Annotated in this window: 66 protein-coding genes, 1 riboswitch and 1 other annotated feature; of the genes, 55 read left to right on the top strand and 11 right to left on the bottom strand. The window is 28.6% G+C overall.

The genetic code is table 11. The features are described from left to right. The first annotated feature begins 322 nt into the window (after window positions 1-322). Complete coding sequence (locus CLPU_RS03595) at window positions 323-2,422, top strand: methyl-accepting chemotaxis protein (protein WP_050354287.1); 2,100 nt, start codon at window positions 323-325, stop codon at window positions 2,420-2,422. Window positions 2,423-2,524: 102 nt separating this feature from the next. Here CLPU_RS03595 and CLPU_RS03590 read toward each other — a convergent pair whose 3' ends face one another. Beyond that, the gene (locus CLPU_RS03590; protein WP_050354286.1) at window positions 2,525-2,947 is read right to left on the bottom strand and encodes a hypothetical protein; all 423 of its coding nucleotides are present in this window, start codon (window positions 2,945-2,947) and stop codon (window positions 2,525-2,527) included. Between the two features lie 290 nt (window positions 2,948-3,237). Here CLPU_RS03590 and CLPU_RS03585 point away from each other — a divergent pair, with 290 nt between their 5' ends. The 4 genes from CLPU_RS03585 (at window position 3,238) to CLPU_RS03570 (ending at window position 5,965) form a co-directional block, all read left to right on the top strand. Beyond that, complete coding sequence (locus CLPU_RS03585; RefSeq protein ID WP_050354285.1) at window positions 3,238-3,882, top strand: undecaprenyl diphosphate synthase family protein; 645 nt, start codon at window positions 3,238-3,240, stop codon at window positions 3,880-3,882. A 322-nt stretch (window positions 3,883-4,204) separates the two neighbouring features. Continuing rightward, window positions 4,205-4,792: a class I SAM-dependent methyltransferase gene (locus tag CLPU_RS03580; protein WP_050354284.1), complete on the top strand. Its 588-nt coding sequence runs from the start codon at window positions 4,205-4,207 to the stop codon at window positions 4,790-4,792. Between the two features lie 88 nt (window positions 4,793-4,880). After that, a complete protein-coding gene (locus CLPU_RS03575) occupies window positions 4,881-5,321 on the top strand; it encodes an NUDIX domain-containing protein (RefSeq protein ID WP_050354283.1) in 441 nt (146 codons plus the stop codon). A gap of 32 nt (window positions 5,322-5,353) precedes the next feature. Continuing rightward, window positions 5,354-5,965, top strand: coding sequence for an AAA family ATPase (locus CLPU_RS03570; RefSeq protein WP_050354282.1), 612 nt, complete (start codon window positions 5,354-5,356; stop codon window positions 5,963-5,965). A gap of 15 nt (window positions 5,966-5,980) precedes the next feature. Here CLPU_RS03570 and CLPU_RS03565 read toward each other — a convergent pair whose 3' ends face one another. Continuing rightward, the gene (locus CLPU_RS03565) at window positions 5,981-7,201 is read right to left on the bottom strand and encodes a Y-family DNA polymerase (RefSeq protein WP_050354281.1); all 1,221 of its coding nucleotides are present in this window, start codon (window positions 7,199-7,201) and stop codon (window positions 5,981-5,983) included. Window positions 7,202-8,000: 799 nt separating this feature from the next. Here CLPU_RS03565 and CLPU_RS03560 point away from each other — a divergent pair. Next, entirely contained in the window at window positions 8,001-9,584 is a 1,584-nt protein-coding gene (locus tag CLPU_RS03560; protein ID WP_050354280.1) for an AbgT family transporter, read from the top strand. 57 nt (window positions 9,585-9,641) lie between these two features. On the opposite strand, the gene CLPU_RS03555 is transcribed toward CLPU_RS03560, so the two are convergent. Both CLPU_RS03555 and CLPU_RS03550 read right to left on the bottom strand, forming a co-directional pair. Beyond that, window positions 9,642-10,385, bottom strand: coding sequence for an ABC transporter permease (locus CLPU_RS03555; protein WP_050354279.1), 744 nt, complete (start codon window positions 10,383-10,385; stop codon window positions 9,642-9,644). After that, window positions 10,372-11,310: an ABC transporter ATP-binding protein gene (locus CLPU_RS03550; protein WP_050354278.1), complete on the bottom strand. Its 939-nt coding sequence runs from the start codon at window positions 11,308-11,310 to the stop codon at window positions 10,372-10,374. Before CLPU_RS03550 ends, CLPU_RS03555 begins: the two co-directional genes overlap by 14 nt. A 292-nt stretch (window positions 11,311-11,602) precedes the next feature. On the opposite strand from CLPU_RS03550, the gene CLPU_RS03545 reads away from it, so the two are divergent. Further along, window positions 11,603-12,097, top strand: coding sequence for a dihydrofolate reductase (locus CLPU_RS03545; RefSeq protein ID WP_235436109.1), 495 nt, complete (start codon window positions 11,603-11,605; stop codon window positions 12,095-12,097). Window positions 12,098-12,453: 356 nt separating this feature from the next. Here the strand turns inward: CLPU_RS03545 and CLPU_RS03540 are convergent, their stop codons facing one another. Together CLPU_RS03540 and CLPU_RS03535 are read right to left on the bottom strand one after the other, a co-directional pair. Further along, complete coding sequence (locus CLPU_RS03540) at window positions 12,454-13,056, bottom strand: thymidine kinase (protein ID WP_050354276.1); 603 nt, start codon at window positions 13,054-13,056, stop codon at window positions 12,454-12,456. 163 nt (window positions 13,057-13,219) lie between these two features. Further along, window positions 13,220-13,783, bottom strand: coding sequence for a DUF436 family protein (locus CLPU_RS03535; RefSeq protein ID WP_050354275.1), 564 nt, complete (start codon window positions 13,781-13,783; stop codon window positions 13,220-13,222). A gap of 208 nt (window positions 13,784-13,991) precedes the next feature. Here CLPU_RS03535 and CLPU_RS03530 point away from each other — a divergent pair, with 208 nt between their 5' ends. The 21 genes from CLPU_RS03530 (at window position 13,992) to CLPU_RS03445 (ending at window position 28,346) form a co-directional block, all read left to right on the top strand. Further along, window positions 13,992-14,738, top strand: a complete 747-nt coding sequence (locus CLPU_RS03530) for an ATP-binding cassette domain-containing protein (protein WP_200898472.1) — start codon at window positions 13,992-13,994, stop codon at window positions 14,736-14,738. A 289-nt stretch (window positions 14,739-15,027) separates the two neighbouring features. Then, the gene (locus CLPU_RS17150) at window positions 15,028-15,183 is read left to right on the top strand and encodes a hypothetical protein (protein ID WP_157857697.1); all 156 of its coding nucleotides are present in this window, start codon (window positions 15,028-15,030) and stop codon (window positions 15,181-15,183) included. Window positions 15,184-15,187: 4 nt separating this feature from the next. After that, on the top strand, window positions 15,188-15,733 hold the full coding sequence (locus CLPU_RS03525; RefSeq protein WP_050354274.1) for an ABC transporter permease: 546 nt from the start codon (window positions 15,188-15,190) through the stop codon (window positions 15,731-15,733). Window positions 15,734-15,778: 45 nt separating this feature from the next. Continuing rightward, complete coding sequence (locus CLPU_RS03520) at window positions 15,779-16,714, top strand: carbohydrate kinase family protein (protein WP_050354273.1); 936 nt, start codon at window positions 15,779-15,781, stop codon at window positions 16,712-16,714. 18 nt (window positions 16,715-16,732) lie between these two features. Then, window positions 16,733-17,818, top strand: a complete 1,086-nt coding sequence (locus tag CLPU_RS03515) for a sugar ABC transporter substrate-binding protein (RefSeq protein ID WP_050354272.1) — start codon at window positions 16,733-16,735, stop codon at window positions 17,816-17,818. After that, complete coding sequence (locus tag CLPU_RS03510; RefSeq protein ID WP_050354271.1) at window positions 17,809-18,489, top strand: M48 family metallopeptidase; 681 nt, start codon at window positions 17,809-17,811, stop codon at window positions 18,487-18,489. The genes CLPU_RS03515 and CLPU_RS03510 overlap by 10 nt, the downstream gene beginning before the upstream one ends. Window positions 18,490-18,564: 75 nt before the next feature. After that, window positions 18,565-19,425 carry a bifunctional 5,10-methylenetetrahydrofolate dehydrogenase/5,10-methenyltetrahydrofolate cyclohydrolase gene (locus CLPU_RS03505; RefSeq protein ID WP_050354270.1) on the top strand — a complete coding sequence of 287 codons (861 nt, stop codon included), beginning with the start codon at window positions 18,565-18,567 and terminating at the stop codon, window positions 19,423-19,425. 166 nt (window positions 19,426-19,591) lie between these two features. Further along, window positions 19,592-19,927, top strand: coding sequence for an anti-sigma F factor antagonist (gene spoIIAA, locus CLPU_RS03500; protein WP_050354269.1), 336 nt, complete (start codon window positions 19,592-19,594; stop codon window positions 19,925-19,927). Window positions 19,928-19,943: 16 nt separating this feature from the next. Continuing rightward, the gene (spoIIAB, locus tag CLPU_RS03495) at window positions 19,944-20,381 is read left to right on the top strand and encodes an anti-sigma F factor (protein ID WP_050354268.1); all 438 of its coding nucleotides are present in this window, start codon (window positions 19,944-19,946) and stop codon (window positions 20,379-20,381) included. 5 nt (window positions 20,382-20,386) lie between these two features. Then, complete coding sequence (gene sigF / locus CLPU_RS03490; protein ID WP_050354267.1) at window positions 20,387-21,154, top strand: RNA polymerase sporulation sigma factor SigF; 768 nt, start codon at window positions 20,387-20,389, stop codon at window positions 21,152-21,154. Window positions 21,155-21,237: 83 nt separating this feature from the next. Further along, complete coding sequence (locus tag CLPU_RS17145; protein ID WP_157857696.1) at window positions 21,238-21,393, top strand: hypothetical protein; 156 nt, start codon at window positions 21,238-21,240, stop codon at window positions 21,391-21,393. Continuing rightward, window positions 21,386-22,000, top strand: a complete 615-nt coding sequence (locus tag CLPU_RS03485; protein ID WP_082154054.1) for a stage V sporulation protein AA — start codon at window positions 21,386-21,388, stop codon at window positions 21,998-22,000. The genes CLPU_RS17145 and CLPU_RS03485 overlap by 8 nt, the downstream gene beginning before the upstream one ends. A 33-nt stretch (window positions 22,001-22,033) precedes the next feature. Then, window positions 22,034-22,465 carry a stage V sporulation protein AB gene (locus tag CLPU_RS03480; RefSeq protein WP_050354265.1) on the top strand — a complete coding sequence of 144 codons (432 nt, stop codon included), beginning with the start codon at window positions 22,034-22,036 and terminating at the stop codon, window positions 22,463-22,465. Window positions 22,466-22,479: 14 nt separating this feature from the next. Further along, complete coding sequence (locus CLPU_RS17140; protein WP_157857695.1) at window positions 22,480-22,629, top strand: hypothetical protein; 150 nt, start codon at window positions 22,480-22,482, stop codon at window positions 22,627-22,629. A 13-nt stretch (window positions 22,630-22,642) separates the two neighbouring features. Further along, window positions 22,643-23,086 carry a stage V sporulation protein AC gene (gene spoVAC / locus CLPU_RS03475; protein WP_050354264.1) on the top strand — a complete coding sequence of 148 codons (444 nt, stop codon included), beginning with the start codon at window positions 22,643-22,645 and terminating at the stop codon, window positions 23,084-23,086. Window positions 23,087-23,099: 13 nt separating this feature from the next. Next, window positions 23,100-24,116 carry a stage V sporulation protein AD gene (gene spoVAD / locus CLPU_RS03470; RefSeq protein WP_050354263.1) on the top strand — a complete coding sequence of 339 codons (1,017 nt, stop codon included), beginning with the start codon at window positions 23,100-23,102 and terminating at the stop codon, window positions 24,114-24,116. A 13-nt stretch (window positions 24,117-24,129) separates the two neighbouring features. Further along, window positions 24,130-24,492 carry a stage V sporulation protein AE gene (gene spoVAE, locus CLPU_RS03465; protein ID WP_321169965.1) on the top strand — a complete coding sequence of 121 codons (363 nt, stop codon included), beginning with the start codon at window positions 24,130-24,132 and terminating at the stop codon, window positions 24,490-24,492. A gap of 17 nt (window positions 24,493-24,509) precedes the next feature. After that, complete coding sequence (spoVAEA, locus tag CLPU_RS03460; protein WP_097677530.1) at window positions 24,510-25,082, top strand: stage V sporulation protein SpoVABEA; 573 nt, start codon at window positions 24,510-24,512, stop codon at window positions 25,080-25,082. Beyond that, the gene (locus tag CLPU_RS03455) at window positions 25,072-26,544 is read left to right on the top strand and encodes a spore germination protein (RefSeq protein ID WP_050354261.1); all 1,473 of its coding nucleotides are present in this window, start codon (window positions 25,072-25,074) and stop codon (window positions 26,542-26,544) included. The genes spoVAEA and CLPU_RS03455 overlap by 11 nt, the downstream gene beginning before the upstream one ends. A 337-nt stretch (window positions 26,545-26,881) precedes the next feature. Next, a complete protein-coding gene (locus tag CLPU_RS03450; protein ID WP_082154053.1) occupies window positions 26,882-27,520 on the top strand; it encodes a transglutaminase-like domain-containing protein in 639 nt (212 codons plus the stop codon). Between the two features lie 85 nt (window positions 27,521-27,605). Further along, the gene (locus tag CLPU_RS03445) at window positions 27,606-28,346 is read left to right on the top strand and encodes a class I SAM-dependent methyltransferase (protein WP_200898471.1); all 741 of its coding nucleotides are present in this window, start codon (window positions 27,606-27,608) and stop codon (window positions 28,344-28,346) included. Between the two features lie 82 nt (window positions 28,347-28,428). Here the strand turns inward: CLPU_RS03445 and CLPU_RS03440 are convergent, their stop codons facing one another. Beyond that, entirely contained in the window at window positions 28,429-31,569 is a 3,141-nt protein-coding gene (locus tag CLPU_RS03440) for a penicillin-binding protein 1A (protein ID WP_082154052.1), read from the bottom strand. Window positions 31,570-31,793: 224 nt separating this feature from the next. On the opposite strand from CLPU_RS03440, the gene yunB reads away from it, so the two are divergent. Continuing rightward, on the top strand, window positions 31,794-32,444 hold the full coding sequence (gene yunB, locus CLPU_RS03435) for a sporulation protein YunB (RefSeq protein WP_050354258.1): 651 nt from the start codon (window positions 31,794-31,796) through the stop codon (window positions 32,442-32,444). Window positions 32,445-32,575: 131 nt separating this feature from the next. Next, on the top strand, window positions 32,576-33,862 hold the full coding sequence (gene hflX, locus CLPU_RS03430; RefSeq protein WP_050354257.1) for a GTPase HflX: 1,287 nt from the start codon (window positions 32,576-32,578) through the stop codon (window positions 33,860-33,862). Between the two features lie 33 nt (window positions 33,863-33,895). Here the strand turns inward: hflX and CLPU_RS03425 are convergent, their stop codons facing one another. Then, complete coding sequence (locus CLPU_RS03425; protein ID WP_050354256.1) at window positions 33,896-34,351, bottom strand: DUF3189 family protein; 456 nt, start codon at window positions 34,349-34,351, stop codon at window positions 33,896-33,898. A gap of 330 nt (window positions 34,352-34,681) precedes the next feature. Here CLPU_RS03425 and CLPU_RS03420 point away from each other — a divergent pair, with 330 nt between their 5' ends. After that, the gene (locus CLPU_RS03420) at window positions 34,682-35,113 is read left to right on the top strand and encodes an NUDIX hydrolase (protein ID WP_050354255.1); all 432 of its coding nucleotides are present in this window, start codon (window positions 34,682-34,684) and stop codon (window positions 35,111-35,113) included. A 60-nt stretch (window positions 35,114-35,173) separates the two neighbouring features. After that, complete coding sequence (locus CLPU_RS03415) at window positions 35,174-35,821, top strand: YigZ family protein (RefSeq protein WP_200898470.1); 648 nt, start codon at window positions 35,174-35,176, stop codon at window positions 35,819-35,821. Between the two features lie 36 nt (window positions 35,822-35,857). Here the strand turns inward: CLPU_RS03415 and CLPU_RS03410 are convergent, their stop codons facing one another. Both CLPU_RS03410 and CLPU_RS03405 read right to left on the bottom strand, forming a co-directional pair. Continuing rightward, window positions 35,858-36,211, bottom strand: coding sequence for a sulfite exporter TauE/SafE family protein (locus CLPU_RS03410; RefSeq protein WP_050354253.1), 354 nt, complete (start codon window positions 36,209-36,211; stop codon window positions 35,858-35,860). Continuing rightward, window positions 36,208-36,570 carry a sulfite exporter TauE/SafE family protein gene (locus CLPU_RS03405; RefSeq protein WP_050354252.1) on the bottom strand — a complete coding sequence of 121 codons (363 nt, stop codon included), beginning with the start codon at window positions 36,568-36,570 and terminating at the stop codon, window positions 36,208-36,210. The genes CLPU_RS03410 and CLPU_RS03405 overlap by 4 nt, the downstream gene beginning before the upstream one ends. Window positions 36,571-36,712: 142 nt before the next feature. Here CLPU_RS03405 and cysK point away from each other — a divergent pair, with 142 nt between their 5' ends. The 14 genes from cysK (at window position 36,713) to CLPU_RS03335 (ending at window position 49,196) form a co-directional block, all read left to right on the top strand. Beyond that, a complete protein-coding gene (gene cysK, locus CLPU_RS03400; protein WP_050354251.1) occupies window positions 36,713-37,636 on the top strand; it encodes a cysteine synthase A in 924 nt (307 codons plus the stop codon). A 77-nt stretch (window positions 37,637-37,713) separates the two neighbouring features. Beyond that, window positions 37,714-38,445 (top strand): NAD(+) synthase, encoded by a 732-nt coding sequence (gene nadE / locus CLPU_RS03395; protein WP_200898469.1) that lies wholly within the window; start codon window positions 37,714-37,716, stop codon window positions 38,443-38,445. A gap of 144 nt (window positions 38,446-38,589) precedes the next feature. Then, complete coding sequence (locus tag CLPU_RS03390; RefSeq protein ID WP_050354250.1) at window positions 38,590-39,333, top strand: YebC/PmpR family DNA-binding transcriptional regulator; 744 nt, start codon at window positions 38,590-38,592, stop codon at window positions 39,331-39,333. A 167-nt stretch (window positions 39,334-39,500) separates the two neighbouring features. Further along, window positions 39,501-39,845 carry a hypothetical protein gene (locus CLPU_RS03385; RefSeq protein WP_050354249.1) on the top strand — a complete coding sequence of 115 codons (345 nt, stop codon included), beginning with the start codon at window positions 39,501-39,503 and terminating at the stop codon, window positions 39,843-39,845. 653 nt (window positions 39,846-40,498) lie between these two features. Beyond that, a complete protein-coding gene (locus CLPU_RS03380; RefSeq protein ID WP_050354248.1) occupies window positions 40,499-41,230 on the top strand; it encodes a hypothetical protein in 732 nt (243 codons plus the stop codon). An 88-nt stretch (window positions 41,231-41,318) separates the two neighbouring features. Then, window positions 41,319-41,930, top strand: coding sequence for a BofC C-terminal domain-containing protein (locus tag CLPU_RS03375; protein WP_050354247.1), 612 nt, complete (start codon window positions 41,319-41,321; stop codon window positions 41,928-41,930). A gap of 178 nt (window positions 41,931-42,108) precedes the next feature. Further along, the gene (gene ruvC, locus CLPU_RS03370; protein WP_050354246.1) at window positions 42,109-42,603 is read left to right on the top strand and encodes a crossover junction endodeoxyribonuclease RuvC; all 495 of its coding nucleotides are present in this window, start codon (window positions 42,109-42,111) and stop codon (window positions 42,601-42,603) included. A gap of 14 nt (window positions 42,604-42,617) precedes the next feature. Further along, window positions 42,618-43,226 carry a Holliday junction branch migration protein RuvA gene (gene ruvA / locus CLPU_RS03365; RefSeq protein ID WP_050354245.1) on the top strand — a complete coding sequence of 203 codons (609 nt, stop codon included), beginning with the start codon at window positions 42,618-42,620 and terminating at the stop codon, window positions 43,224-43,226. Window positions 43,227-43,245: 19 nt separating this feature from the next. After that, the gene (gene ruvB, locus CLPU_RS03360; protein WP_050354244.1) at window positions 43,246-44,256 is read left to right on the top strand and encodes a Holliday junction branch migration DNA helicase RuvB; all 1,011 of its coding nucleotides are present in this window, start codon (window positions 43,246-43,248) and stop codon (window positions 44,254-44,256) included. A 117-nt stretch (window positions 44,257-44,373) separates the two neighbouring features. Continuing rightward, the gene (locus CLPU_RS03355) at window positions 44,374-45,768 is read left to right on the top strand and encodes a SpoIID/LytB domain-containing protein (RefSeq protein WP_050354243.1); all 1,395 of its coding nucleotides are present in this window, start codon (window positions 44,374-44,376) and stop codon (window positions 45,766-45,768) included. Between the two features lie 12 nt (window positions 45,769-45,780). After that, window positions 45,781-46,806 (top strand): tRNA preQ1(34) S-adenosylmethionine ribosyltransferase-isomerase QueA, encoded by a 1,026-nt coding sequence (gene queA, locus CLPU_RS03350; protein ID WP_050354242.1) that lies wholly within the window; start codon window positions 45,781-45,783, stop codon window positions 46,804-46,806. A gap of 146 nt (window positions 46,807-46,952) precedes the next feature. Beyond that, entirely contained in the window at window positions 46,953-47,477 is a 525-nt protein-coding gene (locus CLPU_RS03345) for a VOC family protein (RefSeq protein ID WP_200898468.1), read from the top strand. Window positions 47,478-47,822: 345 nt separating this feature from the next. Beyond that, a riboswitch (PreQ1 riboswitch) is annotated at window positions 47,823-47,866 on the top strand. 81 nt (window positions 47,867-47,947) lie between these two features. Continuing rightward, the gene (locus CLPU_RS03340) at window positions 47,948-48,505 is read left to right on the top strand and encodes an ECF transporter S component (protein ID WP_050354241.1); all 558 of its coding nucleotides are present in this window, start codon (window positions 47,948-47,950) and stop codon (window positions 48,503-48,505) included. 1 nt (window position 48,506) lies between these two features. Beyond that, window positions 48,507-49,196, top strand: a complete 690-nt coding sequence (locus tag CLPU_RS03335) for a radical SAM protein (protein WP_050354240.1) — start codon at window positions 48,507-48,509, stop codon at window positions 49,194-49,196. A gap of 84 nt (window positions 49,197-49,280) precedes the next feature. Here CLPU_RS03335 and CLPU_RS03330 read toward each other — a convergent pair whose 3' ends face one another. Next, window positions 49,281-49,793, bottom strand: a complete 513-nt coding sequence (locus CLPU_RS03330; protein WP_050354239.1) for a tryptophan transporter — start codon at window positions 49,791-49,793, stop codon at window positions 49,281-49,283. Between the two features lie 58 nt (window positions 49,794-49,851). Further along, window positions 49,852-50,112, bottom strand: a binding site (T-box leader). A 192-nt stretch (window positions 50,113-50,304) separates the two neighbouring features. On the opposite strand from CLPU_RS03330, the gene tgt reads away from it, so the two are divergent. From tgt to CLPU_RS03290, 9 genes are all read left to right on the top strand, one after another. Continuing rightward, window positions 50,305-51,453 (top strand): tRNA guanosine(34) transglycosylase Tgt, encoded by a 1,149-nt coding sequence (tgt, locus tag CLPU_RS03325; protein WP_050354238.1) that lies wholly within the window; start codon window positions 50,305-50,307, stop codon window positions 51,451-51,453. Window positions 51,454-51,512: 59 nt separating this feature from the next. After that, on the top strand, window positions 51,513-51,806 hold the full coding sequence (gene yajC / locus CLPU_RS03320; RefSeq protein ID WP_050354237.1) for a preprotein translocase subunit YajC: 294 nt from the start codon (window positions 51,513-51,515) through the stop codon (window positions 51,804-51,806). A gap of 112 nt (window positions 51,807-51,918) precedes the next feature. After that, window positions 51,919-52,308, top strand: coding sequence for a TIGR04086 family membrane protein (locus tag CLPU_RS03315; protein ID WP_050354236.1), 390 nt, complete (start codon window positions 51,919-51,921; stop codon window positions 52,306-52,308). A 77-nt stretch (window positions 52,309-52,385) separates the two neighbouring features. Further along, a complete protein-coding gene (gene scfA, locus CLPU_RS16520) occupies window positions 52,386-52,526 on the top strand; it encodes a six-cysteine ranthipeptide SCIFF (RefSeq protein WP_082154051.1) in 141 nt (46 codons plus the stop codon). Window positions 52,527-52,632: 106 nt separating this feature from the next. Further along, a complete protein-coding gene (gene scfB / locus CLPU_RS03310) occupies window positions 52,633-53,991 on the top strand; it encodes a thioether cross-link-forming SCIFF peptide maturase (protein ID WP_050354235.1) in 1,359 nt (452 codons plus the stop codon). A 4-nt stretch (window positions 53,992-53,995) separates the two neighbouring features. Further along, a complete protein-coding gene (locus tag CLPU_RS03305) occupies window positions 53,996-54,499 on the top strand; it encodes a gamma carbonic anhydrase family protein (protein WP_050354234.1) in 504 nt (167 codons plus the stop codon). A gap of 47 nt (window positions 54,500-54,546) precedes the next feature. Then, on the top strand, window positions 54,547-55,812 hold the full coding sequence (secD, locus tag CLPU_RS17605; RefSeq protein WP_235436095.1) for a protein translocase subunit SecD: 1,266 nt from the start codon (window positions 54,547-54,549) through the stop codon (window positions 55,810-55,812). 13 nt (window positions 55,813-55,825) lie between these two features. Beyond that, window positions 55,826-56,707 carry a protein translocase subunit SecF gene (secF, locus tag CLPU_RS17600; RefSeq protein WP_050354233.1) on the top strand — a complete coding sequence of 294 codons (882 nt, stop codon included), beginning with the start codon at window positions 55,826-55,828 and terminating at the stop codon, window positions 56,705-56,707. Window positions 56,708-56,847: 140 nt separating this feature from the next. Beyond that, window positions 56,848-57,477: a DUF4489 domain-containing protein gene (locus CLPU_RS03290; RefSeq protein ID WP_050354232.1), complete on the top strand. Its 630-nt coding sequence runs from the start codon at window positions 56,848-56,850 to the stop codon at window positions 57,475-57,477. Window positions 57,478-57,671 lie beyond the last annotated feature (194 nt).

Here is a 57,671-nt window from a genome sequence, read left to right as displayed (position 1 = left end):
TTTTGCATATAATAGATTGTTGAATAATAATATTATCAATTAAAAGTCAATGTATTATAAATCATTATAAAAATTATTTTTTTAAAATATATAAACAAGACTGTAAACTTTTTATTAGGACTTAAAGAATTGTGATTGATAACAACTGTATACAGTATTCTAATATATAGAATATGGGATTATTTCTAGCAAAAATTCTTATTAAAAGTATCTTTAAATAATTATAATATTTATTCCAATAAGTAATGCCTTTATTAAATCCTTAGTTAATAATTCAACAAGCTGTTATAACTATAAAAGTTTGATAAAGGAGAGAAGTTTTATGAACAAGATTTTGGAAAAAGCTAGAGAGAAAAAGTCATTTAATGACAGAAATCTAGCTTTTAAAATATCAACTGCTGTTTTAGTACCTCTTACTATAGTGTTTTGTATAGTTATTTTAACAACAAGTTCAATAACTAGCAGTACGATTAATAAGTTAGTTAACTCACAGCTTAATGTTTTAGCTAAAGAAAATGCGTCAAGTTTCAAATCTATTATAGATGAAGTCTATAATATGTCTTATGGAGTGTCTAAGTCAGTTTCCAATATTAAGGCTTTAGATAATACTCAAAAAGAAGATTACATAAAAAAACTTACATATGATATAGTGAAAACTAATCCAAATATTTCTGGTTTATCAATTGTTTTTGAGCCTTACGTTTTTGGTCCAGACTATGGACATTTTTCAAACTATTCATATAGAGATGGAAATAATATAGTAGATTACCAAACAAGTTCTTATGACGAATATAAGGATGAAGAATGGTACGCTGTTTCTAAAAGTACAAATAAAGTACATTTAAGTGAGCCATATGAAGAAGAAAAACCTTCTAAAGAAACAAAAGAAGTAGTTAGAATGGTTAGTATGTCATATCCTATAAATAATGAAAAAGGAGAATTTTTGGGTGTAGTACTTGCAGATATTTCCCTTGATATAATAGACAAAATAGAATACGAAAAAGGTGGATTTGAATCTACAAATTTTTATTTGTTATCAAATGAAGGCAGTATAGTGTATAATGCTAATAATAAGTCTGTTATAGGTAAAAACTACTTTAATTCAATTGACATTGAAGATAGAAAAACTACATTAGATAAAATAAAAAAAGGAGAATTTTTTAGCTTTGATACTAAAGGTGCTAAAGGAAAAGGTACTATTCTAGTATCTCATGCTCCTGTAAAGTTTGGGGATATGGATAAGTATTGGTCTTTAGGAGTCGAAGTTGATAAAAAGGAAATAAGAAAGGCATCAAATTCAGTTTTAGTTATTACACTTATTTTAGCAATAATAAGTATAGGATTGATTGCTTTTATCGTTATTTTCTTTACTAAAAAATATATAAAACCTATAGATACTGTAGTAGAAGCTGCTAAGAAAATCTCTAATGGAGAACTCGAAGTAGACTTACATTCCTCATCTAAAGATGAAATGGGAGTTCTCTGTGATACATTTAATACAACTTGTAGTGTATTGAAAGTATACATAAGTGAAATAACTTCTATATTAGAAGAAATATCAAAAGGCAATTTAGATATTACAATAAATAATGATTATGTAGGAGATTTTTCTAAAGTAAAAGAAGCTCTTATCAATATATCTGGATCTTTAAATGAAGTGATCAAAAATATAAATCATTCTTCTGGACAAGTTACAGAGAGTGCTAATCAGATGTCTTTGGCATCCCAAGAACTAGCTGAAGGGTCTGTTGAGCAGGCAAGCTCCATAGAGCAACTACTTGAGAATATAGAGAAGGTATCTTTACAAGTAACCGAAACTGCTAAAAACGCTGAAGCTGTAAATGATATATCATTAAAAGCTAAGAATGAAGTTATAAAAGGTACCGATCATATGCAAGAAATGTTAGATTCTATGGATAAAATTAATGAATCTTCTATGAAAATTTCAAAGATAATAAAGTTAATAGAAGAGATAGCTGATCAAACTAATATGCTTTCTCTTAATGCAACAATAGAAGCAGCAAGAGCTGGTGAGCATGGAAAAGGATTTGCAGTTGTTGCAAATGAAGTAAGGATACTAGCTGCAAAGACTTCAGAAGCTGCTAAAGATACCGTAGAGCTTATAGAAGAATCTATTGGTGCTGTAGCTGATGGAACTAAGATAGCAGATGAAACAGCAAACTATTTAGACACTATTGTAACACGTGTTGAAGAAGTTACTTCTTTAGTTACTAATATAACATATGCTTCTAAAGAACAAGCAGATTTTATAAATCAAGTTAAAGAAGGAGTTACAGGAATATCAGATGTTGTTCAAATTAACTCAGCAACTGCTGAAGAAAGTGCTGCTGCAAGTGAAGATTTATTAAGTCAATCAGAAATGCTTAAAGATATGGTGTCTAAGTTTAATACTAAAAACTAATATGAGATATAATTAAAAACATTTTAAGAATAATAGCTTTTAAGTTATCAAATATTTGATAATTTAAAAGCTATTTTAGATTAGTTTAATAAACTGATATATTTAATCTAGTATTTCAATAAAACTAACTTTTACATTCGTTCCACCTCTTATGTCGTAGTTTTTAAAGTTACCGTATACTTTTAGTTTAGTACCTTGTTTCACATTATTTATTGATTTATTAGATTTTACATTATTATCAAATACACAAAAATAAAAGTGTCCATCGTTACTATTAATTACAAAACTTTTAGTATTTCTAAGTTTAGAATCAAGGTATTCGAGTGATTTGGCTTCACTATTAGCGGTTCCTTCTATGTATATATCTTTATTAGGAGCATAATCATCAATTTCACTTACATTTACAGCAGTTTTCTTTAAAGGATTTTCAAGTGATTTTTTATTAACTTTGTCATTTGATTTGCTACAAGATATGAAAATTATTGAAACAAATATACATACGAGAATTAATAATAATTTTTTCATTGTTTACCCTCCCTTGTATAATAAAGACTCCAAATATAATTGATAAGATTAAGATTTGAAAAAATTATATAATAAAACAATTGTACTACTTCATAAATAAAAATATTGTCGAAATAGAAAGAAGTGATTAAGTTATAAAAATACTTAATTTATAGTTTTAATATCTCTAATATGACTTTGTTTATTAAAAACATAAAAAATATAATTCTATATCACCAATATTGTTTAAAAATAAATTCAATGTCAATAATATATCTAAATACTTATATATAACATTTTGGGGTGATATGATGAGAGTACCAAATCATATTGGAATTATTCCAGACGGAAATAGAAGATGGGCAGAATCTAAAGGAATGACCAAGGAAAAAGGATATGATTCGGGATTAGACCCAGGTTTAACTCTATTTAAACTTTGTAAGGAAGCCGGAGTTAAGGAAATCACGTACTATGGTTTTACCACTGATAATACTAAAAGACCATCTATACAGAGAAGAGCTTTTACGGATGCATGTATTGATGCGGTAAAAATGATTTCAAAAGAAGATGCGTCGTTACTTGTACTTGGAAATACTAAGTCTCCTATGTTTCCAAAAGAGTTACTTCCTTATACAACTAGAAGAACTTTTGGAAAAGGAGGAATAAAAGTTAATTTTCTTGTTAATTATGGATGGATGTGGGACTTAAATCAATTAAAACTATCTAATTCTTCTAGTGCAAAAAATGTTGCTGGTAATATTCAATCTAATAATATATCAAGAATAGACTTGATTATAAGATGGGGTGGAAGAAGAAGATTAAGTGGCTTTTTACCAGTTCAATCAGTATATTCAGACTTTTATGTAGTAGATGAATACTGGCCAGACTTTAAGTCAGAACACTTTTTCAATGCACTAGATTGGTATAACAAACAAGATATTACTCTTGGAGGATAGAAGCTTCTAAAGACCACTTAAGTGGTCTTTAGAAGCTTTTGTTTTTAGAAATCATTTAAAATAGATTTTATGAAAATAAAATAGTAAATTTATAAAACTATTAGGTAATAGTGGTTAATTATTTGATAAATACTGTAAATTGCATAAATATTATATAATTTAATGATATACTATAATAGATAATAAGCATAAATAGGGCAATATGACTACTATCATATATAATATTGACAATATATGGATTAATTAAGAATATAAAATTAAATATTGATTAGCAATATATTTTAATATAGTATATTTAACATTTAAAAGGAGAATGAACAATTTGGAGAATATAGATGAAAAATTAAAGGATAGAATATTTTCGACTAACTTACAAGTAGTTAATTTAGATAAAGTAAGCTTCAGAGGTAAAATATTAGATATTGGAGGTGGAGGAGAAGGAGTAATTGGACAAGTTTACGGTGACCAGGTTATATCCATTGATTCTTTAGAAGAAGAGTTACGGGAAGCTCCAGAAGGACCATTAAAAATAATTATGGATGCTAAAAATTTAACTTTTTTAGATAATTCCTTTGACCTAGTAACTTCATTTTTTACTATGATGTATATAGAGTATGAGCACAGAGAAAAAGTAATTGAAGAAGTATATAGAGTTTTAAATCCTGGAGGAAAGTTTAAACTTTGGGATATTAATGTTACAAAGCCTAATGATTGCAAAAAAGATGTATATCTAGTTCCAGTTGAAATTAACATAGGTGAACGAAAAATAAATACAAGTTACGGGGTTTCATGGAAGAATAGAGAACAAAGTATTTTATATTATATAGATATATTTAAAAAAGTTGGATTTGAAATTTTAAATAAGAATACGAATGGACAAGTGTATCATTTAGTAGGAAAAAAGTCTTAAGATATAATCTAAATACTAAATATAATTTTACATAAATATAGATGCTTTGCTCTAAATTAAAAACATTGAAGAAAGAGAGGAGAACATAATGAAGAATATTGACTATATATATCCTGGAATAGCTGTTATTATTTTTGATGAGCATAATAGAGTATTACTTCAAAAACGTAAAGATGTAAAGTTATGGGGGATAATTTCTGGACATATAGAGCCTGGTGAAACTGTTGTTGAAGCTGCTATTAGAGAAGTAAAAGAAGAAACAAATTTAGATATAGAAGTAAAACATCTTATAGGGGTATATTCAGATCCTAATTCTCAAGTTTTTGAGTATCCAGATGGTAGAAATGTTCATTTTATTACAAATTGTTTTTTAGGAAAAGTAGTAGGAGGAGAACTAAAATGTGATCCATCTGAATCATTAGAAATAAAATACTTTAACTGTGATGATTTACCTAAAAATCTGTTAAATATGCATCCAAAATGGCTAGAAGATGCTCTTGCTTTTAAAGAGACTTCATTTATTCGATAAATATCATAATTATAACTTAAGGAGATGATTGAATAAAAATTTTATCCGAAAAAATTATTGAGCTTAAACGAAAAAAGAAAAATATAATAATAGGTATAGATGGATTGGGAGGATCAGGTAAAACTACATTAGCAAAAGAACTTATAAAAGAAATTAAAAAAAGTCTTTATGAACCAGTAGTTTTACATATTGATGATTTCATATATCCTAAAAATATAAGATATAATAAAAATTATGATGATTGGTACTGTTATTACTACTTACAGTGGAGATATAGATATTTAATTGATGGTGTACTACAACCTATAAAAAATGGAGATAAGAAGTTAGAAAAAAAGTTAGAAATTTATGATAAGGATAAAGACAACTATAAGCTATTAACATTTAAATATATGAATGAAAATACTATACTAATTATTGAAGGGATATTTCTACAAAGACCAGAACTAAAAGATTTTTTTGACTATATAATATATATAGATATACCTAAAAAAACTAGAATGAAAAGAGTACTTGATAGGGATAAGTATATAGGAAATGAAAGTGATATTATTCACAAGTATAAAAATAGATATTTTCCAGCAGAAGATAGATATGAAATAGAATGTTTTCCAAAACAGAATGCAGATTTAGTAATAAAATAGTGATATTTTTTAATATTAAAAAATACCACTATTTTTTATATCTTTATTTTTAAACTTTAGGAAACAACTCCTGGTGATTATATCACCATTATATTTTGATCTTATTTCATCTATAACTTTATCTAAATTTTTTAGTTTTTCATTATCCTCAAGGTCGAAAATACTTAATTGGCTACATTCACTTTCAGATAAATTAGAAACTCTTACACCTAAAAGTCTTATAGGTTCACCTTTCCATGATTCATTAAATAGCGTTTTACAATTTTCATATATTACATTTGTTATATTAGTTAAATTATTAATTTTACGTTGATGAGAGTATGTATTAAAATCACTAGTTTTTATAGTTACGGATATTATATCGCCTAATAAATTTGATTTTCTTAGTCTTGAAGAAACTTTGTCACAAAGTTTTAGCAGAATAATATGGGCTTCTTCCTTAGAGCTTATATCATAAGGAAGTGTGGTAGAATTGCCTATACCTTTAATATCTGATTCATTTTCTTCTTTTATATCAGAATTGCCAATTCCATTTGCATAGTTCCATATCATGACTCCATGACTTTTTAACTTAGATTGAATTATATCTAAATTAGACTTTGCTAAATCTTCTATACTAAATATACCTAAGTTATGTAGTTCATTAGCTGATTTTTCTCCAACCATGAATAGCCTTTCTACAGGTAAGGGCCACATTTTTTTTGAAATTTCACTTGGAAAAAGTGTATGAACTTTATCTGGTTTAGAAAAATCACTTGCCATTTTTGCTAAAATTTTATTATAAGATATACCTATATTTACGGTAAATCCTAACTCTCGTTTTATTCTATTTTTTATTAAATAAGCACCTTTCAAAGGATCACCTAATAATACTTCCATATTAGTATAATTAATAAAACATTCATCAATGCTAAATCTTTCAACTTTCGTAGAGTATTCTCGTAGTAGACTAATCATAGTATTACTGTAATCTGAATATAGATTAAAATTTGGAGGAACGACTAAGAGATCAGGATATTTTTTATAGGCATTATAAAGACTCTCTCCTGTATTTATACCATATTTTTTAGCTGGTATAGATTTAGCTAAAACTACACCCTTTCTGTGTTGAGTGTTGCCACCAATTACACATGGTATATTTCTTAAGTCTAGATTATAACCATTTTTGAGCCTATGTGTGGCTTCCCAAGATAAATAAGCATTATTAACATCTATATGAAAAATTATTTTTTTCATTATAGCACCTCCTTAGCTTATTATATTACATTCATTATACAAAACATACGTTCTATAGTAAATATAGTAATAACAAATTGTAAATATAATTCTGATATTTAATAGTAAATAAAATTTTTTTAAATAAGCATTAAAAAGAGTTTGATAATCAACTATAAATAAAGGAAAAGGAGTGAATACATAAAGGAAATTATAAATCTAAAAGACAATGTTATAAATATTACAAGTCCATATATCTAATAAGCTAGATTCTAATTTAAAATTGAATTTGTTCATCTAGAATATATTAGTTGATAGATTCAAAAGCTCAACTAAGGAATAAATCTATATAGAGAATACAATATTTTAATGCATTACTATGGAAGAGTTTTGGAGCTATACAGATTTAACTTGATATATGATTGTAGATACTGATAAAGCAATAATATTTTATAAAAATATAGATTTTATAGATAAACTTAACCATTAAAAATATATAAATAAAATGATAAAATAAAATAAAAAATGCATTGTAAAAAAATTTTTAAAAAAAGCTTAAATTTGATATCAATAAATGATATAATTACAGTATTATGCTCTATTCTCATAAGCTTAAAATTTGCTATTCCTTTATGAAAAAAGTATTTTAAGTATATATTTAAATATATAGATCTATTGCGAAATTAAAATTGCATGTACAATACTTTTTTCATAACTAGATAAGCTAGAAACATCTAAATCACAAGTCATAGGATTAGTTTTATCTATGTTTATCGATTATGATAATAGATATATTATGAAACGAAAAAGGAGGAAAATTATGGATAAAGCCAAAGTACAAAAAAGTAAAAGTAAATTTGGAAAATTTCTGGACATGATTGAAGTAGTAGGTAACAAGTTACCAACTCCAGCTGTATTATTTATATTATTTTCACTATTAATTATGATAGTTTCTCACATTTGCTATAAGTTAGGAGTAACAGTAACTTATGAGGGGATAAATAGGGAAACTAGTCAAATAGAAAATATAACAGTGTCCGCTGTTAGTTTATTAACTGCCGATGGAATAAGATATATATTTTTAAATGCAGTGAATAACTTTACTTCATTTGCTCCATTAGGAACAGTTCTTGTAGCTATGCTTGGAGTTGGTGTTGCTGAGGAAACAGGATTTATATCAGCATTACTTAGAAAAATGGTTACAAGTACACCAAAAAGACTTATAACATATGTAGTTGTATTTTTAGGAATAATGTCTAATATAGCATCAGATGCAGGATATGTTGTATTAGTTCCAATTGGTGCAGTTATATTTTTAAGTTTTGGGCGTCATCCCCTAGCAGGACTAGCCGCTGCCTTCGCAGGAGTTTCAGGAGGATTTTCTGCTAACTTATTAGTCGGACCTACAGATACTTTATTGGCAGGACTAAGTACAGAAGCAGCTAAGATATTGAATCATTCATATGTAGTAAATCCTGCCTCTAACTGGATATTCATGATAGTATCTACTTTTGTAATTACATTTTTAGGAGCTATCGTAACAGAAAAAGTAATAGAACCTAGACTAGGAGAGTATAAAGGTTCTGCTTCCATAGAAACAACTGAATTAAATGATAAGGAAAAAAGAGGATTAAAATTTTCTCTTATAGGATTTATAGGATTTTTAGTTGTATTAGGATTTTTAATAGTGCCAGAAAATGCTATATTGAGAAATCCTGAAACAGGTTCGTTGATAAAGAATTCACCATTTATGGACAGTATAGTATTTATAATAATGCTTTTATTTACTTCAGTTGGAGTATTTTATGGAATAGGTTCTAGCACAGTAAAAGGTGAAAAAGATGTAATAAATTGTATGTCTAAAACAATGGGAACTATGGGTTCTTATTTAGTTCTAGTTTTCTTTGCGTCACAATTTATTCAATATTTTAGCTATACAAATTTAGGAACTATATTAGCTGTAAAGGGGGCTACTGCTCTTGAGGCTATTAATTTTAAAGGAATTCCTCTTATTATAAGCTTTGTAATATTAACAGCATTTATAAACTTATTCATGGGCTCAGCTTCAGCAAAATGGGCAATAATGGCACCAGTATTTATCCCAATGTTTATGCAACTAGGATATAGTCCTGAGTTCACACAATTAGCATATAGAATAGGTGATTCTACTACAAATATAATTTCACCACTTATGAATTATTTTGCAGTTATAGTGGCATTTGCTCAAAAATATGATGAAGAATCTGGAATAGGTACTTTGATATCAACTATGTTACCATATTCAATGACATTCTTGATAGGATGGACCATACTATTGATAATTTGGATGTTATTAAAACTACCGATAGGGACATTATCAACTTCAATAGAATATGTAGTTAGTTTAGGACAATCAATACTTTAAAATTAAATAATAAAACTGCCTATTAATAGATGTTATCTAAGTTAGGCAGTTTTTTTATTATTCCCATTTAAATGTTTTTATTGAGATAATCGTACATAATATGAATACACCTATCAAAACTAATATATTGATAGGATATGAGGATATAGGGTGTCCTAGCCAAGTTTCTTTCAGTAATCTGACTGAATATGTTAAAGGAAATATTTTACCTATATTAACCATCTTTTCGGGCATTAATTCAATTGGAAAAGATCCTCCTGATAGAAATAACATTGGAAAATATACTATATTAGCTACTGCAGTACAAGATTTACTTCCAGAAGATATACCTCCAATTAAAAATCCAATAGAAGAAATACTAAGTGCAGATATAATCATAGCAAAAATGAAGGATACAATATTTCCATAAAATTTAATATCAAATATTATAAAGGCAACAATAAGTAAAATAATAGTGCTAATAATAGCCATTAAAAAGTGAACAACAAACTGGGCAATTATAATATCAGTTAGATTTATAGGTGTGGCTCTTAATCTTTTAAATATCTTATTTTCTTTATAGAAAGATATACTTGAAGATAAGTTTACTATTCCATTTACTGCTATAATCATTGCTACATATCCAGGAGTTGATAGGTCAACTGATCCAAATCCACCAAACTCAGGAGTAGGTTTATTACTATATACGATTCCAAAAACTATTAGTAATAGAATAGGAAAAAATATTGAAAAAAATACAGTAGGGAAGAGTCTCATTAATTGTTTAAATTCAAATACTACCATTTCTTTAATAGTTTTCATAGTCTATCACATCCTGTTTAAATCCTTTATAGTTAATTAATTTAAGATAAACATCTTCTAAATTAGGTTTTCTATTACGCAAATTACTAAAAACAATATTATTATTACTTAAATAATATAAAACAGCAGACAATACTTGATCTCTTTCACCATAGGCATACGCTTGATTGTTTTTTAATACTAAATGATTTACTCCCTTAACTTCTAATAAATCATTTAATAGACTTTTGTCTCCTTCAAAATCAAACTTTACTAACTCTTGTATTCCGGAGTTTTTTATTAAGTTCTGAGCAGTGTCAAGAGCAGTTATTTTACCTTTTTGTAAAATACAAACTCTATCAGAAAGAAGCTGAATTTCATCCATATGATGAGTTACAAGTACAGTTGTAATACCTCTCTCTTTTAGGCCTAAAATATTTGACCACATATCTTTTCTAGAACCTGGATCTAAAAAGCTAGTTATTTCATCAAAAAAAACTATTTTAGGATTACTCATTAAGGCTAAAATAAAATCCAGTTTCTTTTTTTGTCCAACCGATAACTCTGAGGCTTTTAAATTGATGCTTTCATGTAAGTTAAAGTCTTTTAATAACTGTTCATATGGATAAGGATTAGGGTAAAAAGAACTAAAAAGTTTGCAAATTTCTTTTACCTTACCTTCATCAGGGTAATTACTTTCTTGAAGCTGTATTCCTATTTTCCCATATAAACTTTTTCTGTGCCTTTGAGGATTCATTCCTAATACTCTAACTTTACCAGATGTTATATCTCTTAATCCTTCTATACATTCTATTGTTGTAGTTTTTCCTGAACCATTTGGTCCTGATAAACAAAAAATTTCACCTTCATTAACTTGAAAGGAAATATTATCTACAATTTTTCTACCATTATATTCTTTTACTAAGTTTTCAACTTCAATTATCATTATAATCCCTCCGCTTAGGATTAATTAATATTTATATTCTTTCAATATGTACTAATTAAAATTAGAAAGAATAATTAAAAAAATAAATTCTATTCTAATTAATACCCTAGAGTTAAATTATAAACTCATTATATATAAAACGTAAAGTCATAATATTACAATATCTCAAAATATTAAATTAAGTATACATATATGTGGATATATATATACAAATTAGATAAAATAAAAATATTAATTCAAAAAGAGAAGTTTATTAATATACTTTAATAAAGGAGAGATTATTTTGATAAGTATGATTGTTGCTGTAGATAGAAGTTGGGGAATAGGTAGAAATAATGACATGTTAGCTCATATAGAACCAGACTTAGAATACTTTAGAAATGTAACTGAGGGACATACTGTTATAATGGGATATAATACTTATTTATCTTTGCCAGAAGAAAATAGACCACTTCCTAATCGAAAAAATATAGTGATAACGAGAAAGAATATAAAGTTAGAAGGGGTAACAATTATAGATAGTATAGAAGAAACTTTAGATCTTATAAATAAAGAATATAAAAATGAAGAAGTATTTATAGCAGGTGGGGAATCCATATATAATCAAATGCTTCCCTATGCAGACAAATTATACATAACACATATTTTTAGAAAGTTTGATGATCCCCAGGCTTTTTTTCCTATTATAGATGATAGCTGGAGAATAGAAGACATAAAGATGAGTGAGGAAAACATAAAGCATGAATGTCCACATATATTCGCAACTTATGTGAAGAAGGAAAAATAAAGAAATTTAAATTAAATAAATATAGAGGAGATTAATTAAAATTGTTACTAATGATTCAAAGGCAAAACATCAGAAGATACTCAAAATGTACTAAAAAGATTTATTTAGATGATTACTTCAATAACTGCTTGAATCAGAAATTAGTAATTATTGAGATTATTTAAAATATCATTACCAAAATAAAAGTGCTACTAATAGTCTAAGTAGTTAAAGTCTACACAAAATTATCGGATCTATTTTTATAGTTATTTTTATGATTTTAATTAAGATTTTATTATTAACAAGAATAAACATATATAATATTTATTAAACCCAGTTGATATTGAATTAACTGGGTTTAATTTAAACAGAAATAATTATTTACCTTGTTTAAAGTTCATGTAACATTTTCTACACACAGGAAGATAGGAAACTTCTTTATCCTGTTTATTTTCATCTATACATATTTGTTGACCTGAAAAATGAGGGACGTTATTTATTAATCGCATGTTCATAGTAGCTTTTCTATTGCAATAAAAACATATGGTTTTCATCTCTTGTATTTTATCAGCATAAGTAAGTAACATTTTGCTACCTTCAAATAAGTTATTTAAGAAGTCGTTCTTAAGTCCATAACATATTACAGGAACATTTAGTTTGTCTACAATTTCAGTTAAAGTAATAACATGTTTTTCTTTTAAAAATTGAGCCTCATCTACAAATATACAGTCAGCGTTTGAAGATTTTACTAAAGAAATAACATTAACTCTTTCAATAAGCCAAGCTTCTTGTTTTAGACCAACTCTTGTAAATATTTCACCTTTTAAATCATTATCTGTAATTTCTATATTTCTAGTATCAAATTCAGATGTAAATAGTAAAGGAACTTTTCCTTGTATAGTATAATTATGAGCTGATTTTAATAAATCAAGAGATTTCCCACTATTCATAGTTGAATATATAAAAAACAATTGAGCCATATTTATCACCTTTCGCATGTTGTCTATAAAAAGACAAAGATAAAGATATATAATTGATATCCTTGATTTATAAATTATAACTCATAAAATATGTTTTTGAAAAATATTTTTAAACATCGCTAAAAAGCTAATATGTTTTATCAATAAAAAACTATATATAAATCTATTTGCAGGAATATGAAGAACGTTCACCATCTATTAACTTTAGCCTAGTTCTAGCACATACAACTCTTGCTTTTCCAATGAATTCAGTATTTAGTGGGATAGATTGAGGGACAGGCTTTAAATTCATACCTATTATATTAAGGCCTATATCTATTCCAGCGTCAGCTTTAACATTTTCTACTATGACAGGATCATTAAAGAATGAATAAGCTACAGAAGCAAAAGTTCCACCAGCTTTTTCTGTAGGATAAACAAGAACTTCTTCTAACAGTAAGCGATCTGCTAAATCTTTTTCTAATATAATGGCTTTATTTAAATGTTCACAACACTGGACAGCAAAATTCATATATGATGGTTTGTTAGTCCAAAGACATTTGCATATATCCATTGCTATATCTGGATTTGCTAAAGTATCTATTTTCGAACCTTCTACTTTACTTATACTTCCAGATAATAGGCACAAATCTATTTTTCTATATTTAATATTTTCTGTATCTATATGTATTAACTCTTGAAAAATATTTTCAGTTTGTTCATATATTTTATTTAAATATTCTCTCATAGTTTTCTTCTTTTAGTTTAAATCTGATTGATCATTATATCACTACATGAAAAAATGTCGAATAGATAAAAATTATATAGAAAATATAATTATTGTAAAAATATATAGCAATTGTTTAAAAATAATATTTATGTTAGCATGTTTTTGGTTTGAAAATGTTTTCTTACTACTTAATTGCATAAATTTTATTAGTAAGAGGAGGGTAACATTGGAACAATCTAATGAAAAAATACCTGTTTTGGCAATGAAAAATGTAACTAAAAATTTTGGAAATATTGAAGCTCTAAAAAACATAAAATTAGATATTTATAAGGGAGAAATAGTAGCTTTTGTAGGAGATAATGGGGCAGGTAAGTCAACATTGATGAAAATATTATCAGGGAATTATGCTCCAACTTCAGGGCATATAGAAGTATTTGGGAAAAAGATAGAAAAATTTAATCCTGATAATGCTTTGAGTCAAGGAATAACGACTGTATATCAAGACTTAGCTTTAGTAGACTACCTAGATATTTCTTCAAATATTTTTTTAGGAAATGAAATATTAAAAATTAAATTTTTTACTGATAAAAAAACTATGAGATTAAAATCTCAAGAGATTTTAAATGAACTAAGTATAAATATACCATCGATTGAATCGGAAGTTGGACAATTATCAGGGGGACAAAGACAAGGGGTTGCAATAGCAAGAGCTATAAATCAAGGCGGAAAGATATTAATTCTTGATGAGCCAACAGCGGCTATGGGACTTAAAGAATCGAGAGAAGTCTATAATACTATAAAGAAATTATCAGAAAAATCTCTTACTATTATGATTGTAAGTCATAATTTACAAGAAGTATTTAATATAGCAACTAGAATCTGTATATTAAGACATGGTGAGTTGATAGGAGACTTAAAAACTAGTGAAACAACATATTCAGAAGTAGTAAAAATTATAACTGGGGTAGCTTAATATTATATATAGATATGAAAAAAGTGATGAAATATATGTACATATGAAAAATATTTTACATAATCTAAAAAATAAGTATATTTCTCAAAGCATACTTACAATAATATTATTTTGTTCTTTAATTTTCCTTTCGTTTACTTCACCTTATTTTATCAAATGGTATAATATCAAGAATATTTTAGATCAAAGTGCTATTAATATAATAGTTGGTATTAGTATGACCTTTGTAATATGTTCGGGAGGAGTAGATTTATCAGTTTGATCTATATCAGCATTAAGTAGTGTAATAATGGCAATATCCCTACACAATGATATTCCTTTATATGGAGGATTAATTATAGCAGTATTAGTAGGAGCTTTATGTGGACTAATAAATGGAACTATTATATCATTTGTAAAAAATAAATCCCTTTATAGTAACAATATCTACAATGTGGATTTTTAGAGCGTTGACACTTGTTATAACAAATTCGAAACCAATATATGGTTTTTCAAATCAATTTATAAAAATAGGAACAGGCAATATATATGATTTACCTATATCATTTGTAATTGCTACAGTTGTAATGTTCTTAGGATATATTTTGTTTAATAAGACAATCTATGGCAATTACACAATTGCTCTAGGATGTTCAGAAGAATCTTTAAGAAGAAGTGGAGTAGCGGTCAATCTATATAAGACAAGCATATATGTATTTAGTGGAATAATATCTTCTATGGCAGGTATTCTACTTACATCTAAGTTAAATTGTGCAGATCCATTGTCTGGATATATGCTAGAAATGGAAGTTATAGCTATAGTAATACTTGGAGGAACAAGTATTAAAGGTGGAAGAGCAAGTATAATGGGAACTTTAATTGCTGGCATATTAATGGGAATGTTGAGAAATGGACTTATTATGAATGGAATAGCCTCATATTATCAGCAGTTGTTAGTTGGAGTTATATTAATAGTGGCAGTTATATTGTCTGAGAAAAGAAAAGCATTTAATTAATAATATAAGTACAAAAATGTTTTAAAAAATAAGTAGGTGATATAAATGGCAAAAATATTAGGATTAGGAACAGCAGCTATAGATACTATACTTAAATGTGATAATATTCCTAAAGAAGATGGGACTAGCCTAATAAGAGAAGAGAAAGTTTTACCAGGAGGAAGTTGTGCAAATGTGCTAGTGACACTTTCCAGACTTAATGTAGATACATCTTTATTAGTTAAAATAGGAGATGATCAATACGGAAAAGTCCTTTTAGAAGATCTTTCTAATAATAGAATATCTACTGATAATATAGTGACAAACAAAGGTGGTACTACACTTCGTACATTTATAGCTGTAGGTGAAAAAGGTAAAAAAATGATTTTCTCTAATGTAGGGGATAGTCTAATGAATTTAAAAGAAGAAGAAGTTAATGAGGACATGTTGGATGATGTAGATGTGTTCTATACCGATATGTTTCCAGTTAAACCTGCTATTAAACTAGGAAAGATATGCAGAGAAAAAGGAATTAAAGTAGTTGTTAATTTACAATCAACTCCTGATAGAATGGAAGCTTTAGGAGTGACTTTAGAGGAAATAGAAGAAATGATGAGTTTAAGTGATATAATCTGTGGATATGGAGATGGAATGTTAGAACTTGCTGGGCAGAAAGATTATGAAAGTTCAGCTATTACTGTCTTTGAAAAATATAGACCTAAATTGGGCGTTATAGTTACTTGTGGAGATAAAGGTGCAATATGGAGGAATAGTAAAGAAACTATTAGTTGTCCTTCATTCAAAGTTAATGCCATAGATACAACAGGAGCAGGAGATGCTTTTTTAGGAGGAGTAATTTATTCTATGCTTATTAAGAAGGCTCCTGTTAAAGACTCACTAGTATTTGCAAATGCATGTGCAGCTATAAAATGTACTCAACTAGGTCCAAGAATACATGTAACATTGAATGAAGTAAAAGAGTGTATAACTAAAAGTAAATAAAAGATAGGAGGTAACGTGATGAAAAGAATATTTGCAGCTTTAATATCAATAATTATGCTTTTTAATGTAGTGGCATGTACAAATAAGGATGCTAATAAAGAAGATATAAAAAACAAAGAAACTTTTAAAGAAAGCGTTAAACAAGAAAAAACAGAAAAAAATACTGCTTTTAAAGAGGCAGAGAAAAAATTATTAGATTCACTACAACCCTTGCCAAAAGTTAGTAAAGAATATAAAATAGCTGGTATAGAGCCTACTCTTTCTAATCCATTTTGGGTAACATTTAAAGAAGGATATGAATCCGCAGCTAAAGAATATGGAGTAAAATGTGATGTTTTAGCAACACCTAAAGAAGATGATGTTAATGGACAATTAGATATATTTAAGTCAGTAGTAGGAAAAGACTATGATGCTATTGTGTTTTCAGCTATAACACCTTTCAATCTTATTCCAGGCGTATTAGAAGCGAATAAAAAGAATATACCAGTAGTGGCAGCAGGAAACAATATTGACGATAAAAAAGGTAAAGAAGCAGGAGCAAATGTGCTAGCTCATATAACTACTGATACTGAAAAACAAGGAGAAATAGGAGCTAAATTTATTGTTGATAAAATAAAAAAAGGTAAGGTAGCTATTATTGAAGGAATAAGTGGAGCTTCACAAGGAGAAAGAAGAAAAAATGGAGCTAAAAAATATTTTGAATCTGTAGATGGTGTTGAAATAATTTCTATTCAAGCCGGTGACTGGGATAGAAAAAAATCATATGATATAGCTACTAATATAGTACAGGCTAATCCAGATATTGAAGGAATATTCTGTGCTAATGATATGATGGCTTTAGGTGTTGTAGATGCTTTAAAAGCAATGAATAAAAAACAAGATGTAGTTGTAGTAGGTGTTGACTTTATAGATGAAGCTAGGGAATCTATAAAATCTAAAGAATTAGATGCAACAGTTGCAATGTCACCATATCTTTATGCAAAAGGTGGATTGATACTTGCACTTAAAGCACTAGAAGGACAAAATATAGATCAGAAAGTATATTGGACACCTCTAGAGGTAGTTAATTCAAAAAATGTAGATAGTTTTGAGGGATGGAAATAAAAACTAATATCATATATAGAAAAAGAAAAACAATTAAAATATCAATTGAATCTGAAGATAGTATAACTGTTATATCTCCACCATGGGTAAATAAAAAAAGAATAATGGAAATAGTTGAGTTAAATTCTGAGGGGATATATAATGAAATAGAAAAATTAAAAGAATTAGGTTTTAAGCATAAAAATATAGAGGAAAGAACAACTATATTGTACTTAGGAAGAGAATATAGATTTAAAATAACTTTTAATGAAAAAATAAAACAGAGACATATTGAATTAACAGATAATATATTTTGTGTCTATACTAATACCCAAGAACAAGAAAAAATTGTTCAAACTATAAAGACTTGGTATATAGAGAATGGAATTGGAATAATTATTGAGAGAATAAATTATTATAAACAATATATAGATGTATCTCCACAAAAAATTAAACTTAAGGAGCAAAAAAAACGTTGGGGCACTTGTACATCAAAAGGAAACTTACTATTTAATTGGAGAATTATAATGGCTCCTATTGATATAATTGACTATATCGTAGTACATGAAATGTGTCATTTGATTCATTTTAACCATTCTAAAAATTTTTGGAACTTAGTAGAAAGCATAATTCCAGACTATAGGGAAAGAAAAGAGTGGCTTAAAATTAATGGCTTAAAGCTATTTTTTTAATTTTATATTTTACAAATTAACATTGAATTACTAATAAGAAATACCATTTACAAAGAAACGAAGGAGGATTTCATAATGAGCACTGTATTAAAGGGTAATGAAGTAGCTAAAGCATTAAAAGAAAAAATGAGAGTTGAAGTTAAAGACTTAAGAGAGAAAAATATAATTCCTAAAGTAGGAATTATAAGAATGGGAGATAGACCAGATGATATAGCATATGAAAAAGGTGTTATTAAAAGTTGTGGAACTGTAGATATAGATAGTGAAGTTTTTCAAATACCTGCTGAATCTTCTATGGAAGAATTAATAAACTTAGTTAAAAAACTTAATAATGACGACAATATACATGGAATTTTAATATTTAGACCATTACCAGATCATATAGATACTGAAATTATAGAAAATCTAATAGATCCAAATAAAGATATAGATTGTATGAATCCAATTAATTTAGAGAAAGTATTTGAAGGAGAAATGGATGGATTTGTTCCATGTACACCTAAAGCTGTAGTAGAAATATTAAAATATTATAATATAATTCCTTTAGAAGGAGCAAATATAGCAGTAGTTAATAGAAGTATGGTTGTAGGAAAGCCTCTTAGTATGATGTTACTAGAAGAAAGATCTACAGTTACAATTTGTCATTCAAGAACTAAAGAACTTCCAAAAATAACTTCTCAATCAGATATAGTAGTGGCTGCAACAGGAAGAGCAAAAATGTTTGGACCAGAGTACTTTAGTGAAGATAATATAGTTATAGATGTTGGAATAAATGATGATGGAAATGGCGGAATATGTGGAGATGTTGATTATGATAATGTGGCTGATAAGGTAAAAGCTATTACTCCAGTGCCAGGAGGAGTAGGAAGTGTTACTACTACGATTCTTTTAAATCATGTATTAATATCGTGCAAAAGAATGAACAATATAAAGTAAAAAGAGCCTGAAATTTTCAGGCTCTTTATTTTATAGTGTAACTATGAGTATTTTCGTGTTTTTTTGTAATTATTATACAAAACAAGACGCTTTTCATTGAAGGAAACTAGAAGATGACTAAAGAATAGTAGTAATTAGGTTTTAGAAAAACAAGGAGGGATAATCTTTGCAACTAAATTTTGAAATAAAAGATAAAAGCTTACTAGTTAACTTTAGTGGAGAATTAGATCATCATACAGCAAAAGAGGCTAGAGAAGAAATCGATGAGTTTTATAATCAAAAAATGCTGAAGAATATGGTGATTGATTTAAATAATCTTAACTTTATGGACAGTTCAGGTATAGGATTACTTATGGGAAGATATAAAATAGTATCGGAAAATAATGGAAAGTTAGCTCTAGTAAATGTAAGTTCTAGGGTGGAAAAAATTTTAAAGATGTCAGGAATAATGAAAATAGTTGACATATATGGCAATATAAACGATGCAATTGATAAAATGTAAAGGGAGTGATGAATTTATGATACAAAATAGTATGAGACTTGAGTTCCCAAGTAAATCACAAAATGAATCTTTTGCAAGAGTAGTGGTAGCTTCTTTTGCTTCACAGTTAGATCCTACAATTGAAGAATTGGCTGATATAAAAACAGCAGTATCAGAGGCAGTTACAAATGCCATAATACATGGATATGATGATAATTCCGGAATTGTTAATATAGAATGTAATATAATCGATAATAAGATTGAAATAATAATTCAAGATAATGGAAAGGGGATAGGTGACATAGGAACAGCTATGGAACCTTTTTATACATCTAAACCTGAGTTAGAAAGATCTGGTATGGGCTTTACTGTTATGGAAACATTTATGGACTTACTTGAAGTTACATCTGAGGATGGAGTTGGAACAAAGATTAGAATGGTAAAAGAGTTTAAAAGCATTCCTGTTAAGGAGTAGATAATATGAAGACAGTTACGGCTACACAGCCGATGTATGAGCTATTAGATCATGAAGAGACTATAGAGCTCATAAATAAAGCCCAGCAGGGAGATGAAACTGCACAATCAAAACTTGTAGAACATAACTTAGGGTTAGTAAAAAGTGTTTTAAAAAGATTTTTAAATAGAGGATACGAAGTAGAAGATTTGTATCAAATAGGATGTATTGGACTTTTAAAAGCAATTCAAAAATTTGATACGAGCTATGAGGTTAGATTTTCTACTTATGCTGTTCCTATGATTATAGGAGAAATAAAAAGATTTCTTAGAGATGATGGGATTATAAAAGTTAGTAGATCTTTAAAGCAAACAGCAACAAAAGCAAATATGGCTAAGGAAAAATTAACAAAAAAACTTGGAAGAGAACCTAATATCCAAGAAATATCTGAGGAAATAGATATTACAAAGGAAGAAATTGTTATGGCACTAGATGCAAACCATCAACCAGATTATTTATATGATATTATTCATCAAAGTGATGGATCTCCTATACATCTTATAGACAAAGTCATGGCAACAGAGAATAAAGATAGTGAAATAATAGATAAAATAACTTTAAAACAATTATTGGGACAACTGAAGCCTAGAGATAGACAAATTATAATAATGCGGTACTTTAAAGATAAAACCCAAACTGAAATAGCAAATATGTTGGGAATATCTCAAGTACAAGTCTCAAGAATAGAAAAAAAAGTCTTAGAAAATATGAAAAACTTGCTTACGAAGGTGTGAAAATTCACATCTTTATTTTTTTGTATTAAAATTTGCTAATTATCACATAATAAAGTTAGTAAAAAAATATGGAGTTGATATATATGAAGAAAAAAATGAAATTGATAATAGCAAGTATTATATTATTATCTTTGACATTAGCAGGATATATTATTTATGAAAATAAAGAATCAAAAATTAAAACTCCTACTAGAGCTACATTAGTTAAGTCAACTCATAACGAGGTGATTTATTATTAAAAAATTAAAGGTATATATTCAAACTGAACCAAAGGTAGAAGTAGAAGCTGGAAAAATGTTAAAGATAAAAGATGTAGCAAGTATATTTTGTAATGATGAAAAAATTCAAGATAAAATAGCAAATATAGATATAGAAAAAACAAAAGAAAGTATAAATCAAAATAAGGTAATACCAGTTTTGAAAGTTATAGATATAATTCATAAAAACATTAAAGATATAGATATAGTGGCAATAGGAGAACCAGAGATACTTGTATCATCAAAAAAGAATAAAGGTCAAAATAAAATATTTCAGATTTTTAAAGTTATATTAGTAAGTATATTATTATTTTTTGGAGCTGCACTAGCAATAACTAACTTTCACTCTGATGTAAATATAGAAGAGACTTTTAAAAAGATGTATTTTTTAATAACAGGAGAGAAATCTAAAAACTTGTTAATTATCCAAATACCATATTCAATTGGTATAGGAGCAGGTATGACTTCTTTCTTCAATCATATATTTGCTAAAAAATCAGAAAAAGAACCAAGTCCTTTAGAAGTAGAGATGTATCTATACGATAAAGATGTTGATGAGTATATATTAGACTCTACAAAACACAATTAAGATTATAGCTAAGTTAGTTTTGGTGGTGATTAATTGATTAAAGCTATACTTATTATAATAATATCAATATCCGGAGGAGCTGTAGTAGGAAGCGCAGCGGCAGCATTTTTAACAGTATTAGATGTTATACCTAGACTTTCACAAATAAGCAAAACTCAAGGATATGTCAAATTATATGGATTGGTAATTAGTGTATCTATAACTTTGATAACATTTTTGACACTAACAAATTTTACATTAAATATAAGTCAAATAGTTAAACTTTTAGTAATTCCTATGGGTTTCCTATTTGGCATGTTTGTAGGTCTTCTTGCATCAGCTTTAGCTGAAGTTCTAAATGTAATACCTGTTTTAGTAAAAAAATTGAAGATAAGTGATAATCATATAAAAATACTACTTATATCAACAGCTCTAGGAAAGATGATAGGCTCACTTGTAGAGTGGATATTCTTAAATGGCAAATAAGAGGTGTTCTATATATGAAGAATTCATTTGTAAAAAGTTTTGAATGCCATTTAGATGGATTAAATAAAAAGGATAAAAAAATAAGAAATTACGAAAACTATTATAAATTTAATGATGATATATGTAACTTAAGGAAGAATCAAAAACTTAATAATTTGAAATGAGAGGGATGATAAAATGGATAATTTAAATAATAAAGATTATCAAAAATATGTTGATAAAAAAACTCCAAAACCAAACTATATAAAAAATATTATATGGGCTTTTTTAGTTGGAGGATTAATATGTGTTATTGGTCAAATTATAACTAACTATTTTGAAAGTGTTGGACTAGGTAAAGAACAAGTTGCATCTTCAACTTCTATGCTTCTTGTATTTTTAGGAGCTTTTCTAACTGGGATAGGAGTCTATGATAAACTAACAAAAAAAGGAGGAGCTGGAGCGATAGTACCTATAACTGGATTTGCAAACTCTATAGTATCTCCTGCTATGGAATATAAAAAAGAGGGATTTGTATTAGGGGTTGCAGCCAAAATGTTTACTATAGCAGGTCCAGTTCTTGTTTATGGATATGGAAGCTCTATACTAGTAGGGCTTATATACTTACTTTTAAAGAGATAAGGAGGTAATTAAATTGGCACAAAAAAAATTAGGCAAGCAAACAGTGAAATTAGAAAATCCCCCATCAATCATATCTACTTATTGTATAGTTGGTCCTAAAGAAGGAGAGGGACCTTTAAAAGATTATTTTGATCTTATATTAGAAGATGATTTATGGGGAGAAGAAAGCTGGGAGAAAAGTGAATCAAAAATACAAAATGAAACTATCAGAAGCGCTATATCAGATGCTAAAATTACAGAAAATGATGTGGATTATTTATTTGCAGGAGATTTGTTAAATCAAATAATATCTTCAGCATATTCTGCTAGACAGTTACAAATACCTTTTTTTGGTCTATATGGAGCATGCTCAACTATGTCAGAATCTCTTAGTCTAGGTGCTATGATAGTAGATGGAGGGTATGCTGATTATACAGTGTGTGCTACATCTAGTCATTTCAGTAGTGCTGAAAGACAATATAGATATCCTTTAGAGCATGGTAATCAAAGAACACCTACTGCACAATGGACAGTTACAGGAGCAGGGGCAGTAGTATTATCTTCTAATGGAAATGGTCCTTATGTAACTCATGTAACTACTGGTAAAGTAATAGATTTAGGAATAAAAGATGCAAATAATATGGGACCGGCTATGGCACCTGCTGCTGTAGATACCATTGTACAACACTTTAAGGATACTGGATTTAGAGTTAAAGACTATGATCTTATAATAACAGGAGATTTAGGAATATTGGGAGCAGAAATAGCTGAAGAGTTAATAGCGAAAGAAGGATATGATATATCTCAAATTTATACAGATTGTGGTATAGAAATATTTGATAATGAAAAGCAAGATACACATTTAGGAGGAAGTGGATGTGGCTGTTCTGCATCTGTATTTGCTGGATATGTTTTTAAAGAAATTAAAGCTAGAAATTTAAATAGAGTATTATTAGTTTCAACAGGAGCTCTTCACTCACCAGTAGGAATTCAACAAGGAGAAACTATACCTGGTATAGCACATGCTATAACTATAAGTAATAGTAAATAGGAGGATAAAAAATATGCTTATAGAATTTTTAAAAGCTTTTTTAGTTGGAGGATTAATATGTGTTATTGGTCAAATATTACTTGATAACACAAAGTTGAATCCAGCTCATATATTAGTCATATTCGTAACTTCAGGAGTTATATTAACTGCATTAGGAATATATGAACCTTTAGTAAAGTTTGCAGGTGCTGGAGCCACAGTTCCGCTACCTGGATTTGGATACTCATTAGCTAAAGGTGCTATAGAGGCAGTTAGAAAGGATGGAATAATAGGAGCTTTTACAGGAGGAATTCAAGCTACGGCTGCTGGAGTTGCAGCTGCAACTTTCTTTGGATATATAATGTCCGTTATATTTAATCCTAAAACTAAGCAATAGTAAAGGATGTTATTAGAATGAAAAGAGAAATTATTTTAGTAACAGATGGGGATTCAATAGCCCAAAAAGCTGTAGAAAAAGCTGCTTTAAATGTTGGAGGAAGATGTATTTCAAGATCAGCAGGTAATCCTACACCTTTAACAGGAAGTACGATTGTAGAACTTATAAAGAAAGCAAAATATGATCCTGTACTTGTTATGGTAGACGATATAGGTGACCCTGGATTCGGAAAAGGAGAGCAGGCTCTAAAAGATATAATGGAGCACTCAGATATGGAAATACTAGGAGTTATTGCTGTTGCATCAAATACAGAAGAAATAGAGGGTATAGAAGTTGACTTTTCTATTAACTGTATGTGTGAAATAGTAGAAAATGCTGTTGATAAAAATGGATTAGAGACTGATAGTAAAATATTATATGGAGATACAGTAGATATTATTAACTATATACAGGAAAGACCATTAGTTGTTGGAATTGGTGATATAGGAAAAATGCAAGGTAAAGATAGAATTTGTGAAGGGGCTCCTGTTCTTACAAAGGCAATAAAGGAAATTTTGAATAGGAGCGATCATAAAAAAAATGAAGAATAAGAGGGACTATAATGAAGTTATAAATAATCTATCAAATAAAATGGGTGTAGGCAAAAGCTTCGACGTAGTAAGAAGAGATATTAAAATAGCAGGAAAAGATAGTTCTATTTTCTTTATAGATGGATTTATAAAAGATGATGTTATGGTCTGGATTTTATCTATACTTCAAAGTTGTAAAAAAGAGGAAGTACTTCCTAACTTCCTCAAAAATATAATATCTCTAAAAATTCCTTATGTAGAGTGCAACTCTACTGATGATATGGAAGAATTAGAATATTGTATTTTATCAGGATCTGCTGTACTTTTTATTGAAGGTGTAGAAGAAGGCATAGTAATTGATACTAGAACATATCCAGCTAGGGGTCCAGAAGAGCCCGATTTAGAAAAGGTAACTAGAGGATCTAGAGATGGATTTGTTGAAACTATAATATTCAATACAGCTTTAATTAGAAGAAGAATTAGAGATCCAAATCTTAGATTTGAGCTTATGAAAGTAGGTAAAAGATCACAAAATGATGTAGCAATAGGATATATAGGAGATATTGTTAACTCACAGATGTTAGACGATTTACGAGAAAAGATAAATAAAATTGATACAGAATCATTACTAATGGGAGTAAAAACACTAGAAGAATATATATTCGGAAATAGCTGGAATCCTTTTCCTCAAGCTAGATTTACAGAAAGACCAGATGTAGCTGCTGCTCATATGTTAGAAGGTCATATTATTATTTTAGTTGATACTACTCCAAGTGTTATGATTTTACCTGTTACTATATTCCATTTTACACAACACGCAGAAGACTATTATCAAAATCCCACTATTGGAAGTTATATAAGATGGGTAAGACATATATCTATATTCCTATCATATATATTATCCCCATTATGGCTATTATTAGTTCAAAATAGAGAGTTTCTACCAGTATGGCTGGAATTTATTGGTCCAGAAAAAACAGGAGAGATAAGTCTATTATTACAATTTATAATTTTAGAAGTAGGTATAGATGTTTTGAGAATAGCGTCCATTCATACACCTAATGCACTTACAACCTCATTAGGTATTATAGGTGCACTTTTGCTAGGAGAGTTTGCTGTAAAGGTAGGATTATTTATTCCTGAGACCATATTATATACAGCAATTGTAGGAATAGGGATGTTTGCTACTCCTAGTATTGAGTTTGCTATGGCTGTTAGGATATTCAGACTAATCTTAATAGTATTTACAGGACTATTTAACATATACGGGTTTATAGCAGGAATTATATTGCTTTTAATATCACTATTTAAAACTAAGTCTTTTGGTGGGGTAGATTACTTATGGCCACTCATTCCTTTTAACAAGAGAGCTTTAAAGTCTATTTTATTAAGAACTCCTATTCCTGAAGTTAGAATGAGGCCAGAATTTTTAAAAACTGAAAATGATGAGACTCGAAGTAGAGACGAAAACAATAAACGATAAAAAAGTATGCTATTAAGTTGAGCATACTTTTTTCTTGGTTATATTCTGTATTAGATGTTATTACTATGTGTATCATATACTAAATCTAATGGATAAGAAGTAAAATATTTTAATGTGAAGCAAGCATAAATACTAAGTGTAGTAAAGATAATGCTTATTTATGAAAAAACTAAAGGATATTTTAATATTTCATGGAAAACATACCAATAATGAATTTTTAGATTCAAGAGCTTCATAAGCTTTTTAATTTTGTTAATGTATATATGTTCTAAATAGAGGTTATTTTTTATAAGAAGTAATATAAATGATAGTATAGATGAATAAAGGGGGAATAACTTTGAATTTAGTAATAGAATCGGATGATATAACAGACTATTTAAAGAATACAATGATAATAGACTTTCAAAATGAAAATATTATAGAGTTAGCTAAATATTTAAAAATTGGAGTAAAGTCAGAGATTGATTTAATTAGAAAAACTTATGAATATGTAAGAGATAATATAAATCATTCAGCAGATGTAGAAGGAAAAGTTGTTACATGTAAAGCATCAGATGTACTGAGGGAAAAAGAGGGAATATGTTATGCTAAATCACATTTACTAGCTGCATTGCTAAGAGGTATGGGGATACCAACTGGATTCTGCTATCAAAGGCTCATTTTAGATGACGATCAAAAAAATTATTTGATTTTACATGGACTTAATGCTATATACATAAAGAAAATAAAAAAATGGATAAGGGTAGATGCTAGAGGAAATAAAAAAGGAGTAGATGCTCAATTTAGTTTAGAAGAGGAAAAATTAGCATTTCCCATTAGAAAAGAATTTAAAGAAGAAGATATACCATTAGTTTTTGTTGAGCCTGATGCTAATATTATTAAAGCTCTTAATACATATGAAACAGTAGCAGAATTATTTGATAATTTACCACAAAAATTAGAAAAAGAATTTATAAAAGCTTATTCTTATAAATAAAATATTAATTAGAGTTATAGATGAACTAGTAAATGACTATATCTTGGTTTGAAAATTCAAATATAGATCTATGGAGAGTGGAGTAATGAGAGTTACTAAGGACTTAATAAAAAATTCATATAATAGAGAAGGTACTATTTTAAGCTATATAGACGCTATAGAAAAAATAGGATTATGGGAATCTGAAAAGAAAATTATAAATAAATATATAAAAAAAGATGATAAGATTTTAGATATTGGTTGTGGTACTGGAAGAACAACCTTTGGTCTTTTTAAATCTGGTTTTAAAAGTATTAAAGGATTAGATCTGTCAGAGAATTTTATTAGCTATGCAAAAGATTTAGCTAAACTAAATAATTTTGACATAGAATTTATTGTAGGTGATGTTTGTAAATTACCTTATGTAGATAAATCTTTTAATTCTGCGATATTTTCATTTAATGGTTTAATGCAAATACCAGGGAGAAAAAATAGAGTAGAAGCTATGAAAGAAATAAGAAGAGTTTTAAAGGAAAATGGAATTTTTATATTTACTACACATGATAGAAATATAGAGACAGAATATAAAGAGTTCTGGAAAAAAGAAAAAACAAAATGGGATCAAGGTAAGCAAGATCCATGTTTAATAGAATTTGGGGATCTTATTATTAAGGAAAAAGAAAGTAGTACTTATATACATATTCCTACACGTGAAGAAATACTACAAGATATTACAGATTCAGGATTTATACATATAGAAGATTGTTATAGGCTAGAGTTAGCAAATGAAAACATAGAAGTAAGAGCATTTTCGACAGAGTGTAGATTCTGGGTAGTAGAAAGATAATAATCTAATAAAGAAACTAAAATATTACACACAAAAAACCATCCAATATAATTTGGATGGTTTTTTATTAAACTACTATTGTTTATTCACCATCATTTGGAATCTGTACTTCACTACCTCCATTATTGCCATTACCATTGCCATTATCTGGGTTAGAACCATTTCCACCAGTTCCTCCACCATTATTGCCTCCGGTGCCACCATTTCCAGAATTACCATTACCATTGGTACCACCGTTATTATTACCACCAGTGTTGCCATTATTGCTACCATTGTTATTATTCGGAATAGTGTTATTTCCAGGAACATCAATGCCATTATTGTTGTTATTATTATTGTCACTACCATTATTGTCGTTATTACCATTATTAATAATACTATCAATAATGTTGTCAATGATATTATTATCATCTTCTTTTTTATTATAGTGTGAACTATGGTCACATGTTTTAGTTGGAACAGTATACTTATAGTCATCTGGAACTATACCACCGTGTTTAGATGGATTGTATGGTGGATTACGCTTAATAAACACTCTGCTTGCAACTAAGCTAGAAGGACATTTATCACTAGCAAGCATTCCACTAACTGTATCTATGTTTACTCTAACATGCATATCACAGTAATCTTTAGGCTCAGTGCCTTTTACAAATATCTCACTTCTTACTACATTACCTCTAGGGTCTTGTCTACATAAGTCTGTAGCAAGTTTGCCAGATACTGTACATACATTTCTTCTAACAATATTATTTGGCATTTTAAAGTTCTTAGCTGGTAACTTCTTGTGAGCACTTTTCATAATTATTGACCATAACTGTGCAGCAGAAGAACTGGAATGACTACTTGCAACTTTGACACTTGGAGAGTCATTACCGATCCACACTGCAGCAGAATAGTAAGGAGTATATCCAACAAACCAAAGATCAGTATTATCACTAGTAGTACCAGTTTTACCTGCTACTGGTATTCTTGAGTTAGAAGCATCTAATTTAGCTTTTTTACCTAAGCCTGAAGTTACTGTTGATTTCAGTACATCAGTCATTACATAAGCTACTTGAGGAGAAACTACCTTTGTTTTACTTGGCTTGTTATCTAAAATAGTATTTCCATATCTATCCTCTACTTTTATATATGATCTAGGTTTTATATATACACCTTCATTTGCAATTGAACTAAAAGCTGCTGTCATATCTAAAGGACTTATTCCTTTAGCCATACCACCTAGTCCAAGTGCTGATAAGTTCTCATCATTTGTTTGACGGTTTTCAGCTTTTGTTACAAAAGAATCTGATTCATTTTCTTTTATTATTCCCATTTTTTGAAGATACTCTTTAATACGACTAGTACCTACATCTTCTACAACTTTTACTGAGTTTACGTTTATAGATTGTTCAACAGATTCCCTTAAAGAAACTAGTCCTTTATAACCTCTATACCAGTTTCGTGGCCAAAGTTTTCCGTTACCATTGTAAAATGGAACGTCATCTATAGAAGTAGCAGCAGTATAACCATTATCAAGTGCTGGAAGATATGCCGCTATAGGCTTCATACTAGAACCTGGTTGTCTTGGAGCTAAAGCTCTATTAAGAATCTTCTGGCCTTCAAAGTTTCTACCTCCAACCATAGCTTTAACTGTTCCATTTGAATGATCCATAACAACGGTTGCTGATTGAGGTTGAAGAATTCCTGCACCATCATTTAAAAAGTAATTTCCATTAATTAATAAGTTTTTATTACCATCTATTTTATAAAAATCTTTGTTTTTATTTAAAAAACTATTTTTAATTAGAATTTCCTTATTTGATAGTGTTCTATAATCTTTAGCATTTAAAACTATGGATCCCAAAGTATGGGTTATCAAACTACCTCTATTATCTAAAGTATAATAGTCTTTTATATCTATACTTTTAGGGTATATGTTTAACTTACGATTGTTTATAGTTAAACCTTCATCTGTCAATTCATAAGTTCCATTTTCTAATATCAAGCTTCCTGACTCATCTAATATATTAGCTTTCTTATAATATACTATTGATTTACTTGTATCAATTATATTACCTCTGCCATCTACAGTCCAAGAACTTGTTCTTTTACCACTAAAAATATTTTTTGCAAAATTACTATATACACTTTCTACTTCACGCTGTAAATCTAAGTCTACAGTGGCATAGACTTTTAAACCACCAGTCAATAGTTCTTTTTGTGCTTGTTCTTTAGTGTATCCTGCTTTTTTTACTAGATCATCAAGCACTTGACTTTTAACAAAATCAGCGAAATAAGATGATATATCTGTAAATTTCTTAGCACCTGGCTTTAAAGATTTTGAAACATCTTCATTAAGAGCTGTATTATGCTCATCTTCTGATATATATCCTAGTTCTTTCATCTTCATCAAAATTAGCCTTTGACGGCTTATAACATCAGGATTATATACTGCGGTATACTTTTCACCATAAATATCTACATTTCCTACAACCTTATCTTCTTTACTTACGTTATTTGGACTTACAAGCTTATAAAGTGATAACTTAGTAGGATTTTTAGTTACACCTGCTAAAAGTGTACTTTCAGCAAGGGTAAGTTCACTTACGTCTTTAGAAAAATAAGTATGAGCTGCTTCTTGAACTCCATAAGCTCCTTGACCAAGATAGATTCTGTTAAGATATGCTTCGAGTATTTGATCTTTAGTGAGAACTCGTTCCATCTTAATTGCAATATAAGCTTCTTTTATTTTTCTAGTAAGTTTTTTTTCATTAGTTAAATACAAGTTTTTAGCTAACTGCTGAGTAATAGTACTAGCACCTCTTACAGCAGCTCCTGCCTTTATGTCTGCAATGAGAGCTGCCATTATACCTTTAACATCAACTCCAAAATGTTTTCTAAATCTTTCATCTTCTATTGAAATAAATGCATTTTGAAGATGTTTTGGAATCTTATCAAGGTCCACTATGGTCCTATTTTCTTCAGCATGAAGCTTTTCTATTAAGTTACCCTCTTCATCGACAATAGTAGAGTTTTGGTGTAACAATGATTCTATATTAGAAGGATCTATTTCTGGAACATTTCTAATAGCTCCAAAAACTAGTCCGCCAACAATACCTGTTCCTGCTATCATTGTAATTAGTATTACCATGGATAAAACTCTAAAAAATCCCCACTTCTTTTTTACTTTTTTAGATTTATTTTTTTCAGTTCTAGGTGACTTATTATTTTCTTGAGTCATATTAAACCTCCTTTAAATGATGAAGGTAGAACAACAATAAACATCAAACAACATTATATCATATAGGTATATAATTTTAAAAGAGTCAAACTTTCAAGGAATCAATACGTATACTAAGATATAGCTTTAATAAAACATATAAATACCCAAGAATTACCTGTTAAATTATATTTAGAACATTTTAAGTATTATTGACATATAACATATTATAGGGAGGTGTTTTTGTGAGGAAAAGATATAAAAAGAAGAGAATAAAGATATTTTTAACAATAATATTTATTATTGTTTTAACTATATATGGTTATAATTTAATAAATAATAATATAAAACCTACTATACGTGCTGTATGTGAGGTACAAGCAAAAAAAATAGCTACACAAGCAATAAATGATGCTGTAAAGAATAAAATTAAAGATGATATAAAATATAAAGATCTTATATTTACTAAACAAGATAATGAGGGTAAAATAACTATGATGCAAGCGAATACTGCATTGATGAATAGCGTAGCATCGGACGTAGCTTTGGAAGTACAAGAAAAAATAAGACAGATTTCTGCTGGAACCATAAAGATACCATTAGGAAATATATTAGATAGTCAACTTTTTTCTGGACCTAAGTTCAAGCTAGAATTACAGCCACAAGGAAGTGTTACAACTGATTTTACAACTGATTTTATTGAATCAGGAATTAACCAAACTATACATAAAGTATACTTATCTATTACAACAGATGTTAGAATTATATTCCCATTAGTATCTGATACTGTAAGAATAACTTCCAATGTACCAATAGCTGAAACAGTTATAATTGGAGATGTTCCTGAAAACTATATAAGCGTTCCTGAAGATAAGTTTTTAAATATAGTTAATTAGATTTTAGAATTTACTTGATATACAATTTAAGAAATTGAAATTGAAATAAATAGTAAAATCTTTAAAAGTATGATAATTTGATAGTATGTTTAATAATATAACTAAGATGATAATTTTACTGAGGTGAAGATATGTATAATATCCAAGAGAAAAAAGAAGAAAGAGTTTTAATAGTAGGAGTGGATACAAATAAAAAGTATGAGATTAATATAGAAAGTTCAATGAAAGAGCTTGCTGAATTAGTAAAAGCTGCTGAAGGAGTAGTAGAGGCAAGCATAATTCAGAATAGAGAGAGTATAGATTCTGCCTATTATATAGGAACTGGAAAAGCACAAGAGATAGCTATATATTGTGAGGAACTTAATATAGATACTGTTGTTTTTAATAATGAGCTTACTGGAGCTCAAATAAGAAATTTGGAAGAAATAATAAATAGAAAGATAATAGATAGAACAAGTTTAATATTAGATATATTTGCAAAGAGAGCTACAAGTAAAGAAGGTAAACTACAGGTAGAACTTGCCCAACTTAAGTATAGGTTGCCTAGACTTATAGGATATAGAAATTATCTATCTAGAGCTGGTGCTGGAATAGGAACTAGAGGACCAGGAGAACAAAAACTAGAAATTGATAGAAGACATATCTTAAGTAGAATAAATGATATAGAAAGACAACTTAAAGAATTGACAAATGTTAGAAAAATAAAAAGAAAGAAAAGAGAAAACTCAAATATACCTATAGTAGCATTGGTAGGTTATACAAATGCGGGTAAATCAACACTACTTAATAGTATTATAAGAGAAGACAATGAATATCATGAGGATAAAGAAGTCTTTGCATATGATATGTTATTTGCTACATTAGAAACAACTTTAAGAAAAAGTATGTTACCTAATGGTCAAGATTTTCTAATAACAGATACAGTAGGATTTGTAAGCAAATTACCTACACGTTTGGTAGAAGCATTTAAAGGAACATTAGAAGAAGTAAAGTATGCAGATTTATTGCTTCATGTAATAGACGTAACAAATGAAGATATAAATATTCAAGTAAAAACTACTATGAGCATATTAAAAGACCTAGATGTTTTAGATAAACCGATTATTACAGTCTTTAATAAGGTAGATATAGATAATAACTACTCTTTAGAGTACGATATAAAAGAACCAAAGGTATTTATATCAGCTAAAACAGGTCATAATTTAGATAGATTATTAAAAATGATTCAAGAAAATCTACCAAATAAATATTACAAAGTAGATATTCTTGTACCATATGATAAAGGAGAATTAATGTCATATTTATTCGATAACACTAAAGTAGAAAAATGTGAGTACGTAGAAAAGGGAACTCTTGTAACGACTACACTAGATTCTATAGATTTTAATAGATATAATGAATACGTTTTTAAAAAATAGTTATATATAAAAAATGATTAAATAAAAAATAAACTATGACATCATATTCTTAGTATTTTTAACTATATTAACTATACTGTCATAGTTTTTAACGACACCTGAGGCTACTATTGGTCTACCAAAAGAAACTAAATTTAGCCTTCTAGAGGAAAAACCACCTATTTTCATGAGTGAATTAACACAGGGCATAGTATTAACTAATAAGAGTTCATCTCTATGCCCTCCTCCTAATTCAAAAGCATCTTTTACAGCTGGTATAACTAGCTCTGGCTTAAACTGTCGACTCAAACTGAAAACTTTATTATTATTTTTGTCAATACCTCTGAGAATTATCTTACCTTGATCTTGTTTATTAAGAGTGTCAAAATATGGAACATTCAACACTTCTTCTTTGCTTGGTGTTCTATCTATAGGTAAAGTGCCAAGATGTATAGCACATGCTATTACAGAAGAATGAGCTCCACCTACACAATGATATATAATGTACATAAAATCACCTCTAAATTTAAAATACTAAGCTTAATTTTCCCCAAAACATATTTAAATATTAGTGAAATATATAGTTAATAATAGTTTTTTATTATTAAAAAAATTTATATTAAAATCTAAAAATATAGAAAGATAAGAATCTATATTGATATATGTATTATTAAAAAGCTTAATTTCAATTTTATTATAGAATATATTTACATGAAATTTACCAATAAAATACATTTATAAAAATAAATAAAAAAATTATGCAAAAATGATAATCAAAAAAGTTTTTTTACATATTTATATAGTAACAGGATTAAAAGTTTAAGAAGGGAGGAATACACCATGACTATAAAAAGATATATAGGTGGTGTAATATTTAAAGACAACAAGGTGTTCATTGTTAAAGATAAAGAAAACAAATGGATGTTAGTTAAAAATGAGATTCGTAACGGTTTTTTTTCTTGTGAATCAGTTCTTGATAGCTTCAAAAAAAGAACTGAAATTGATATGGAATTAATATCAATAGCAGGAGAAACTAGTTACGAATTTTTTAATTTTAAAAAGATTAAACCACCTTATAAGCAAATTACATGGTATATAGTTGAGGCTAAAAATGAGAAATATAACATAAAGGAATCAGAGATCATAGATGCGGGATTTTATAGTATTGATAAAGCTATAGAAATGATTGATAGTAATCAGGAAAAATCAATAATTACTCTTTTATACAATAAGTATAGAAATATAATAAAAGAAGACTTGATACTAGCATAGTTAACTACTTGATTTAAAAATGATATAATGAATATAAACTATAAACGAGAGGGGATAAAATTGAAAAGCACATATAAAACTATACACGAATATGGTAGAGATGAAATAATTATAAATAAGTCTAAATTCATAGGATATGCAAAACCTATTTCAAGTGAAGAAGAAGCGGTAGAATTCATACAAGAAATAAAAACCAAACATAAAGATGCTACACATAATGTTTATGCCTATGTATTTGGAGAAAACAGTAATATACAGAGATATAGTGATGATGGAGAGCCAAGTGGTACAGCGGGAATTCCTACTTTAGAAGTTATAAAAAAAGAGAATTTAAGAAATGTTGTAGTAGTTGTAACGAGATACTTTGGAGGGGTAAAACTAGGTACAGGAGGATTAGTTAGAGCATATACAAAGGGTGCAAAAATAGGATTAGAAGATGGGAAAATAGTAGAAAAAGTATTGTTCAAAGAAATTAGAGTGAGAATAGACTATACCTTATATGGTAGAATGGAAAATGAGTTACTAAGATTAGGATATATAATAAAAGATGTTATATATGATGAAGCTGTGAATATAGTTATTTTATGTGAAATTGATAGAAAAGAGAGTCTTGTAAATAATTTAATGGAAATCACAAGCTCTAAAATGATATATGAAGAAGGAGAAGAAAACTATTTTTCAGTAAAAGATGGGGTTATATTAGAATAAAAAACCTTCCTTTCTATAACTAAGGAAGGTTTTTTGTTATTCTTTGACTTTACTGAATATTTCATATAAGCCCATAAAGAATAAAAATATACCAAACATTTTTCTAAGTAAATCATCAGAAACCATAACTGCCAAGGAAGAACCTATTAGTGCTCCAATTATTCCACTTAATATTATAGGAGCAGCAGTTTTTAACTGTATGTTCTTGTTGAAAAAATGAGTAATCAAAGCAACTATAGCAGTAGGTATAAAAACAAATAAGCTTATTCCTTGAGATTGATGTTGGTTTAAATTTGTAAACAAAGATAGTGCTGGAATAAGAATAGTTCCTCCACCTATTCCCATTCCACTTACTATTCCTGATAAAATACCTATGATGAAGAGTATCATTTAAACACCATCCTTATAGCTGCAATTATCATAAAGGTTCCAAACATCTTTCTAAGTATTTTACGAGGAATTCTATTTAAAAGCTTTGCACCTATGTATCCTCCTATAATTCCACCAATAGTTACTATACCAGCTACTTTAAAATCTAATATTCCATTTTTAAAATAAATTAGAGTACTTATAATACTAATGGGTAAAATTATACTAATAGCGGTAGCATGAGATTTATGTTCATCCATACCTAGTAAAAATACCATGGCAGGGACGACTATAGTTCCACCACCAGATCCAAATAATCCATTAACAATGCCTGCTATTAATCCTATTGCTAACATTTTAGGTTTTAAAAAATTTTTCATAATAACACCTGCTTTTTTAATTTACTTAAATAGTATTTTTGTCTAAAAAAAATATTATATGCACTTGACTTTTTGTAAATAAACAAATAAAATACAATAAAACATAGTAGAATACTAGGAATTGAGAAAGGAGAATAATTATATGAAAACAGTTGATAATGTATCGCAACTTATAGGAGATACACCTATAGTTAAACTTAATAGATTAATTGATGAAAATAGTGCAGATGTATACGTGAAGTTAGAATACTTTAATCCAGGAAGTAGTGTAAAAGATAGAATAGCATTACATATGATAGAAAAAGCCGAAGAAGAAGGAATACTAAAGGATGGTTCAGTAATTGTAGAACCTACTAGTGGTAATACTGGAATAGGATTGGCTATGGTAGGAGCTGCTAAAGGATATAAAGTTATATTGGTAATGCCAGATACAATGAGTGTGGAAAGAAGAAATTTATTAAAAGCATATGGAGCTGAGCTTGTACTAACACCAGGAGAGAAGGGTATGAGAGGAGCTATAGAAAAAGCTACGGAATTAATAAATGAGAATCCTAATTACTTCATGCCTCAACAATTTGAAAATAAACATAATCCGGAAAAACATATGGAATCTACTGCTTTAGAAATTATAAAACAGACGGATGGAACACTTGATGCATTTGTAGCAGGAGTAGGTACAGGTGGTACTATTACAGGAGTAGCAAAAGTAATTAAAAAAGAGTTAAAAAGTAAAGAGGTACAAATTGTTGCAGTTGAACCAGCTGATTCTCCAGTATTATCAGGGGGAGATCCTGGACCTCACAAAATTCAAGGTATAGGAGCAGGATTTATTCCGAAAGTTTTAGAGATGGACTTAATAGATAAAATAGAACAAGTATATGCTGAAGATGCTATAGAAACTACTCGTGATTTAGCAAAAAAAGAAGGACTTTTACTAGGTATATCATCAGGTGCAGCAGTGTATGCAGCTTTAAAAATTGCTAAAGAATTAGGAAAAGGTAAGAAAGTGGTAGTTATCGCACCAGATAATGGAGAGAGATATTTAAGTACAGGTATATTCGAATAAAAAAATTGAATACTTCATCTAAATATGCTATATAATTAGATACAAGATTTAGCTATTACATAGGTGGAGGTTAAATAATGAACAATATAGAAAAAACATGCAATGACATTGTAAATTGGATAAAAGAAAAAGTTAATGAAGCTGGATGTAAAGGTTTAGTTTTTGGGTTGAGTGGTGGAATTGACTCAGCAGTTATAGCAGGATTATCTAAAAAAGCTTTTCCTAAAGATTCTTTAGGAGTTATAATGCCTTGTCACAGTAATCCAGAGGATGAGGAGCATGCTAGACTAGTTGCTAAATCATTAGATATAAATATTATAAAAGTAGATTTAACGAATACATTTGATGTATATACTTCTGAACTTGGATTTATAGAAAATAATAGACTTGCAACATCAAACATAAAACCTCGTTTAAGAATGACAACACTGTATTACTATGCTCAGCTAAATAACTATTTAGTAGTAGGATCAAGTAATAAAAGTGAAATAACTATAGGATACTTTACTAAACATGGAGATAGTGGAGTAGATATTTTACCTATAGCTGATTTAGTAAAGGAAGAAGTTAAAGAACTTGCAAAATACTTACAAATAGATGAAGCTATAATAAGTAAACCACCTTCAGCAGGACTTTGGGAAAATCAAACTGATGAAGATGAAATGGGATTTGGATATGAAGAGTTGGATTCATATATTAAGGGGAAAAATGTAGATGATATAAGTAAAGAGACAAGATACAAAATAGAAAAAATGAATAAGATAAGTGAACATAAAAGAAAATTTCCACCAATCTTTATACAATCATAGTAGAAATTTTTCTCCAATATTTCCTAAGAAATATAAAAAAGAATCCTTTAAAAGGATTCTTTTTTAGCTTTTCAGAACTTTAAAATTGAAGCTGTTACGGCTTTATGCTAAAATATTATACGTACAATTGAAGGAGGTATAGTTATGGCAGGACATTCAAAATGGGCCAATATAAAACATAAAAAAGGTAAAATGGATGCTCAGAGAGGAAAAATATTTACAAAGTTATCAAGATATATAACGGTTGCAGTTAGAGAGGGAGGAAGTGATCCTGAATATAATGCAGCTCTAAAAAGTGCTATAGAAAAAGCTAAGGCAGAGAACATGCCTAATGATAATATAGACAGAGCTATAAAAAAAGGTGCAGGAGATTTAGATGGAGCTAACTACGAAGAAATCATATATGAAGGATATGGACCATCAGGTGTTGCTGTATTTGTTGAATGTCTAACTGATAATAGAAACCGTACTGCTTCAGACGTAAGACATGCTTTTGACAAGTTCGGAGGAAACTTAGGGTCAACAGGATGTGTGGCTTGGATGTTTGATAGAAAAGGACTAATTGTTATAGATAAAGATGATAACATAGATGAAGAAGAAATAATGATGCAGGCTATTGAAGCTGGAGCAGAAGACTTTAGTAGTGAAGACGAAGTATTTGAAATAACAACTAGTGCAGAAGATTTTACAGGAGTAAGAGATACTCTTAAAGAAGCTGGATATACATTCTCAACAGCAGAACTTGCATATATACCGCAAAATACTAGTAAGTTAGAGGAAGAAAAAGACATTAAAAATATGGTCAAACTTATAGATGCTCTTGAAGATAGTGATGATGTTCAAAATGTATATCATAACTGGGAAGTACCAGATGATTTAGAAATATAATGAGTTCTAAAGGTTTTTATGAAAGGTTCATTATAGGCAGGTTTACATACCTGTCTATAATATTTTTTTGAGGATTAATTGTATAAAACAATATGATATGAGTAGTTATTTTTTTAGGAAAGAGTGCTATAATATAGATATGAAAATAAATGGGGAGAGGTGAAATCATGGATAAGGAATTATTAGAAATATTAAAAAATATTCAGGATGATATCAAGGGGATAAAAGAAACTCAACAACAACATACTCAGATATTGAATAACCATAGTGGATCATTGAATGAACATACTCAAATATTAAATAACCATAGTAGATCATTGAATGAACATACTCAAATATTAAGGGCCTTAGAACATAAATCAGATGTAATAAAATCTGAACAAGAAAATATGAAATATGATGTAGCGGAAATAAAAAGAGATGTAGAAATCATTAGAAAAGATTTATGTAGAGTAGAAGAAGCAACTGCTAACAATTGGGCGGACATAGCAAAACTAAAATCTATTAAATAAAATACAATTTAATAAAAATAAATAATAGAGGACATCAATTCAATTTGATGTCTTTTATTATTATTTTTATAACGAAGGTTTTTTAAAGTTTTTTATGTTTGAATTGGGGATAGATAAAAATAAAAATATAAGAGATATTAATTTCGAAAATAGATAGATTAATCTATCGCCAATTATATAGGTCAATAATATAAATGTATTAAGATAATAATATTTGATGAATTACAATAAAAATAGAGAACTATGATGATACTCCGATAAGAGCTAGATAGATACTCTGATTTTATTATTATAAAGAGAGAGTATTATTTATGTTTAAAACATTTATGTTAAATGAAAATTATTAAAAATGTAGTTAAGATTAAAATAGAAAATTAAGTTATGCTATGCCAAATAATTAACTAAATAAGAGAATAAATAAAAAAAATTTATAAAAACAGAAAAACTATAAATATTAATGACTTGTACAAAGATTAATTCTGTGCTAAACTTAATAACTGTCTCAGGAAATAATAATTGGAAATTAATATATAACATACATAATAAATTTTTATGACTTAGAGGGAAACCTTCTTGTGTTTTACTTAGAAGGTATTTTTTTATGTTATAACTTCCAAATAAATGGCAATAATTGCTATTAGGAGGGGATGGAAGTGAGTACTGCTGTAAAACTATGGGACATATATAAAGGATTAACAGATAAATTTTTATATAATAATGATTTAAATTCCATATACATACTTCTTGCTTTATATGATATAGAAGAGAACATAAGTAATATATATCCTAAATATATGTGTTTGAAAGATATAAAGAAAAAAATAAAATATGTATTAAAAGATAGAGAAGACAGTGAGATTATATCTCATAACTTAAGTGTTATTATGCATGAGGATATAAACAGATTAGAGCTATGTTTTTATTTAGAAGGATATAAGGATGGATATAATAGCCTTAAGTATGTAAATCTTTTAGAAAAAGAATTCGTAAGAATATTTGGCATAGAACACGTATATAGCAATAATTATTTAATACATGATAGCTCTAAACATGAAGAAATAAAAGCCATACGTAAAAGATGTGATATAGAAATTGACAATAAAGAAAAGCAAGAAAAGTACATAGAAAATTTAACTACTACATTTACAAATAAAGTTATTAAGAAGAAAGTTGAAAACTTAAGTGATTATGTAGCGAAGCAATTAAAAATAGATTTTGATTTATATAATGTTAAGATAGATGAAGTTAATTATGATCTATCAGATGACGAAGTAAGTGAAATTTACAATATGCTTTTAGTTATTCTTATTAAGCACTTGAAAAATACATATAAAGATGCATTTTGGTATGCGGTTAATGATAAGGTTTCAAAAAGATATTCTTAATTTTTTACTATACTTTCTAGTTGATTAATGTATAAATAAAATTAATTTGGAAAAAATCTCAACTAGATAGTGTAGGAGGGATATCGTTATGAAAAGAAATCCATTACTTGTTGTTGTGATGACAAGTGTTATAGTCTTAGTATTGGGGGCAATGGGAGGATATTATTTAAGTGAAAATAGCCCTAATAAAAAGCTAAAATATAGAGATGATAATACTTCTTTAGATAGAAGCGATAATAAAGATCGAGACAGTGAAAATCTTGAGCTTAGTCTAACTGATAAGAAAATAATAGGTCTAGGAACAATGATAGAATATAAAACTATATACTTAGAGTGTGGACATGAGATTAAAAGAACGTCTAAGCCTGAAAAAGATATGCTAAGCTTAACTCAAGAGCAGCTTGAGGGATATCTAGCTAATAATTCTCCAGAGTGGTTTATAGAAGAATTTTCAAAAGATAAAGTGATTATTTATACAGAAAAAAATCATTTATGCCCTAATCACTTTATAATAGGGGAGAAGAATGGTAAAATAGTAATTTTTAAAGTAAACGAAAAGGGAGAAAAAGTTCTTCACAAAATATTAAAAGATACGTCTACATCGACTCTTAAAAAAGTAGATCAAGAAAAGCTTAAAGAAGGTATAGTTGTAAATAGTGAGGAAGAAGCAGGGCAAATACTAGAAAACTTTATAAGCTAGAAATAACAAGCTAGGATTAATTAAAAAAACATCCTAGCTTTATTTTTATTCTTATTTTGATTATATAAATTTAATAAAATTCTAAATACCTTTATGATAAAATCTTTATTAATAAAGGTATTTGTGATAGAATTATCGAATATATGTTTGGATTAAAACTTTTTAATGGAGTGATAGAATGATTATATTTGGAATAGACCCAGGAATAGCTATAGTAGGATATGGAGTGATAGAATATAAAGGGAATAAGTTTAATGTAATAGATTATGGTGCTATAACAACAGAACCAATTTATACTTTTCCAGAAAGATTAAAAATAGTTTATGATGAACTTTGTACTCTATTAGATAAGTATAAACCAGATTTTGTAGCTATAGAAGAATTATTTTTTAATAAAAATGCTAAAACAGCTATAAATGTAGGACAAGCAAGAGGGGTTCAACTGTTAGCAGCAATTAATAGAGGTATAGAAATATATGAGTATACACCTTTACAAGTTAAACAAGGTGTAGTTGGATATGGTAAAGCAGAAAAGAAGCAGGTTCAAGAAATGGTAAAAGTATTATTGAACTTAAAGAAAGTTCCAAAGCCTGATGATGTTGCAGATGCCTTAGCAGTAGCTATATGTCATGCCCATTCAGGGAACTTTAGAGATATGTTTAAGGTAAAATAATGGAGGGATATTCTATGTACCAGTATATTAAAGGGAATATTGAGGAAATAGGAGAAGATTACATAGTTATTGAAAACAATGATATAGGATATATGATAAATACTTCTAAGACAACAATAATGCAAATAGGGAATAATCTACAACATAGAAAGATATATACTTTTCTAAATGTAAAGGAAGATGGAGTTAGTCTTTATGGATTTACAACTAAAGATGAATTAGACATGTTTAAGCTTCTACAAACTGTTTCTAAAATAGGACCTAAAGTAGCTATTGGAATGCTATCTATAATGATACCTTCTGATATAAAGCTAGCTATTATAAGTGAGGATTCTAACAAATTATCAAAAGCACCTGGTGTAGGTAAAAAAACAGCAAGTAGAATTATTCTTGAGTTAAAGGATAAAATAGGTGATATAGAAAGTATTATTAAGTCAAATTCTAATGAACAAATTATAGTAGAAAGAAGTAGTATAAGTAATGAGAAAGAAGAAGTGTTAGACGCTTTAGTATCTCTTGGATATACTAGAAGTGAGGTATATTCAGCTATAGCTAAAATAGATACGTCTAATAAAAGTGTAGAAGATATTATAAAATTAGTGTTAAAAGAATTAGGAAAATAACTTAAGAGGAGGGAAAATAATGAAAGATGCAGATGAAAGAATAATTACAAGAGAAATAAGAGAAGAAGATATGGAAATAGAAACATCGTTGAGACCAAAAACTGTAGATGAATATATAGGTCAAGATAAAGCTAAAGAAAAACTAAAAATATTCATTGAAGCTGCTAGAAGAAGAAAAGAAGCTTTAGACCATGTATTACTTTATGGACCTCCAGGACTGGGAAAAACTACATTAGCAAATATAATTGCAAATGAAATGAATGTAGATATAAGAATTACATCTGGACCAGCTATAGAAAGACCTGGAGATTTAGCTGCTATTTTGACTAACTTAGCGGAAAATGATGTTTTATTTATAGATGAAATTCATAGACTCAATAGAAGTGTTGAAGAAGTTTTGTATCCAGCTATGGAAGACTATGCCTTAGATATTATTATAGGAAAGGGACCAAGTGCAAGATCCATAAGGCTAGATTTATCAAAATTTACACTTATAGGTGCTACAACTAGAGCAGGATTGCTTACGTCGCCTTTAAGAGATAGATTTGGAGTAATGTGTAGATTAGAGCTGTATGATGATGAAAGTCTTAAAGAAATAGTTGAGAGATCGGCTAAAATATTAAATATAGATATGGAAGAAAAGGGAGCTATAGAGATAGCTAGAAGATCAAGAGGAACTCCTCGTATAGCTAACAGACTTCTTAAAAGAGTGAGAGACTATGCACAAGTGGTTGAAGATGGAATAATAACAGAGAGTGTGGCAAAGAAAGCTTTGGAGCTTTTAGAAGTAGATGAGTTAGGACTAGATAGCACAGACAAAAAGATGATAACAACAATAATAGAAAAGTTCGGAGGAGGACCAGTTGGATTAGATACGTTAGCAGCATCTACAGGTGAAGAAAGTAATACAATTGAGGATGTGTATGAGCCTTATTTGTTACAACTAGGATTTTTAAATAGAACACCTAGAGGAAGAGTTGTTACAAAAAATTGTTATGACTATTTCGGAATAAAATATGAGGAAGATTAGTTCTTTAAGTCCTAAAAATAAAGGACTTTAAAATAAAAGATAGTATACTATATAATTATATAGTATCATGAAAATATCGTAAAAATATTTGTAGACAACTAAAGGAGGGAAAAGACTATGGAAATGTCTAAAAAATGGAAGATAACAACTTCCCTAGTATTGATATTATCCATATCCATAGGTTTGATATGGTACAATGTAAGGCCTGTTTATAGTGAAAACTATAGTTCTAAATATGTAAAAGTTAGACTTCAAAATCCTATAAAATCTAAAATCAGTGTAAACTTATCAAGTAGTAATGGTTTCTTAGTAGGAAAGATGGGGACAGGCTTTGAAAAGATACTTGATATATCACATAATTCAATAGTTGTTAAAAATGGAACTAATAGTACAAGTATAGTTATTCAAACGCCTCAAGGTGAGACACTATATACATTTAATTCATCAGATAATATTTATATAGGTACTCCAAGTGGAATAGTAAAAGTAGAAAGCTCTAACTATAGAGGTTACATAACTTTTAATAGAACAGCATCTGAATTGGTTGTCGTAAACTATTTGACATTAGATCAATATCTTTATGGAGTAGTTCCAAGAGAAATGTCACCTAGTTGGCATAAAGAAGCTTTAAAAGCTCAAGCTATATCTGCAAGAACTTTTGCCTTACTAAATCTAGGAAAGCATAGTGCCGAAGGATATAATTTATGTGATCAAACTCATTGCCAGGCTTATGCAGGATATGACAGAGAACATGTTAATAGTAATTCAGCAGTTAATGAAACTGTTAATCAAGTAATAAAATATAATGGAAAATTAGCAAGTGTTTATTTTTTTGCAAGTAGCGGAGGTCATACAGCTAGCAATGAGGATATATGGAACGGAACTCCAATACCTTATTTAAGAGGAATTAAGGATGATTTTTCTTTAGGAAGTCCTTATGATAACTGGACATATACCATAAGTAAAAATGATTTTAAGCAAAAACTAATAGCCAATGGATTAGATGTTGGTGACATAATATCTATAAGTATTACTAAAACATCAGCTCAAAGTGGTGGAAGAGTCATAGAGCTTAGTGTATCTGGAACAAAGGGTACTAAAGTGCTTTTAAGAGAAAAAATTAGAGCAGTTCTTGGATATAATAACATAAAGAGTACATTGTATACTGCGAAAATGGATGGACAAATTCAAAATGGAGTAGATACATATGCTACTATAGGAAGTAGTAATCAGTCATCAAAAATTAATTTAAAAGGTGCTACTGTAAGAAATTCGTTAGCAAGTAGCAATTTAAGTAGTAGTTTAAGCAATGTATGGGTTGCAAGCGGTTCGGGTACACAAAATGTACAGATTGCTTCAACTGGGACTACTGGTGATAATATAACATTTGAAGGAAAAGGTTGGGGTCATGGAATAGGTATGAGTCAATATGGAGCAAAGAAAATGGGAGAGATGGGATATAATTATAAGCAAATATTGGAACACTACTATAATGGTGCAAAAGTTGAGTAAAGGATGGTAACAATGAAGAAGGAAGATTTTTATTTTGAACTACCTGAAGATTTGATAGCCCAATATCCATTAGAAAATAGAGAAGAGTCAAGATTATTAGTATTAAATAAAGAAACTGGTGAAATAAATCATAAAGTTTTTAAAGAAATTATAGAGTATCTTGAAGAAGGCGATTGTCTCGTACTTAATAATACTAGAGTTATACCTGCTAGGATATTTGGACAAAGAGTAGATACTGGAAGTAGTATAGAATTCTTACTTTTAAAAAGAGTTGAGGGAGACATATGGGAAACTTTAGTTAAACCGGGTAAAAAGGCAAAAATAGGATCTGAAATAATCTTTGGAGATGGAGAGTTAAAAGCTAAAGTATTAGATATATTAGAGGGTGGTACTAGAGTTATAGAATTTTACTATGATGGTATATTTCAAGAAATTCTAGATAGACTAGGAGAAATGCCACTTCCTCCATATATAACGGCTAAGCTTGAAGATAAAGAGAGATACCAGACAGTATATTCTAAAGAAGAAGGATCTGCAGCTGCACCAACAGCAGGACTGCATTTTACTAAGGAGTTAATTCAAGAAATTTCAAAAAAAGGTGTAAAGATAGCTTATGTTACACTACATGTTGGACTAGGAACCTTTAGACCTGTAAAATCAGATAATATAGAAGATCATATAATGCATTCAGAGTACTTTGAAATAAGTGAAGATGCAGTTGAATTGATTAATTCAAGTAAAAAGAATGGAAAAAAAGTAATAGCTGTAGGAACAACATCTGTAAGAACTTTAGAATCTAGCGTAAATGAAGAAGGTAAGCTTATACCGAAATCAGGATGGACTGATATATTTATATATCCAGGATATGAATATAAAGTTATAGATAGACTAATTACTAACTTCCATTTACCAGAATCAACTCTTATAATGTTGGTAAGTGCTCTTGCAGGTAAAGAGAATACAATGAATGCATATGAGGTAGCTGTAAAAGAAAAATATAGATTTTTCAGCTTTGGAGATGCAATGTTTATAATTTAATTTAAAATACTTCTAGGGAAATTCTTTCCCTAGAAGTATTTTTATGTCTACATTCTATATTTTTAGATGGCTATGTTTTAAATGAATGTTGATATTTGATTAGTTTTTGAAAATCGGATTAACCATTTATAAATTATATATAGCGAATGCATAAACTTACAAGTAGTTGTGATTTAAGGTTAATTAAACATAAGGAGTGTTATAATGAAATTTTCAAATCCATTGATAGTTGTTTCGAATATGGAAAAGTCAAGCAATTTTACTATGAGGTACTTGGTTTAGAAGTTGTTGTTGATTTTGGCGCAAATGTAACTTTAACAGGTGGTATCGCATTGCAAACAAAAGATACTTGGTCAACTTTTATTCATAAACATGATAGTGAAATTATTTTTGGTGGAAATGTAGCAGAGTTATATTTTGAAGAAGATGATTTTGATGGTTTTATCCAAAAGATGAATTACATTGAGGGCATTAACTATGTACATCCTATGGTAAAACATTCTTGGGGACAGCGTGTTGTTCGTTTCTATGACCCTGATAATCATATTATTGAAGTTGGAGAAAATATGTTTATGGTTGTCAGACGATTTTTAAATAGTGGTCTATCAATTGAAGAAACTGCTATTAGAATGGATGTACCAATTGATTATGTGAAATCTTGTTTAGAGTAAATTATAAGCATAGCATGTTTACAATTTTGATGTTAGATGAATTAGGTAGAAAACGGACAAGTCTGAACTTGTCTGTTTTACTTATGATTACTTATCAACGATAGTTTAAAACATAGCCTTTTAGATAAATATTATTTTTCAAAGAAGCTTTAATAAATAAAAAACAATATATTACATGATAAATTAAGATAATAACTGAAGATAGGATCATGAAAATTTAAAGATAGCGAAAAATACTAACTTAAAAATAAACTGAACACAATATAGAAAAATTAACAAGTTGTTTTTATACAAAATTTATTATAGAATATATAGGTAAAATCCTCTAAGACCATTGAATATTCAATGGGACTGGTTCGAGAACTCCCAGTATAAAAAACTAAGGATTTACTTGTGCTGTATCCTTAGATACAGTTTTTTATTTTTTTGAAAAACTGTAGTGTTCTTAATATACAGTAAAGGAGACTGCAATGAAAAAGGCATCATCTTTAAAAATTGCTACAATAGGGTTAGGAGTAGCACTAAATATAATAGGAGCTTTTATCGCTTTAAATTTAAGGTTACCTATTCTGCTAGATTCTATAGGAACTATAATGGTTAGTTTTATAATTGGTCCTCTTTATGGAGTTACTACAGGATTATTGGGAAGTTTTGTGAGTGGTATTACCTTTGATATTTATTCTTTATATTTTGCACCAGTACAACTATTTGTAGGACTAATATCTGGATTACTCTATAAAAAAGGAATGTTCAAGGGCTTAAGAATACCTATAAGTGTCCTAATTATATCTATATTTTCATCTTTAATAGGTGCTGTCATAGCTGCATATGTATTTGATGGAGTAACATCATCAGGATCATCATATATAGTTGCTTTTTTAAAGAATATAGGAGTAAATAAAGTAGTATCTATATTTGTTGTTCAATTTTTGATTGACTATGCAGATAGATTTTTATCTTGCTTAGTAACATTAACGGCTGTAAGTTGTATTCCATACTCAATAAAAGAAAGGATTATAGAAGGGTAAAATGAATAGATATAGTGAAATAAAGGAGAAAAATAAAAGAGAAATACTTCTTTTAAAAGGACTTCCTTGTATATGGGGAAAATGTACTTTCTGTGATTATATTGATGATAATTCATCAAGAGAAGATGAAATTAATAAAATAAATTTTGAGGAAATTAAAAAAGTGACTGGAAAGTACAAAGTACTAGAAGTTATAAACTCTGGTAGTTGTTTTGAAATGCCAAAAGATACTCTTAATAAGATAAAAGAAAAAATAAAAGAAAAAGGTATAACAAAACTTTTTCTAGAAAGTCATTGGGCGTATAGATATAAGCTTGATGAAATGAGAGAGTTTTTTGGAATCCCAATTATATTTAAAACGGGAATAGAGACATTTGATAATTATTTTAGAAATAAAGTATTAAATAAAAATGCTAAGTTCGAAACATATGAAGATGTATTAAAGTATTTCGATTCTCCATGCATAATGGTAGGAATCAAGGGACAAACAAAAGATATGATAAAAAAAGATATGGATATAATAATAAATAAATTTTCTCATGCAACTGTTAATGTGTTTGTAGAAAACTCTACAGAGTTAAAAAGAGATGAAGAATTAATAAAATGGTTTGAAAAAGAATATGCTTTTTTAGAGGATTTAGAGCATATAGAAGTACTATTAAATAATACAGATTTTGGAGTTGGAGACTAAACATAAAATAATATAGGCAAAATTCTAAGTTTTAAATTTGAATTATATCTACAACGATATTTAAAGAATTTTGCCTGTTTTATGTTAAGCATCCGCTTTTAATAATTTTTTAGATTTAACTATTGCATTATATACAATTACGGTTAAAATGCAATTAACTAAAGCAGTTGGTAGTACGGCAGTGATAAATGCTGCTGTAAATGCTTTAGCTGGTAATCCACCTAACAGAATAAGACAACCTAAAAATACACTACCACTTATAATAGTTCCTATTGCTCCTGATATAACTAAAGAAACTTGTTTATTTAGAACTTTAAATAATAGTAAAATTATGAAGTATATCAAAATTGAAGTAACTATTTTATCTATAAAGTTTGGTATGTGCCCCCCTGGTGTTTTAGTCGTTAAAGAGGTAATTAATCCAGAAGCTATACCTGTCATTATTGCATTTTTGAAATCCATATTGATTGCTATTATTACGAATAGAACTGTTAATTGAATATCAAAAGTTATTCCTGCAAAGCCTGCTGGAGTTAATTGGTGAATAATAAAGCCTAGAGCTAAAAGTAATGCTGATAAAATATTTTTTCTTAACATTTATAAGTCCCCCTTTAATATATTAATTATTTTTTTCAACAAAAAAACCTTCCGCCCATAATAGGACGAAAGGTATATTTCCGTGGTGCCACCTAAATTAGATGATAAACATCTCACTTAAAAAGATACGGAAAAACAATATAAGTATTTTTCGATATCTTGTTCCTATAACGTGAAACACACGACTTTGGTTACTCTTATAAAATTTCACCTAGCTTCTCATAAATCCATTCAGTACATCATAATGTTTCAGGCTTTCACCATCCCTGAATCGCTTTGACACACAAATATACTTACTACTTTTAATCACAGAATTTATATATATTAGTTATTTTTATTAAATTCTACTATAATAAATTATAAAAATCAACATGAATTTTAAAAAATTGTATTATAACTTGTATTGTAGTAAAAAATAATATATGTTATACTTTATGTCGTTTAAAGAAAATAGATACTCTAATAGTAAAATTTTTTTATACAGGAAATTGAAAACTTAAGGAGGATAAAAATGGAGCCGGTTATAAAATATGAACTTATAAAAGAATGTAGTCAAACAAAAGCTAGACTTGGTAAAATATATACTCCTCATGGTGTGATAGAAACACCTATATTTATGCCAGTAGGGACAAGGGCTACAGTTAAGGCTATGACTCCAGAGGAGCTTAAAGATATAGGATCACAGATAATATTAGGAAATACATATCATTTATATCTAAGACCAGGACATGATCTCATAGCTGAAGCTGGCGGACTTCATAAGTTTATGAATTGGGATAAACCCATATTGACAGATAGTGGAGGATTTCAAGTATTTAGTTTAGGTGGATTGAGAAAAATAACAGAAGAAGGTGTTGAATTTAAATCTCATATTGATGGGTCAAAACACTTTATTACTCCAGAAAAGTCTATAGAGATACAAAATGCTCTAGGATCAGATATTATGATGGCTTTTGATGAGTGTGTTCCTTATCCCAAAGATTGGCACTATGTAAAGGAGTCTCTTGAAAGAACTACTAGATGGGCTAAAAGATGTAAGGATGCAAATAAGAATCCAGATAGGCAAGCTGTATTTGGAATAATTCAAGGTGGTATGTATAAAGATTTAAGAGAAGAAAGTGCAAGACAAATAATAGATTTAGACTTTCCAGGTTATGCTGTAGGTGGATTAAGTGTAGGAGAACCAGGAGATTTACTACTTGAGGTGTTAGATCATACAATGCCTTTTTTACCAAAAGATAAACCAAGATATTTTATGGGAGCAGGTAGTCCAGATTATTTAATAGAATTAGTTTTAAGAGGAATTGACATGGCTGACTGTGTACTTCCTACTAGAATTGCTAGAAATGGAACTGCATTAACTACTAGAGGAAAAGTGGTTGTTAGAAATGCTAAATATTCTAGAGATTTTACTGCACTAGATAATGAGTGTGATTGTTATACATGTAAAAATTATTCTAAAGCTTATATAAGACATTTATTTAATGTAGATGAAATACTTGGTGCAAGACTTACTACTATTCATAACTTACACTTCTTACTAAAGCTTATGGAAAATATAAGAGAAGCTATAAAAGAAGATAGATTATTGGAATTTAGAAGAGAATTTTATGATAAGTATGGGTATCCTAACTACATTGACAAACTAAAAGGATTTTAGTTAACAATGTAGAATAAATATAACTTATAAATTATAAATTAAGAAAGGGGCTGTAATTCATGGATTCTAGATTTTTAATTAATATGCTAATACCATTAGGTTTTTTAGTAGTATTCTACTTTGTTTTAATAAGACCTCAAAAGAAAAGAGAAAAAGAAATAAGAGATATGAGGAGCAATATTAAAGTAGGAGATGAAGTAATAACTATTGGTGGAATCTTTGGAAAAATAGTTAAAGTAAAAGATGATGAATTAACAATAGAAGTAGGATCAGATAAAACTAGATTCAATGTAGCTAAATGGGCTATAGGAAATGTTCAAAAATCAGAAAAGCAGGATACTGAAGGCAAATAAAAAAACTGTAAAAAGACTTCTTAAAAAAGTAAGAAGTCTTTTTTATTTTTTGACATTATTAATATATTAGATGCATAAATATTGAGTAAAAGTCTGTATTGGAGGTGAAGTCATGAGTTCACAAAAATTGAAAGGGAGCTCAACTTATATAGTAAATTTATCTAAGGCAGTTGGAATTAGTATCTCATTAACTCTATCTTTAATGATTATACAAACTCTAATAATGTCTTATACAAATTTATCTGAAAATATGGTACCAGTAACTAACTCTATAATAATGATAATTAGTATTGCAGTAGGTGCTATATACATATCTATAAAGATTAAACAAAAAGGTTGGTTAAACGGCGGAATTATTGGAATTTTGTATATAGTTATACTTGTATTATTAAACATTTTATTCATAGATGCTTTCACTTTTAACAAATATCTGGTATTAAAAACAGTAATTGGTTTGGTAACTGGAAGTGTAGGCGGCATAATAGGCGTTAACATAAAATAAGACTTTAATTTGAAAAAGCTTTATGTTATAATTCTGTATGGTATCTTGAAAAAGAAAACTTAATAAGGAGGCATACTATGAAGCATATAAAAACTTTGAACGGAAGTAGCTTAAAAAATATGATTGTTAACCGTGGATGTGGAGAATGTCAAACTTCATGTCAATCAGCTTGTAAAACTTCTTGCACAGTTGGGAATCAAAAGTGTGAAAATAAGTAGTTGTTACATAGAAAGTAGTGGGCAACCACTACTTTTTAATTTGGCCTCTATATTAATATAATAAATACATTATCATTTTGACAATTAATAAAGTGGGAGGATTTTTATGATAAAGATACACAAGTTTGAACTAAATAATAAAAAAATAGTTTTGGATATTAATAGTGGTTCTGTCCACGTAGTTGATGAACTAATATGGGATATAGTTGATTTGTATGAAAAAAATGAATTAGTAGATATAATTAAGCAGTTAGAGCATAAATACGAAGAAGATCAGATAAAAGAAGCTTGTGATGAAGTGAAAATTCTAGTTGAAAATGATTTATTATTTAGTGAACCAGCAAATATTGGAGAAATAAACTATAATAAGGAAAATATAGTAAAAGCACTTTGTTTACACGTTGCACATGACTGTAATTTAAAATGTAGTTATTGTTTTGCTTCTCAAGGAGACTTTAATGGAGAAAGACTTCATATGCCACTTAATGTAGGTAAAAAGGCATTAGAATTCTTAGTTGAAAACTCAGGAAATAGAAGAAATTTAGAAGTTGATTTTTTTGGTGGAGAGCCTCTAATGAATTTTGATGTAGTAAAAGATTTGGTGTCTTATGGTAGAGAGTTAGAAAATAAGCATAATAAAAACTTCAGATTTACTATAACTACAAATGGAATACTTTTAGACGAAGAAAAAGCAAAGTTTATAAATGAAAATATGGATAATGTGGTACTTAGTTTAGATGGTAGAAAAGAGACAAATGACAGAATGAGAGAAACTGTAAGTGGAAAAGGCAGTTTTGATGTTATTGTTCCTAAATTTTTAGATTTTGTAAAACTTAGAGGGGATAAATCTTATTATTTAAGAGGAACTTTTACAAGTCATAATCTAGATTTTTCAAAGGATGTTATGTTCTTAAATGAACTGGGATTTGATAGTGTTTCAGTAGAACCAGTTGTTGCTAGTCCAGAAAATGATTATGCACTTCTAGAGGAGCATCTAGATACAATTGTAAAAGAATATGAAGAGCTATCTAAAGAATATATAAAAGCTCATAAGAATGGTAAAGGATTTGATTTTTTTCATTTTATGATTGATTTAAGTCAAGGACCTTGTTTTATAAAGAGAGTAGTAGGATGCGGAGCTGGAGTTGAGTATTTAGCTGTAACTCCTGAAGGAGATTTATATCCTTGTCATCAATTTGTTGGAAATGAAGATTTTAAAATGGGTAACGTCTCTGATGGAATACAAAAAACTGAATTAAGAAATGAATTTAGACAAGCTAATGTGTTTTCAAAAGAGGAATGTAGTAGTTGTTGGGCGAAATTTTATTGTAGTGGAGGATGTCATGCTAATGCATATAACTTTAATAATGACATTAAGAATCCATATAAAATAGGTTGTGAAATGGAAAAGAAACGTATAGAATGTGCTATATCAATTACTGCTAATCTGAATCAGGGGGAATAATAGGATGTTATTAGAGTACCAAGAAGCAGCTCCAGAGATTCATGAGAGTTGCTTTGTAGCCAACAGCGCTGAAGTGATAGGTAAAGTAAAAATTGGAAAAAATACAAGCATATGGTATAATTGTGTTCTGAGAGGAGATGAGAACACAATAGTTATAGGAGAGTCTACTAATATACAGGATGGAACGGTCATTCATATTAGTAAGGATAATGAAACTATAATAGGGGACTATGTTACAGTAGGGCACAAAGCTATTGTACATGCTTGTAAAATAGGGGATAATGTTTTAATTGGTATGGGAGCTATAATATTAGATGGTGTAGAAATAGAAGATAATGTGTTAATAGGAGCTGGAAGTATAGTGACACCCGGTAAAAAAATACCGTCAGGTTCACTAGTATTAGGTTCACCAGCGAGAATTGTAAGAGATCTTACTGAAGAAGAAATAAAACAATTAAAACAATCCGCGCTAGATTATTGTATATATGCTGAAAAGCATAAAAAATAAATAGCAATTTAAAAAAGTAAAAGACTTTAAAAAGAGGGGGAAAAGATTTGAAAAAGAGAAATATGGTAATATTTATTTTAATTATTGCTATAGTTGGTAGTATTTCTTTTGGAGCTATAAATGGCGTAAAACTTGGAAAATACAAAATACCTCCTATAAAACAAAAAATTCAGTTGGGATTAGATTTAGCTGGAGGAGTATATGTAGTATTAGAAGCTCAAACTAAGGATACAGGAAAAGAATTAGAGAAAAAAATGGAACAAACTAAAGCAATAATAACACAAAGAGTAGATTCACTTGGGGTTGCAGAACCCAACATAGTTATAGAGGGTAAAAAAAGAATAAGAGTAGAACTAGCAGGTATTAAAAATTCACAAGAAGCTATTGACCTTATAGGAAAAACTGCTCAACTACAATTTGTTGATCCTCAAGGTAAAATAGTAGTAACAGGTAAAAATGTAAAAGAATCTGATGTTGGTTTTCAGCAAAGTGCAACAGGTAAAGAAGAACCAGTAGTATCTTTAAGATTTGATAAAGAAGGAGCTAAAAAGTTTGAAGAAGCTACAAAAGCTTTATCTCAAAAAACAGATCCTAAAGAGAAAGCTATATTTATAGTTGTAGATGATAAAGTAATATCAAGTCCTATTGTACAACAGCCTATAAGTGATGGTAAAGCAGTTATACAAGGAAGCTTTGATGTAAAATCGGCTACTGAACTAGCTAACTTAATAAGAGCTGGTGCTTTACCAGTAGAATTGAAACAAGTTCAAACATCTGTTATAGGACCTACACTAGGTTTGGAATCATTAGATAAAAGTATACTAGCTGGAGCTATAGGCCTATTAATAACATTTTTATTTATGATTGTAATGTATAGAGTTCCAGGTTTTATAGCTGATATTTGTCTAACTATATATATTCTCTTAACACTAAGTATAATGATTGGGTTAGATGTTAAGTTGACTTTACCTGGTATTGCAGGACTAATTCTTTCTATAGGAATGGCAGTAGATGCAAATATACTAATATTTGAAAGAATAAAAGAAGAGCTAAAATCAGGAAAATCTCTTAGAATGGCAGTAGATAGTGGATTTAAAAGAGCATTAACTTCCGTTATTGACTCTAATATAACTACCCTTATTGCAGGTACAGTATTATACTATCTTGGGACAGGTCCCATAAAAGGATTTGGAGTTACATTAATTATAGGATTGTGTACTTCTATGATAACTGCTGTATTTGTAACTAAGTTTCTATTGAAACTTACTGTAAATACTAGACTATCAAAGAATACCAAATTATTTGGTGCATAGGGGGTAGAAAGAATTGAATATAGTTAAAAATAGAAATATATTTTTTACATTATCTATATTATTTATAGTAGTTGGTATATTTATGGCAGCTTTTAAAGGACTTAACTATGGAATAGATTTTACAGGTGGTACACTAATTCAAATAGATTTAGAAAAGAAAGTTCCTACTGAGGATATAAGAAAAATAACAAATGAATTTGATAAGAATGCAAGTATAATACATGCAGGAGAAAATAAAAATCAAGTTATAATTAAAAGTAGCTTAAATCTTAATGATAAACAAACGAAGGAAATATTTAATAAGTTTAAAGAAAAATATAATTTAAAAGCTACTGAAGCTGATAAGGCTGAAAGCTTAGGCTCTGCTATAGGTTCAGAGATACAAAGAAATGCACTTATAGCTGTTATAGCTGCATCTATTGGTATATTGTTATATGTTACATTTAGATTTGAATTTAAATTTGGGTTATCAGCTGTTATATCATTAATACATGATGCATTGTTTATGTTTTCTTTTTACTCTATATTTAGATTACAAATAGACAGTACTTTTATAGCAGCTATATTAACTATAATAGGGTACTCTATAAACGATACCATAGTAATATTTGATAGAATAAGAGAAAACTCTAAAAATACTAAAAAAGAAAATTATGAAGAATTGATAAATAATAGTATAAAACAAACTTTAAGAAGAACAATGGCTACTTCATTCACGACACTAATATCTATAATGCTACTTTATATTATTGGAGTTGAAGCCATTAAAGGATTTGCTCTTCCTTTAGTAGTTGGTATTATAATAGGAACATATTCTTCTATATTCATAGCAAGTCCTATCTGGTATATATTAAAAACGAGAACAAATAGTAATAAGAATCTTAAACAAGCTTAAAAGCTGCCTTTATGGCAGCTTTTATTTTTTAACCTAAAATAAAATAGAAACAGTAACACAATTTATAAAGGGTTAATATACTGATAACAAGTAACACATAATTAAATAATATCTTTTAAAAAAGAAAGGAGAATATTCTTATGACATCTTATTACTATAATAGGCCAACAAGTTTTGGTAGTATAAAACACAAGAAACATGATTGTGACTTTGATAAACATGATTGCGACTGTCATAAACATGACTGCGATTGTAAAAAACATGACTGCGACTGTAAAAAACATGACTGTAAATGCTTTAGAGAACCAGATTGTAAACCTGAGAAAATTAAATTTAGATGTAGTACTCTTACAGGAGCAACTGGTATAGGTGTTATTGCTATAGGAGGATTAATTACTCCAACAACTATAGGAACTATATCAGTATCAGATTTATGTTGTTTTAAAAAACCATGTGTACAGCTAGAAATTTCAGCTATAATCACAATTGGTGTAGCTATTGCAGTTGGAACTACAATAACATTTAGAGTATTTAGACGTTGTGACAATCAAGATGAAGTAGAGATACAATCATTTAACTTACCTCAAGGAGTAGTTCTTGCTGTTGGGTCTTCAATCCCAGTTGCTTTTGTAGTTTGTGATTGTAATGCATGTCCTGCAAACTGCTGCACTTACAGAGTAACAGTAGAAGCTACAGCAGCGGTAGCAGTAGCATCAGCTATCAATGTTGGTCAAGGAGGAATCTCACTAATAGCAGGAAATGGATGTTAATAGAAAACTTAAGAATATATTTTGAATCTGATATTCTTAGAATTTCATAAGAAGAGACGTAGAATTGTATAGTCTCTATTGAAATTTTAAAAGAAAGGAGTAGAAGATATGTCAGATTATTATAACAACTACTACAGTACAGGTGACTCTTATTATGATTATATGAGACCTATATATAAAACATGGAATGGTAG

Origin of the sequence: Gottschalkia purinilytica (genome assembly GCF_001190785.1) — a bacterium.
Taxonomy (GTDB): domain Bacteria; phylum Bacillota; class Clostridia; order Tissierellales; family Gottschalkiaceae; genus Gottschalkia_A; species Gottschalkia_A purinilytica.
This window is presented reverse-complemented; position numbering and strand designations above follow the sequence as displayed.

Excerpts from the sequence above, each read along its gene's own strand:
- CLPU_RS03595 (WP_050354287.1), top strand. The coding sequence starts at position 323 with ATGAACAAGATTTTGGAAAAAGCTAGAGAGAAAAAGTCATTTAATGAC.
- CLPU_RS03590 (WP_050354286.1), bottom strand. The coding sequence starts at position 2,947 with ATGAAAAAATTATTATTAATTCTCGTATGTATATTTGTTTCAATAATT.
- CLPU_RS03585 (WP_050354285.1), top strand. The coding sequence starts at position 3,238 with ATGAGAGTACCAAATCATATTGGAATTATTCCAGACGGAAATAGAAGA.
- CLPU_RS03575 (WP_050354283.1), top strand. The coding sequence starts at position 4,881 with ATGAAGAATATTGACTATATATATCCTGGAATAGCTGTTATTATTTTT.
- CLPU_RS03565 (WP_050354281.1), bottom strand. The coding sequence starts at position 7,201 with ATGAAAAAAATAATTTTTCATATAGATGTTAATAATGCTTATTTATCT.
- CLPU_RS03560 (WP_050354280.1), top strand. The coding sequence starts at position 8,001 with ATGGATAAAGCCAAAGTACAAAAAAGTAAAAGTAAATTTGGAAAATTT.
- CLPU_RS03555 (WP_050354279.1), bottom strand. The coding sequence starts at position 10,385 with ATGAAAACTATTAAAGAAATGGTAGTATTTGAATTTAAACAATTAATG.
- CLPU_RS03550 (WP_050354278.1), bottom strand. The coding sequence starts at position 11,310 with ATGATAATTGAAGTTGAAAACTTAGTAAAAGAATATAATGGTAGAAAA.
- CLPU_RS03545 (WP_235436109.1), top strand. The coding sequence starts at position 11,603 with ATGATTGTTGCTGTAGATAGAAGTTGGGGAATAGGTAGAAATAATGAC.
- CLPU_RS03540 (WP_050354276.1), bottom strand. The coding sequence starts at position 13,056 with ATGGCTCAATTGTTTTTTATATATTCAACTATGAATAGTGGGAAATCT.
- CLPU_RS03535 (WP_050354275.1), bottom strand. The coding sequence starts at position 13,783 with ATGAGAGAATATTTAAATAAAATATATGAACAAACTGAAAATATTTTT.
- CLPU_RS17150 (WP_157857697.1), top strand. The coding sequence starts at position 15,028 with ATGGCAATATCCCTACACAATGATATTCCTTTATATGGAGGATTAATT.
- CLPU_RS03520 (WP_050354273.1), top strand. The coding sequence starts at position 15,779 with ATGGCAAAAATATTAGGATTAGGAACAGCAGCTATAGATACTATACTT.
- CLPU_RS03515 (WP_050354272.1), top strand. The coding sequence starts at position 16,733 with ATGAAAAGAATATTTGCAGCTTTAATATCAATAATTATGCTTTTTAAT.
- CLPU_RS03510 (WP_050354271.1), top strand. The coding sequence starts at position 17,809 with ATGGAAATAAAAACTAATATCATATATAGAAAAAGAAAAACAATTAAA.
- CLPU_RS03505 (WP_050354270.1), top strand. The coding sequence starts at position 18,565 with ATGAGCACTGTATTAAAGGGTAATGAAGTAGCTAAAGCATTAAAAGAA.
- spoIIAB (WP_050354268.1), top strand. The coding sequence starts at position 19,944 with ATGATACAAAATAGTATGAGACTTGAGTTCCCAAGTAAATCACAAAAT.
- sigF (WP_050354267.1), top strand. The coding sequence starts at position 20,387 with ATGAAGACAGTTACGGCTACACAGCCGATGTATGAGCTATTAGATCAT.
- CLPU_RS17145 (WP_157857696.1), top strand. The coding sequence starts at position 21,238 with ATGAAGAAAAAAATGAAATTGATAATAGCAAGTATTATATTATTATCT.
- CLPU_RS17140 (WP_157857695.1), top strand. The coding sequence starts at position 22,480 with ATGAAGAATTCATTTGTAAAAAGTTTTGAATGCCATTTAGATGGATTA.
- spoVAC (WP_050354264.1), top strand. The coding sequence starts at position 22,643 with ATGGATAATTTAAATAATAAAGATTATCAAAAATATGTTGATAAAAAA.
- spoVAE (WP_321169965.1), top strand. The coding sequence starts at position 24,130 with ATGCTTATAGAATTTTTAAAAGCTTTTTTAGTTGGAGGATTAATATGT.
- spoVAEA (WP_097677530.1), top strand. The coding sequence starts at position 24,510 with ATGAAAAGAGAAATTATTTTAGTAACAGATGGGGATTCAATAGCCCAA.
- CLPU_RS03455 (WP_050354261.1), top strand. The coding sequence starts at position 25,072 with ATGAAGAATAAGAGGGACTATAATGAAGTTATAAATAATCTATCAAAT.
- CLPU_RS03445 (WP_200898471.1), top strand. The coding sequence starts at position 27,606 with ATGAGAGTTACTAAGGACTTAATAAAAAATTCATATAATAGAGAAGGT.
- CLPU_RS03440 (WP_082154052.1), bottom strand. The coding sequence starts at position 31,569 with ATGACTCAAGAAAATAATAAGTCACCTAGAACTGAAAAAAATAAATCT.
- hflX (WP_050354257.1), top strand. The coding sequence starts at position 32,576 with ATGTATAATATCCAAGAGAAAAAAGAAGAAAGAGTTTTAATAGTAGGA.
- CLPU_RS03425 (WP_050354256.1), bottom strand. The coding sequence starts at position 34,351 with ATGTACATTATATATCATTGTGTAGGTGGAGCTCATTCTTCTGTAATA.
- CLPU_RS03420 (WP_050354255.1), top strand. The coding sequence starts at position 34,682 with ATGACTATAAAAAGATATATAGGTGGTGTAATATTTAAAGACAACAAG.
- CLPU_RS03410 (WP_050354253.1), bottom strand. The coding sequence starts at position 36,211 with ATGATACTCTTCATCATAGGTATTTTATCAGGAATAGTAAGTGGAATG.
- CLPU_RS03405 (WP_050354252.1), bottom strand. The coding sequence starts at position 36,570 with ATGAAAAATTTTTTAAAACCTAAAATGTTAGCAATAGGATTAATAGCA.
- cysK (WP_050354251.1), top strand. The coding sequence starts at position 36,713 with ATGAAAACAGTTGATAATGTATCGCAACTTATAGGAGATACACCTATA.
- nadE (WP_200898469.1), top strand. The coding sequence starts at position 37,714 with ATGAACAATATAGAAAAAACATGCAATGACATTGTAAATTGGATAAAA.
- CLPU_RS03390 (WP_050354250.1), top strand. The coding sequence starts at position 38,590 with ATGGCAGGACATTCAAAATGGGCCAATATAAAACATAAAAAAGGTAAA.
- CLPU_RS03385 (WP_050354249.1), top strand. The coding sequence starts at position 39,501 with ATGGATAAGGAATTATTAGAAATATTAAAAAATATTCAGGATGATATC.
- CLPU_RS03375 (WP_050354247.1), top strand. The coding sequence starts at position 41,319 with ATGAAAAGAAATCCATTACTTGTTGTTGTGATGACAAGTGTTATAGTC.
- ruvC (WP_050354246.1), top strand. The coding sequence starts at position 42,109 with ATGATTATATTTGGAATAGACCCAGGAATAGCTATAGTAGGATATGGA.
- ruvA (WP_050354245.1), top strand. The coding sequence starts at position 42,618 with ATGTACCAGTATATTAAAGGGAATATTGAGGAAATAGGAGAAGATTAC.
- ruvB (WP_050354244.1), top strand. The coding sequence starts at position 43,246 with ATGAAAGATGCAGATGAAAGAATAATTACAAGAGAAATAAGAGAAGAA.
- CLPU_RS03355 (WP_050354243.1), top strand. The coding sequence starts at position 44,374 with ATGGAAATGTCTAAAAAATGGAAGATAACAACTTCCCTAGTATTGATA.
- queA (WP_050354242.1), top strand. The coding sequence starts at position 45,781 with ATGAAGAAGGAAGATTTTTATTTTGAACTACCTGAAGATTTGATAGCC.
- CLPU_RS03345 (WP_200898468.1), top strand. The coding sequence starts at position 46,953 with ATGCATAAACTTACAAGTAGTTGTGATTTAAGGTTAATTAAACATAAG.
- CLPU_RS03340 (WP_050354241.1), top strand. The coding sequence starts at position 47,948 with ATGAAAAAGGCATCATCTTTAAAAATTGCTACAATAGGGTTAGGAGTA.
- CLPU_RS03335 (WP_050354240.1), top strand. The coding sequence starts at position 48,507 with ATGAATAGATATAGTGAAATAAAGGAGAAAAATAAAAGAGAAATACTT.
- CLPU_RS03330 (WP_050354239.1), bottom strand. The coding sequence starts at position 49,793 with ATGTTAAGAAAAAATATTTTATCAGCATTACTTTTAGCTCTAGGCTTT.
- tgt (WP_050354238.1), top strand. The coding sequence starts at position 50,305 with ATGGAGCCGGTTATAAAATATGAACTTATAAAAGAATGTAGTCAAACA.
- yajC (WP_050354237.1), top strand. The coding sequence starts at position 51,513 with ATGGATTCTAGATTTTTAATTAATATGCTAATACCATTAGGTTTTTTA.
- CLPU_RS03315 (WP_050354236.1), top strand. The coding sequence starts at position 51,919 with ATGAGTTCACAAAAATTGAAAGGGAGCTCAACTTATATAGTAAATTTA.
- scfA (WP_082154051.1), top strand. The coding sequence starts at position 52,386 with ATGAAGCATATAAAAACTTTGAACGGAAGTAGCTTAAAAAATATGATT.
- scfB (WP_050354235.1), top strand. The coding sequence starts at position 52,633 with ATGATAAAGATACACAAGTTTGAACTAAATAATAAAAAAATAGTTTTG.
- CLPU_RS03305 (WP_050354234.1), top strand. The coding sequence starts at position 53,996 with ATGTTATTAGAGTACCAAGAAGCAGCTCCAGAGATTCATGAGAGTTGC.
- CLPU_RS03290 (WP_050354232.1), top strand. The coding sequence starts at position 56,848 with ATGACATCTTATTACTATAATAGGCCAACAAGTTTTGGTAGTATAAAA.